Below are 54,630 nucleotides of genomic sequence, written 5' to 3'. Positions count from 1 at the left end.
TTAATGCGATTGAATTGTCAGTGCTTTCTAAGACTGATGTCGCTAAGCGGATTGATGACCTGTTTGATGAGGCGGAAGAAAATAACTGGTTTCGTACAGATCTCGTAGCGCAGCGTAATTTGGTTCAACTAGAGCTTAAGGTTGATGATTCTGATGATATTTTTGAGTTAGATCGCATCGTTTTTCAAGCGTATCAAAATGAAGGTAATGAAGATCTTAAAGCAGCATTGCTAACTTTGAGCAATGATGTTGTTACGCCACTTGATGCAGTTGACTTAATTAAGCAAAAAGATGCTTTGTATAATTGGCGCCTTAACGAACTGTTAACGAGTCACGCAACTTCAAATGCTGTCGTAACACAATTCATATCAGATTATCAGTCTCGATACCCTTCAGCGATTCAGGAAGCATTTGTTAGTCCTGAACTAAATCCAGGTAACGGTCGTCCCGTCAACTGGGTTGTAGAAGAGGTGTCTAATTCTCAAGGTCAAGTCTCTGCAGTGGAATTTGAGGATTTTGATGGCTTGATTTATTTAGAAGCAGATTTGGCTGATGCAATCGATCTCACATCTGGTGCTTCTTCTATTACGAACACGCTTACAGCGCTTGTAAGTACCGCTTCTATACGGGGTGCGGGTGACAATTCTAAAGAAGATGTCGCTGCAAAATATTATTTGAATGACGAACTACTTCGCTTCCCCGATGGGACGATCATCCCAAGTAATACGGATGATAGGTTAAGTGAAGAAGAGGTTATACGATATGATCGGGCAATATTGATTTCACCAACTCGATCGGTAAGCGTCCTATCCCACGTTTCTCTCAATGCCTCCATATCTAGCGTACGTGGCGATGATAGTTGGATTTCAACCATTAGATTTGGACAAGGGAATTCTGATACTCATGCTCTGTTTGAACCCGTGAGTATCTATGATCCAGTTCAGAATTATTCTGAAATTGTTTCAACTAGTTTTTCAGCGGCATCTTCTAATTTTGATTCAGATCTTTTGAGTCAATCTATGATGTTTAATCGAGAGAGCTTTCTAGAACTTGATACTCAGAGTACCGTTGTCGAGTCTCGCTATATCAACGAATATCTTGGTTCGTTTGCTTGGGATTTGTCATCGAAAAATGGAATTACATTCGATGCCGCATTAGATGCATTGGCCGAGGATATTGTGGACCGAGAAATAGACGGGAAGTTTTTTTCTATGCCCACTATTTCTGATTGGAGTTCTGTAAAAAGCAACTTGCAAAGAGGGCCTTCTCAGTTCAACCTTATTGGCACTAACAAACCCATCTCGTCGCTAGTATCGATAATGCGAGATGAACTAAATCTTTTGCTGCCTCAAGCAGATTTAAAAGATCTTGATGTTTTCCCAACTGATTTTGTTTTCGGTATTCCAGTTATTGGCATAGACAGTGACGGAGATGGTGTTCTCGATAATTCGGATGCGTTTCCTTTTGATCCAAATAAAACTGAGGAAGAGCTGCCAACTAACTATCCGGGGTTAACATCTTCGAATTTCGATGACCCGATTGACTTGGTTGCTAAACTCACGGGAGAGATTGATTTTCAAGTCGTCCTTGAAGTTACCCAAGGACAATGTTCAGCCAACAATTGCCTAGGAATAGGTGACGCGGCAACTGAAATAATTGACAGTTGGTTAGTCATTGATAAACCGCTTGGGGCAGAAGTAGTTTTAGCTGAGCGAAATGACAGTACACAAACTGGGGTTCAATTTTCAGGGTCGATTCCAGGAACTTATAAGTTACTTGGCTTGTTCACTACAAATGAATCGCCTACTCGCTCATATGAAGCGCAATTGAACATTGTTGTTCCTGATTTTTCACAATATACATATCGGGTGACGCCCAATCCTCCTGATTTAGGTCAACGGCTCAATGTAGAAATTGAAGCGGATGCGTTGTTGTGTGAAGCATACTCAGTTTGCTCAAATCCAAATGGTGGCGAGTATATTAGTATCGGTAGCTTAGATGGTGATATTTATGCTTCTTGGAATGATGCTGATGGTCAAGGGCTTGAAGATATTGATATTAACAATAATGAGTTTTCAGCCGTTGATTACGGTTCAAATTATTCATTATTTATATACTTGAGTGGCTCAAGTGTTAATGTAAAAGTCGCAGATTACGATGCGGGGCTTGATCTTGATGATGATGGAGACGGTGTTCTTAATCGATTTGATGCGGTACCAGGCGATGCAGCATGTAGTTCGCTCGATGATAGTTTTAACCTTTCAGATCTGATTCAGCCAAACTCTTTAGATTTTCAGTCGGCAAATACGTTACCTACTGGAGAATTACGTTATTGCCGTAGTACTTACTTAGCGGCGAAAGGCGTTACAACTCCTACTTTTACGTTTCCTGATAGTGGAATCAATATTTATTTCGACGACTCTCTCGATCTATTGTTTTTCGAAGGAAATAAGAACGAAACATTAGTACTTCCCTCAAACAAGAACAGTATTGATAAAGCTACGGACTATACTCCTGTCTCAGTAATTGAGGACTCGGCTAATCAAGTTGCTTATATTGTTTACAAAACGGGACAAATTGACCGGTTTAGCTATAGAGACGGCTCGTTTACGCTTTTTTCAAATGCTCGATTTGGTTATTCAGCGTTTAATGATCCAAATGTCTCAAGAGTTGTTGATGGGTATGTATTTGTAGCCCTAGAAGCCCAGGTTAGTGGGTTTGATGATTTCGTTCTAATCCTTGATGAGGATGGACAGGACGCGCCTATTAATTTTGGTAGGAAATATTTGAGTGCCGGTCAACAAGTTTCTTTGCATTTCGGGAATGAGGACGTTGCAGCTTTTCCTAGTTTGAGAGCTGAATGGCTTGTAAATCGACGAGAGAAGGTCGTGGGTACATCTGACTATCACGTATCTACTTTGGGTTCTTTGCGAGTATCTAATCAGACTAGAGTATTGAGCGAAGGGCAGCTTCAGCTCAAAGACATTCTTAGTGTCTCGATTGTTGATGTAGCGGGTAATGACTTTGTAACGATACCAATTACTTTAAGCGTGCCTGTGCTAAACATTCCAAATCTTGTATTGCTAGACAGATTCCCGAGTGGCGGGGATGCAATCATACTAGATTATGAAGAGGAACTTGATCTTCTTTCTGATGGCTTGCAAGTGTCTTGGTCGATTAATGATGCTTCGGTAGATTATCTCAAGCCTTACTCTAGCTCACTGGCCGCGCCATATATGCTTCCTCAGGGCATAATCTCTGAAGGAGATATCGTCGAAGCAGATATTTCATTTACATTAATTGATGACCTTGATCCTAATAAAACGATTGAGCTCGATCTAAAGAGTATTTTGACCGTTGCGATCGGAGATCCGGCTACTATTGTTCCTTCAGTTACTAATGTTCTAGTGTCTGAAGATAATGTACGGGCAGAACTAGATTATTCTTCAGAGGCTAATAATCAATATTATGAGCTCTACTTTACTCCGAGATGGTATGTAGATGGCAAGCTTCTAGTTGATATCAATAACAATCCTTTATCGACTTTTACGATTGATACAGACGTCGCATTTGGACAAACATTAAGTGCTGGTTATGAGTTTTCAATAGGCGATACGTCTGGGTTTACTTCAACTGTAGTAGCGGGAGAGCCTGTTGTTAGCCTTGCCACGACTTTTGAATTTGACCAAGACTTTATAAATGTAGGGGAAACCTTATCGGTTGACGATATTTTCAAGAGTCGAGTGTATGAGAGCTTTATCCCTGTATGGTCAGTCAACAGCCTAGTAATTGAAGGATTTAATGAAACTTCATTCAGCACGAGCAACTTGGAAGTTGGCGATTCTGTCAATCTTAATATCCATGAGATAGATCCAACCAAGCCTAATAATGTTGGGGATAATGCAATTGCTGGAGTTGGTGAAATCGTAATTGGTTATGGTTTTGATCCATCTACAGATCAAGATTTCGATAGTGACGGCATAAAGAATTCGCAAGATTACTTTATCTATGATCCTGCTTGTAGTGCACGCAATCAGGGGAATCCAGATGATTTCGATGGAGATGGAATTCCTAACATAGATGAATTAAATATCGATCTTGCCACACCATCAAATAGCAAAGTTATATCTCACATACGATTGTCCGATAGCGACGGCGATGGTTTATCAGACTCAGATGAATTACTTGCAGGTACGGATCCTCTAAACCCAGATACCGATAATGATAGTAATTCTGACTACTATGAGGTGAAACTTCGTAACTCAGACCCTCTCGATGACACCGATTTTGTGGATCTAAATGATGATCTTGATCAAGACGGGCTGCTAGACGTTGCGGAGTATGCTGCGGGAACAAGTTTAAAGCGAGTCGATAGTGATGGGGATGGTTTGCCTGATGGCTATGAGGTAAATGTTAGTTTGACTGATCCGTTGAGCAAGGATAGTGATGCAGATGGTTTGTCAGACGGTGCAGAAGAGCTTATAACAAATACGAATCCAAATCTTGTCGATTCCGATAGTGACGGTTTGGGAGATGGCTTTGAAGTCGCAAATGATTACAACCCTCATGATACTGACACACGCAATAATGGTGTTCAGGATGATATGGAACTTAGCGATGCTCCCGTTTCAGACCTTATTGAGATCGGTGATTTAGCCAACTACCGTTATGCAGAAGACTATAACCCTGTCCCAGCTGGGACATGCTATGCAAGTTGGCTTTATCAAAAACAGCCGACTTTGAGTGCGGCTTCTACGAACGATCAAGACGTAGGTTCTCCGACAAAAGTCGCTTTGGCTGGAGGGGATCTTGAACAGTTATATCTCATGGATGGAGTGACTGGTCTTTATCTTACACCGATTATCGCTAATCAATTAGTTGACGCAGTGAGTGCGTTGACGTTTGCCTCTGGCGCTTCATCTAGCGAAACCTTATTTGTAGGTTCTTCAAATGGGGTCGTTCGTGAATTTGATACAAGTGTTGATCCTGCGGTATTCGCGCAATTTTTTGATACTACAACCTCAGATCCAGTTAGTGCGATTTGGGATCAAGGTACTTATTTGATCGTTGAAACGACGAACTCAATGGGTAACTTGTCTCAAACGATTTTTAACAAAGGGTCTCGTGCCATTGAATCGTTGACGGCTACTCAAGTAAGTGTCAAACATGCTGTGTGGGACGATAAAAATACACGTCAAGCTTTGTGGGCACTAGAAGACTTAAACGATACTTTCGTGAGCTTTGACTATAGCGGATTGCCAACAGTAATTGAGTCGTCTAATTTGAATAGTTCAGACTTGGTATTGAATGGACCGTTATATATAGATAATGCCTTATCGACCAGACGTTTGCGTTTTGCGTCCGGTCATAGTTATTTGCCTGACGCAACGACCCCTGATTTCGAATCAGCGAATGCTGATTTAGATAGAGCATTCGTATTAGCTGCTCAAAGAGATACTTCAGATAGACACACTACAACACTCGGGATTGATGGAAAATTAACGATTCAGCTATACCCGAATGCAGCAAATGATAGCGAGTATTGGAGATATGCAAGATCTGGTTATGGTACTCAGGCCTTAGCATTATTTAATGCTCAGGAAGATGTTGTGTTGCTTCGTCAGGTTGAAAATAGCGCATCCCCTTCTTTAGGTTATTTGCAGTACCTGCGTGAAGAAGTTGGTGATTCTGATAGTGATGGCTTGCCAGGTTGGTACGAACATTACTCAAATTCTGACGACAATCTAAGCTCTGATAAAGATCAGTTATTAGGTGGAGTATCGCGATTAGATCGTTTTGATAATTTTGATGATATTTCTGATTTCCTCGTGGATTCCGACGGTGATGGCTTGAGCAATGGTGAAGAGTCGGGCGGTGATGAGTATAAAAACGACAGTAATAATGACGGACTGAATGACAATGTCGGCGCTGGAATTATAGGCTCCAATGATGATGACAATGACGGCTTAGCGAATTTCGAAGAAATTAATATATATGGCACGGATCATAACTTAGCCGATACAGATAGTGATGGCGTAAGTGATTATTTTGAAATTTTTGTGTTATTCACTGATCCCACAAATCCAACATCTAAAGACTTCGATTTAGATAGTGTGTTAGATAACGATGGTTCAAGCGATTATGACGCAGATGGCCGCACTAACGCTGAAGAGGAAACTGAAAATACTGATCCTTATAACTGGGATACTGATGGCGATGGTTTGACTGATGGAGAAGAGTTTGCATTAGGCACGAATCCTTTATCAGCAGACTCGGATGGTGATGGTCTGAGTGACTTCGTTGAATCTAAGGTGGCGGGTCTTAATCCTAATGATGGTAGCGATGTAAACAATACAGATGCTGATTCTGACGGTTTGAAAGACTGGGAGGAAGCAATATATGGCACAGATCCTAGCGATCCCGATAGCGATAATGATGGGATTAACGATGGAGATGAAGTTCGACCTACGCCAGTTACAGGTGAACCGTATTACACGACAAATCCATTATTAGATGATACAGATGGCGACGGACTAACTGACAAAGAAGAGCGAGACGGAATTACGCATACCCCACAACAGCAAGTCGAGTGTAATAGCAATACTACTCTAACTTCAATCAAAACGCGTGGCGATTTGGCTGATACCGATGGCGATGGCCTGAGCGATTATTTTGAGTTTGGTCTCGATGCGCAAGCTATCGTGCGAGGATTTTTCTCAGATCCTACTAAAACAGACTCAGACGGAGATGGATTGACTGACCTAGAAGAGTGGGAATTTGAGTACACATACTCTAATGATGATTTGTTAGAGCTTGGATTTGATTTAACTAACCCACCAAATGGATTTATGGATCCATTAAAGTGTGATTCTGATGGTGACGATTTATCTGATTTAGAAGAATTTGGTTTGAACACCAACCCTGGTTTCGAAGATACAGATAATGATTTGCTAGAGGATGGAAAAGAAGTTCAGCTTGGTTTGCAACCATTTAGCCGTGATAGCGACGGTGATGGTCTGCGTGATGGTTATGAGGTGTACCTCACACTGACTGATCCTAAGTCAATCGATAGTGATTTGAATAATGTTTCTGACGCAATGGAAGACTTTGATCAGGATGGAATATCTAATTTTGACGAGTTAGAGGTCGTGTTCTCGCTTCCTAGAGATTCAGATACTGGTGGGCTGATCAATGATAACGGCAAACTTATTAGTTCATTTTTAACTTCTGATGGAGCGAAAACTAGAGTTTGGATACAAGACTTATCAACGATAGTCTCAAATGGCAGTGTTGATGGAGCGGGCAATATATTAAATGCTGATAGTTCTATTGCATTTGCTGACCAATATGAATTTTTAACCACGTCAAATAGTGTTAGTGATGCCAATGAGGATGCAGATCTCGATGGTTTAACGAATATTGAAGAATTGGTATTGGGCACGAACCCTTGGATGAAAGACTCTGACAATGATGGTTTGACTGATTTTGACGAAGTAAGGGGTGACCCGAACAATGTTACTTGTGTTCAAGATGGTTTGGTTGGCTTCGTCGCTTGTACTAGTAATCCCTTAGAGGAAGATACGGATGGTGATGGTCTAAGTGATGGCGAAGAGAGTGTAGGGGACGTTAATGGCAACAAAACTAATCCAAATCTCAAAGATACGGATGGCGATGGAATCGATGATGGTGCGGAAGTTGTAGCCGGTACGAACCCGACTTTAAAAGATACTGATTTTGATTTTCTGAATGATGACGTTGATTCAAATCCTCTAAATATCGATGGGGATAGCGATGGAATTCCTGATTTTGTTGAGGTCATTTTAGGAATAGATCCAGGCAATGATGATTCTGATGGCGATACAATTACTGACGGAAACGAGGTGTGGGTTTTTGGCTATAAATCTGACGACACGCTGTTCTATTTCGGAGACGATTTGAATAGTGATAATGTGCCAGATGAGGTCCTGAATAGCAGATACCTATCTCCAGGATGGATTCCTTCTCCAAGAACTGATTTCCACAACCCACCATTTAGAGAAGTGATCACTGACTTTGCCGGTCTAACGATTCCTGGCCTAGATAGGCTTTATGTTTGGTATGTGTCGGACCCTCGCTCAGAAGATGGTGACGGTGATGGTATTTTTGATATCGAAGAGTTGTTGGTTATTGAAAATGATGTAGCGCCGATTAACTTTGATGCTCCTGTCGATTTAACCGAAACGGATATGTCGCTACCTCAATCATTTGAGAAAATGAGAACGGAAAATCGCTTTACGCATAGCAACCCATTAAGCGTGGATTCAGACAACGATGGAATTCTCGATGCGAACGAAGATTATGATAATGATTACGCTAGTAATCTGAGAGAACATAATCTCACGGACTCTAGTTCGATTGTCGCAAATTCTGATACAGATAGTTTATTGGATGGTGTAGAGATTAACATCCTTATGACTCAGACGAATAAGGCGGATACGGATAGTGATGGTGTTAATGATGATGCGGAGCTTACCGTGTCTTTCGTCGATCCAGATGCGGCGACAGAATTTACTAACCCGCGTTTAGAAACGGGCCCAGGAAAGTGCTCGTCTCTTGAAGTAGAACATAGTGTAAATGGCGCAACCTATTGTTTTACAGTTGGGTATAAATCAATGCCTACGATTGCTGATAGTGACAATGATGGTGCTAACGATAATAGTGACGGATATCCTCTAGACAACGCTTGTTCGACCTTGACGAATGGTTTTCAAAGAGCTGATCGCATGCGCTGCTACGCTAGCTGGATGGCAGAGCAATCTGAAATAGGGAAGGTTGCATTCATCGATAATGCCTCTTATGAGCAATTTGCGTTTTACGCATCGAGTTGGGATTCCCTGATTCGTTATGATTATGTAACCGGCAATTACATTAGCCATATTGATGTATCTTCTTTGCCGGTTGACTTCGTAACTTATGAGTCGGCTCAAGACAAGCTACTTCTTGTCGGAACAAATGGGTCATTGCGTTCAGTTGACCTTGGGTCACCTTCAACCGTCAATACTTTGCCTTCGCTAAGTGTTGCGAATGGTTCGATCTTTGGCTTGCTGTCAGTTGACGACCATTTTGTTGTACAAGAAAGTGATGGACTCAGCGCTAAACTTGCAATGTACGATTTAAACGGGGGCTTTGTTGGACGAGTTGATTTGGATAATGCCCAATTACGAAATGCAGTATGGGTGGCTGGACAAGGCGTTTATATACCGATTGGCTCAGATACTATCGAAGATGTAGCTTTGGTGACTGTGGATACATCTGGTACTCCATCGATTGGTAATACAATTTCATTTGCTAATGCCGGTTGGGCCGGTTTACCAGAAAGTAAATTGAGTGTTGGTCTGGTATCAAAGGTAGGGGAGCCTGCTGCTTCTCGTGTCATCGTACCGAGCGGGTTTGCGTTGAGTCTAGACTTATCTGAAATATTGGCGTTGAGTCAAACGGAGTTGAGTCGTCATCTCAGACCATCTATGTATGAAATGCTTGTTCAGCAATCCACTATTGCTGGTCGCACCGAAGAAATATATACGGTTTCCTCTTATTTAGATAATTCAGGACTTGATGTCGCACCGAGTAACTTTATGCAAAATAGTGTGCAGATTCATGTTAACTCTCTAGCTACAGCCGGTCCGCCAGATAATCCAGCGGTCGAAAATGCATTTAATTTCGCTGCGACACGTCAAGATGAGGGTGTCTGGGGGTTAGCTCCGATTGGTTCAGAGATTGTTCAAGTTAAAGAGTCAAATGGCGTGATCAAGGTTCAGGGAGTTGGCTTGTTTGACGGTGCTGATGCTGACCAAATTCCTTGCTTCTATGAACGTCGTTATGATTTAGTGAATGATGCTAGTTGTGGTGTTCCAACCGTCAATTTAGGGACTGGACGCTTTGGTGACGCTGATAACGACAGATTAGTTAACCTAGAAGAGTACGATAATCTTACGGATCCTCGAAGTTCAGATACAGATGCAGATGGTTGGGGTGATTTGGATGAAGTGCTTGAGGGTACTAATCCTTTAGATCCGGCAGATTTTTAAATAAGACAAGATCGCTAACGCGAAACCTTTAGGTTTAGTTGTTAGCGATCGCCGTTGACGGGATGTCAGTAATAACGCTGTTAACGCCCATTAATCGCAGCTGATCAATACGCTGTAAATCATTCACCGTCCATACTGAGATCTCTTTTCCTGCTGATAGTATGTCTTTGGTAACGGTTTGATTACAGAACTTATCGTTAAGAGCAATGAGCTCTAGATCTAAATTTTTAGCAGTTTGCAGGGCTGTGTTTCCATTAAAATCGGCAACTAAACCGCGCCGAATTTTTCTATCGATCCGATGTATTTTATTTAGAAAATACGGGCTAGATGATGTAACGCTTACTCTCCCTAATTTAAGATTATTTGTTCTGAGGTATCGTGCAAGCTTGTAGGCGAGGATATCCATTCTTTGTCTACTCGTAGGTTTTATCTCGAATTGCCAGTCCCAAGTTTCAGGGACGGCATCGACAACTTGTTTTAAGGTTGGAATGAAGCACGATGTTGAGCATAAATGATCTGCTTTAGCGTTTAGCGTCTGAAGTTTCAATGATGGAATGTCGTGTATATTTCCCCGGTATCCCGTCGTTCTGTTCGTCGTAACGTCATGAAATACCATTAGTTCATGGTCGGAAGATAGCCTGACGTCGAGCTCAAAAGCGAAGCATCCATTTTGTTGGGCGTGAACAAAGCTAGGCACTGTATTTTCAGGAAGTTCTGCGCGTGCGCCCCGATGTCCAATGATATACGTCATGGTTTTGCTACATGCTTTGCTTCTGTGAACCTAGCGTGATCAAGATAAACGAGTTCGGCCACTCGGCGAATAATGTGCTCTTCGTATTTGTCTATTGATCCATCAGCATAAGCTATTTTCCATAAGCCAACGATGAGAGCGAATTTGTCTTTCTCTTGCAGATGCTCGTGAATGGTTGAGGTAAATTGGTGCAAAGAAGTTGAGTCATGCGCTGATTGCTCAGCATCTTTGATGATATCTGAAATGGTTGCATCGTCTAGGCTAAAAAGTTCTTTGCCAAGCTCTTTGATTGTGATTCGTTCATTTTCATCAAAGTCATTGTCGATATTAGCGATGATACACATTAGGCTAAAACAGCATAGCTCTATGGAGCTTTGCTTAACTTCAGGATTCGTTTGTGTAGCGAGTTCAGTAAAAAAAGCTTTTAGCTTTGATATCATCTAGTGCTCACCCTTTGAGTATTTGTTCGAGCTTCAGCTGATCAACAGCGAAATTTCTAATGCCCTCGGCAAGCTTTTCTGTTGCCATAGCGCTGGCGTTCAACCCCCAGCGGAATTGTGATTCTGAATAAGGAGTCGTGGTCGTTTCTGTTGATTTAGTAAACAACTTTTGTTCCAGTGGGGCTGTATCGTTTGATAACTCTTCTAATAATTGCGGGCTAATAGTAAGCCTATCGCAGCCCGCAAGTTGCTCAATTTCCCCAGTATTTCTAAAGCTGGCACCCATGACAATAGTATCGTACCCGTTGCTCTTGTAGTGATTGAATATTTCTTTTACTGATAAAACGCCTGGGTCTTCGCAAGGCTCGTATGTCTGTTTATCTGTGTTCGATTTGTACCAATCTAGTATTCGACCAACAAAAGGAGAGATTAAATATGCACCAACGTCCGCTGCAGCTTGCGCTTGAGAGAAATCAAATAAAAGTGTTAAATTGCAGTTAATTCCTTGTTTCTCAAGAGCTTTTGCCGCTTGAATACCCTCCCAAGTTGAAGCTAATTTAATGAGAACTCGCTCCTTTGGGATGCCGGTATCTTCATACATTCCAATAATTCTTAGTGCACGTGCAACCGATTTTTCGGTATCGAAAGAAAGTCGAGCGTCTACTTCAGTACTAATTCTTCCTGGGATATGTCCTAATATTTCTTTGCCAATAGAAACCGCCAGATGATCACAAGCTAAATCTAGTTGGTCTTGACTTGATGCTCCATTTTCAAGGCCGTGACTCTTAGCATTATTCAATAGCTCAGAGTATTCAGTAAGTGAAGCTGCCTTAAGCAATAGCGAAGGGTTGGTTGTTGCATCTTGAGGCTTCCATTGTTTAATTGCTTGTAAATCACCTGTGTCGGCCACAACAACAGTCATCTTTCTTAATTGGTCTAACTTGTTCGACATAATGAAACTCAATGAGTAATGGGATATAGGTAAACGTAAACTAATGCTCTAGATAAAAAACCGATTTGCTTCACACTAAGAGTCATTGAATGCAAATTGTTATTCAACGTAAGACAATGCTTTTTCTAGGACCTCAATGTCTGCACCTAGCTTGTGCGCCTCTTCGCTTATATGCCTTCGAAATTGTTTGCCACCCGGTTGTGCGTGGTATAGGCCTAAAATATGGCGGGTAATGTAGCTAAGTTTCTGACCATGTCCTAGCTGTTGCTCAATGTAGGGGTACATCTGCTCAATAACTTCATGTCTTTTTAAAACCTTGGATGGAGTGTTGTATAACCGTTGATCCACTTCCGAAAGTAGCCACGGGTTATGGTAAGCCTCTCGACCAAGCATGACGCCATCTACATTTTTAAGATGATTTTCTGCTTCATCAAGGTTTTTAATTCCTCCGTTTATAATGATTTCTAGGTCTGGAAAATGTTGTTTTAAACGATATACCCAATCATATTTGAGGGGAGGGATCTCTCTATTTTCTTTCGGGCTTAGACCATCCAAAATTGCAATTCTGGCGTGAACGATGAATGTAGAGCATCCGGTTTCTGCGACAGTGCCGACAAAATCACTCAAAAACTCTTCGCTATCGAAGTCGTCTATACCGATACGATGTTTGATTGTTACAGGAATGTCGCATGATTCTCGCATTGCAGAGATACAACTAGCAACGAGGTCTTTATGCCCCATTAAACAAGCGCCAATCATATTATTTTGCACTCGATCACTTGGACAGCCTACGTTAAGGTTGACTTCGTCATAAGCACGCGTCTTAGCTATTTTGGTACATTTGGCAAGATCTTTAGGGTCGCTGCCTCCAAGCTGAAGAGCAATAGGATGCTCTTCTTCGTTGTACTCAAGGTGCCGATCTTCATCTCCATATATAATGGCGCCAGTCGTGACCATTTCTGTGTACAACAGCGAGCGCTTCGTTAGTAAACGAGCAAAGTAGCGCTGATGTTTATCAGTCCAGTCCATCATAGGAGCAATCGAAAAGGTGCGATCAAGTTGCTTGGTCATAGTCCACTTAAATGAATTGATAGATGTATTGAATAATCTTTTGCGGTAACCCGCATATTGTACATGATCTAGAAATATAAAGACTTGTCTTAAAAACTGTGTACGGACTCTCTAACAATAATTCAAACATCGATATAATCTTGGGCTCAAAGAATTATAGTTGGAAATTGTTTTGTCTCTTCGTGCACTCGTTTCTTCATTAGTCTGTATTGTTTTTATCTCTGCGTGCTCTCGTACCTATGACGTTGATGCAAACCCGGTTCTGGTTTCTCCTGACGAACCAGATTGTTCGATTGCTCCATTAGCAAGCCCCGTTGTCAACGAGATTAAGTTAGTGTCCAAGGGAGCAGATTTACTAGAAGCCCAGGTGCTATACAAAGCGCAAAGCTTGGTTGCATCAAGTCTTTCAGAAACCTTGTTTTTAGAACCAGCTAGCAATTTGTTTTTTGTTTACCTCGATGTGCTTGATGCCGAGGAAGATGTTTCGTTAGCTGACGGATCGATTGCTGAAGTAGCAAGTGTAACGGCGTTAATTGCTGACAATAACAATCAAACAGGTCCAGTTACGGTGGATAATCGATTAGAAGTACCTTTTGAAATAGTGTCTTCAACCTCGGAAATTGATGTGAATTTCGAGATTTCATATAGATTCGAAGAAACTCGTTCTGAATGCGAGTTCTTAGGAGTGGTCATAACGGATGAAGTGACTGACCCTGATGGCAATGTCGAAGAAATCAGTCGTGTCCTTAGAACTCTATCTGAGTCATTTGAAATAAACTTTACTATCGATCGTAGCCCTTATGAGAGCTCGATTGAGACATCTCAAGCAAACTCGAATTCTGATATTGAAGATAAAAAAGCAAGCTCGGTGTCCGGTACTGGATTGTTTTTAGCGGTCGGAGTACCGGGTAATGATGGCGGCGATACTAGTTTCGTTCCTGCATCTGATGCGGTATCTAATACAACTACTTTAAATAGTGGTGCTGTTCAGCTCTATCAGCGTGATTTAGAGAATGGTTCACTAGAGTTTTGTGGTTTGGTCAAAGCAAGTAATGCGCGAGAGAATGATGCATTTGGCTCGAATGTCCTTGTGCGAGGAGATTACTTGTATGTTTATGCTTCAGGGGAAGATTCCGACGGGGTTGGTGCATATTCTTTAGCTGCTGCAGGGTTAAACTTAAATTATTCTCAGTTCGATAGCGGAGCTGTCTATGTCTACGAAATTTCGAATTCATGCGTTGCGCAAGAGGTTGGTTATATTAAGAATCCAGACAATGCCTTGAATATTGTTGATCCTAAAACGGGTTTTGGTTCGGCATTAGCAGAGTTCAATGGCGAGTTGTTTGTAGGGGCTCCACAGCAGCGTGAAATTGGTGGTAGTGCTCGACAACTTGGTAAGGTCTATCAGTTTTTTAGAGAGTCAGGGAATACGTGGCGTGCACAAACCAATACTTACCAACATATATTTGAGCATTCTGGACAGGCTTTCGGTGCGTCTTTGGCGGTAAATGATCGATTCCTATTAGTAGGTGTACCAAATGATGCAGCTTCACCGAGTGATTTAGCTTTATCTAATGGTAGAGCGAGTGATTTGCAAGATCTTATTGATAACCCGGTTGCTGCAACCCTAGTTAATTCAGGATCTGCGTTATTGTTTAACAAGGCGTCATTAAATGGCACGCCAGTCGTTAAAGACTATCTTAAGCCGAGCTTTAATGATCAGGGTGATCGATTCGGTTCAAGTGTTGCTTTGGCGGGTACTACTTTATTTGTGGGAGCTCCGTTAGAAGATAGCAACTCCTCGGTTATTAATACCGGAGAAAATCAGAATAATGCGCCGGTTGGCGGAGGACCATTAGACGGTAATTATGGTGCGGTTTATCAGTATATGCTTGATGAGTTTGATGCTCTATCGATTAGCAATTACATCAAGGCTAAGCAACCCTTATCTGGGGCTAATTTCGGTGAGGTGATTGCTGCGGAAAATCGTTACTTGGTGATTGGTCAGCCGAGTGCCAGTTTCGAACTCAATAGCTCAACAATTCCTGCTCATGTAGAAATATATGATCATCAAAGTATTAGTGAAGCACCGGTATACCTGAGTGTATATGATGACGAACAAGCTTTAGGTGGTTCAGTATTGAATGCTCGAGTTAAGTCTCTTTCATTGTTCGCGGGTATGTTAGCAATAGGTTTGCCGGAGGCAACGATTGATGGAGACACAAATGCTGGTGCGTTTGCTATTTGGGATTAGCCTGAGTTATTGAAGGCTATATCTCTGTTTTCAACGCACCAAGCATGACGAGTTTGAGTTGGCTTATAGTGTTGTCTCTCAGAGCTCGTTTTTTAGCTTTATCTAAAAATGTAAACTTTGCTCCCATTGCAATAATAATCGCGATCATTGCTTCAGCTACATTTTGCGTGTCTATATTTCGTGTAGCGCGAGACTGAAGATAATCACATAGCTCGTTGACGAAATTATCTACTTCCAGACGAACAGCGCGCCTGAATTCATCGGAATAGCCCACTTGTTCTTGTAATAGAATACGAAAATGCATGGGATATTGTTCGAGAAACTCAATGAATGTATCGGTGGAAATATCAATTGCGCTGTCCGTATCATCGATACGTTGTCTTGTTTTTCTGAGCATCTGTCTCAGAAATAGACCAGCTTCCTCGACAAGAGCTAAACCAAGCTCTTCCATATCTGCGAAGTGTCTATAAAAGGAAGGAGCGGCGATACCTGCTTCGCGAGTAACTTCTCTTAGGCCAATGCTATCAAGGCTTCTTTGATTAGATAGAATTTTAAGCGCGGCATCTAAAATGGCTCTGCGTGTTCTAAGTTTTTGTTCTGCACGCGTCGTCATTAATAGTTACCTTCAGATTTATGTTGTTTCGATTTCGATTCTTGGCAGGTGTGGTTCTTGAAGCGAAACTTTGTCAGTAGGGGCTGCAATCAAAGAAGTGCCAGTAATAATCTCAATATTATCCTGATTTCTAACCGAGCAGTCCATCTCAACACGGTTGTGTGCTAGCTTCTCTTTAACAGTTAGCGTCACTGTTAGTGTGTCTCCGAGTCTAACAGCTTCGTTGAACTTTAAATTTTGCTCCAGATGTACTGTTCCGGGACCTGGAATAACAGTAGATAAAGCCGCAGAAATAAGAGAGCCTGCCCACATTCCATGGCCTATACGCTCTTTGTAAGTGGTTTTTTTTGCGTATTCCGCATCCAAAGTAACGGGGTTTACATCGCCAGAAGCAGCAGCAAATAAAACTAGCTCATCTTCCGTTAATGTTTTTGTGAATGTGGCATAATCCCCGACGTGTAGTTCATCGTAAGTAATGTTTTCGATAACCCGCATAATTGGCTTCCGCTATAACAAAGTCTATTCAAGTTAGAATAGGCCACAATCAAAGCGAATCAAACGTCATCGTGTAAGCGTCTGTATCTAAAGAAATTAAAGAGAACCTAGTGTCTGTTTCCGATCAAAACAATATTCAACAATATGATTTGTCTAAATGTTTATTGCGCGATGAGTATGCGATAAGGCGTAAACTGTCCCATGCGGCAAAACTCAATGACAGTGATCGCCAAAAACAGCTTCAGAGCTTGGATGAAAAGTACCAGAAATCATGTGATTTAGTTGAGTCGAGAAAGCAGACACCTGTCACTATTACATATCCTGAAAATTTGCCCGTCTCACAACAGGTTGACGAGATTAAGGATGCGCTTCAAATCGCTCAGGTTGTCGTTGTCGCTGGTGAAACAGGTTCCGGTAAAACGACTCAGCTTCCTAAAATTTGTTTGGAGTTAGGTTTAGCTAATCGTGGATTAATCGGTCATACCCAACCACGTCGTTTGGCCGCCAGAACCGTTGCTAATCGAATTAGTGATGAGCTCAATACAGAATTGGGCCACGCGGTTGGCTATCAGGTTAGATTTACTGATCAGTCCTCGGACCAGACCTTAGTCAAGGTCATCACGGATGGTATTTTACTTGCCGAAATTAAAAATGACCCGTTTTTAAACAAGTATCAAACGCTCATTATTGATGAAGCGCACGAACGTAGTCTGAATATCGATTTTATTTTGGGCTATTTAAAGACCATTTTGCGAAAGCGAAAAGACTTGAAGGTAGTGATTACCTCCGCGACGATAGATGTAGAGCGTTTCTCTCGCCATTTCGAAGATGCTCCTGTTATCTCAGTGGAGGGACGAACCTTTCCTGTAGACGTGAAATATCTCGATGGTGGGCGCGATAATGAAATGTCTTTACCTGAAATGGTTCAGCGCGCTGTAGAAACCTTGCAAGACGATGAAAAGGAGCGGGGGTGGCGCATTGGTGATGCACTTGTTTTCCTTCCTGGAGAACGCGAGATTCGGGAAGTAGCAAAACATCTGCGAGATATGGATTGGCGTGATACGGAAGTAACGCCGCTATACGCTCGCCTAAGTAACGAAGAGCAACAGAAGATATTTCGAAGCCACTCTGGTCGTCGTATTGTGCTTGCGACGAATGTTGCGGAAACATCGATTACCGTGCCAGGTATTCGCTACGTGATTGATAGCGGTTTAGCGCGAATGTCCCGCTATAGCGTTCGTTCAAAAATTCAAAGACTTCCAATTGAAGGAATTTCTCAGGCAAGCGCGAATCAACGTAAGGGGCGTTGTGGGCGTGTTGCAGAAGGCATATGTTATCGGCTTTATAGTGAAGACGACTTTAATTCCCGCCCCGAGTTTACTGATCCAGAGATTCTAAGAACAAACCTTGCTTCAGTTGTCTTGAAGATGTTGGATGTAGGTTTGGTTGACGTAAAGAAATTTCCGTTTTTGGACATGCCAGAATCGAAGCTTTGGAATGATGGTTTCAAGCTTTTATTTGAACTTGGTGCAGTCAACAAAACTAATAGAATTACTCGTTTAGGTAGAGAAATCGCAAAACTGCCAATCGACCCCAAACTCGCGCGCGTCTTGTATCAAGCAAAACAACAAAACTGTCTTGATGACGCCCTGATTGTTGTGAGTGGCTTGGCTATACTAGATCCTCGCGAACGCCCAGTTGAAAAACGTCAAGCTGCGGATCAAGCCCATGCTCAGTTTCGAGATAAGGACTCGGATTTTGCATCACTAGTACTTTTGTTTAAACATTACGAAGAGCAACGACAAGAACTTGGTTCGAGTGCACTAAAGCGCTATGCGCAAAAGAACTTTTTATCGTTTATGCGCATGCGAGAATGGCGTGAGATGCATCGTCAACTAGTCATTGCTTGTAAAGCTTGGCGTGAACAAACACCTGATGTTGAAGCATCAGACTCACCCGTGACAGACGATCAAAAATCCTTGAAGTATCAAGCGCTGCATGAATCGTTGCTTTCGGGATTTTTATCAAACATCGCGCGTCATGATGAAAAGCGTGATTATCTTGCCTGTCGTAACAAGAAGATTCAGATATATCCTGGGTCTGGTATCGCGAAATCCAAAGTCAAATGGTTAATGTCTGCGGAACTCGTTGAAACACAACAAGTGTTTGCGCGTATGAATGCGCGCATTGAAGCAGGTTGGGTTGAACCTCTTGCTTCGCACTTGATTAAGAAGTCTTGGAGCGAGCCGCATTATCAGCGCAAGCGCGGGCAAGTATTAGCGTATGAAAAAGTCACGTTATATGGACTTGAAATCGTTGCAAAACGGCTCGTTAATTTCAGCTCTGTGAATGAAGTTTTTGCGCGAGAAGTTTTTATTCGTAGCGCATTAGTGGAGGGTGAATATCGTGGGCGTGTAAAGGCGATCAAACTCAATCACGCTGCCTTGCAAGAGCTAGAAAAAATAGAAGATCGTACGCGAAGAAAGGACGTTGTCATTGATGATGAGGCGCTATATAGCTTGTACGATGGCCTACTGCCAAAACATGTTGTGAGCGATGCTGCGCTCGAAAAATGGTATCGCCAAGCAAGCGAGAATGACAAGCTCCGTCTTGTCTTTAGTGAAGAGCAACTTAAACTAGATAATGCCGCGAGCTTTGATGCTGGGATGTTTCCAGACACCCTAGAAAACAATGGTATCAAGTTTCCTTTAACATACTCCTTTAAACCAGGAGCTGCGGAGGATGGGATCAGTATTAACGTTCCAGCGCGCGCAGCAAGGCAGGTTACGGCCGCGCGCCTTGAGAAGTTAGTCCCTGGTTTACTTAAAGAAAAATGCACGCAGTTGATCAAGAATTTACCTCGAACACTGCGTAAACACTTTGTACCTGTTCCGGATACAGTTAATAAAATCTTTGAAAAAGTCGAATCCAGTACTGATCCCTTATTAGAAAGCTTGGCTGCGCAGCTAAAGTATCTAACAGGCGTTAATGTGCCTATTGAAGCGTGGAATGTTGATTTGCTCGATGATCATTTACGTTTGAATATCCGAGTGCTTGATGACAATGGAAAGTTAATTACTCAAGGAAGGGATCTCGTTAAAGTTGTAGAGAAAGCTGATGAGTACTTAAAGGATAAGCCAGATGCAGACGCTCAGGATTCAGTGCGCAATGAACAAGAGGTATTAGCGTGGGATTTCGATCTGCCAGAGTCTATTGAAGTTTCCCAAGCTGGTATCAGACTGAATGTATATCCTTGCTTGATCGATAAGAAAAAATACGTTCTTAAGACTAACGAGAATGATGAGCATAAAGCGCAAGAACAAAGCCGTTTGGGAATGGCGCGCCTTCTGTTTTACAAGTTAAGTGATCAAATCGCTTTGTTGCCCAAAGAGATCCCTAACTATAAACAAATGGGCTTGTATTACGCGCCAACCGGAAGAGCTGAGGCTTTGTACGATGACTTTGCTCTGTCTGCGATTGCACATCATTTTCGTTGCGATGAAATTCCAAGAAGTTCCGCCGAGTTTGAAGAACGCTGGCAGGCGGGTCGAGGAGACTTTGTCGTTGAGGCTAAAAAACATGCTCAGTTAGTGAATGAGATCCTCAAGGAATACCATGAATTGATGAAGCTATTAAAGGGAAAAATCAATTTTACGGTAGCCATGTCTGTCGCAGATTTAAAGTATCAAATACAGCACTTAGTATACGATGGATTCTTGTCGCAAACTGATTACAAGCAGCTAGAACATTATCCGCGTTACTTGAAGGCTTGCACATTGCGCTTCGAAAAGATGGGGCGTGAGCTAGCACTTGAGAGGAAAACATTGCCGTTGTTAAAAGACTGGTGGGAGCAATACCGAAGTCGCTTAGACGCACACAAAGCGCAAGGTATTTCTGACCCAGAGTTAACAAGATTTCGTTGGCTAATTGAAGAGCAGCGCGTATCATGGTTCGCCCAACAATTGGGCACGGCTGAGACCATCTCCGAAAAACGTATCAATAAACAATGGCAGTTGGTGCGACGAGTTTAACTCGGCGCTGAGAGGTGATTGATTTAAGTTGTTTATTGGTGTCTTCAAGACTAATGTCTGATGATGCTTCTTAGTGGTGCGCGTCTCTGACGAGAATAGATAATTTATAGAAGGGGAAATTAGTGTATAAAGCGGCGATAACCGGCACAGGTTTGTTTACTCCAACGCAGTCAATTAGTAATGATGAGTTGGTAGAAAGCTTTAATAGTTATGTTGCGGCATTTAATGCAGAAAACGCAGCTGCCATTGAAGACGGAAGCGTCGCACCCTTACAAGAATCTTCTTCTGCTTTCATAGAGAAAGCTAGCGGAATTAAAAGCCGTTATGTGATGAATAAAGAGGGTATTCTTGATCCAATGCGCATGGCGCCGAATATCCCCGAACGACCAAATTCTGAGCCGAGTGTTTTATGTGAAATGGCAACAGCCGCCGCAAAAGACGCGCTGGCTCAAGCCAATAAAACGGTAGCTGATGTTGATGCCGTACTTGTAGCTTGTTCCAACTTACAGCGAGCTTACCCAGCAATATCTATTGAAGTTCAACAGCAGCTTGGGATTGACGGCTTTGGCTTCGATATGAATGTTGCATGTTCGTCTGCCACATTTGCTCTTCAAACTGCGCTTGATTTGGTGAAAGCCGGAACAGCGCGGTCCGTACTTGTTCTGAATCCTGAAGTCTGTACAGCTCACCTAAATTTTAGAGATCGCGATAGTCACTTTATTTTTGGCGATGTTGCGACTGCTATTCTTGTTGAAAGACAGGATTTGATGTCTGTCGATACGTATTACGAAGTGGTCAGCGCAAAATTAAAAACAAGTTTCTCGAATAATATTCGTAACAATTTCGGTTTTATGAATCGTTGCGCTCCAGAAGCGCAAGCCAACGCAGATAAGTTATTTGTTCAAGAGGGGAGAAAGGTATTTAAAGAGGTTTCTCCAATGGTTGCCAATATGATTGTTGAGCACCTCGCAGATAACGATTTCACTCCAGACCAGCTCAAGCGAATGTGGCTGCATCAAGCTAACTTAAATATGAACCTTTTGATTGCGAAGAAGGTCTTAGGTCGACCTGCAGAGGAAGGCGAGGCTCCTGTGATATTAAATGAATATGCTAATACGTCATCTGCAGGATCAATTATTGCCTTTCATAAGTACCGTGATGACTTGGCCGTTGGTGATACTGGTGTGATTTGCTCGTTTGGCGCAGGTTACTCAGTTGGCAGTGTTATTGTTAAGAAGTGTGCGAAGGTCTAAAACTAGAATACTAATAAGCTACAAGTTATGTACGGAACCACATTGATTAAAAAATGGATTTTTATCTCTCTCGCCTTAATAGCCTGCTCGGCTAGTTCTGTTCGAGCTGAAGAACTTTCAGAAACTGAAGTAGATCCCTACGAGGGTTTTAATCGAACCATGTTTGCGTTCAATCAAGAAATTGATCGCTATGTTTTAAAACCTGTTGCCCAAGGTTATAACTACGTGATGCCTAAGTTTATGAATATAGGCATCACGAATTTTTTTAATAATCTTGATGATGTAGAGACGTTTGCAAACAGTATTCTGCAAGGGAAGCTCCACAATGCAGTTGTGTCGCTTAATCGCGTAATTTGGAATACAACTTTCGGGTTGGCTGGTTTTATTGATGTCGCGACCTACTTCGGCTTGCAGAATCAAGAGGAAGATTTTGGGCAGACCCTAGCGTTTTATGGTTATGAAAATAGCAGCTATATCGTTTGGCCTTTTTTAGGTCCTTCCACCTTTAGAGATACCTTAGGGCGCGCAGCGGATACTTACTCTGATCCGCTTTATTACACAGATGAATTATCGAGTACGGAAAAGCTCGCATTAACAGGGCTCAAAGTTCTTGATATTCGAGCAGATCTCTTGAAGGTTGAACACTTAATGGCTGGATCTGATCCTTATGTCTTTGTTCGCAATGCCTATTTGCAAAATCGTAACTACCTCATACGTGATGGTGTTGTGGAAGATGCCTTTGCGAATGACGACTTAGATTTGGAGGACTTTTAAGCCTTTAAACAAATGCGCAACAGTTAAATATTCACTTCTCTTTTACATTCCTTCACATCAATACTCATCAACTCCACAGATGTCTTAATTGCTGTCCGCTATATTTTTTTAAAAGACGGCAGGAAAAGGTTTCTCGTGGAAAACAAGCAAGCGTATATAAAAAAACTAAAAGGCTACTTAAATGAGTCAACAAGCTATGCGCAATGGAATGAGATCGCTTTAACCTTAGATCACACGCTCGACAATCAGCAATGGAAGCTGGAACCCTATTCAGATATTTATAATTTTGATGTGCTTTCAGAGCGGATGCATGCCTTGCGTAACTTGCGTTTGCGTGAAGACTTAGAGGGTTTAGGTCGTGCTCTTCGTGAAGGGCTTCATCACGACTTGGGGAATATGGGAGACCCAAGGCTATATTCCGTTTGTTACGTCGGCACTAAACGTCTTATTGATGATTATGTCGAAGAGGTATGCGTCGCGCTACAATTTCTTTGCCGACACCCTAAATCTTCGATGCTTCCAGCTCAGCAACTTGATTTTTTCAAAGCAATTCTCCTTAGTTATGGCCGACCGGCTTTGTTGATGAGTGGTGGCGCCTCGTTAGGAGCATTTCACTTAGGTGTAGTTAAAGCGCTTTGGGAACAAGATCTTTTACCTCAGGTTGTCGCAGGATCAAGTGCAGGGTCTATCATTGCTGCCTTATTAGGAACGCATACTGATGAAGAGCTGCCAGAGTTTTTCGACCCTGAGAATTTGAACCTTAAACCCTGGAAATGGGCGGGTATCTTAAATGGTCTTCGTGGTCGCGGGTTTATGGAGCAAAGTAAACTACGCGAGTCGATTCGTTACTATATCGGTGACTATACGATGCAAGAGGCCTTTGAGAGAACTGGCCGCAGTGTCAATATCACCGTGTCCCCTGTGAAGCATCAGCAAAAAGAGAGGCTTTTAAGCGGTTACACATCGCCTAACTTAATGATGTGGAGCGCGGCGCTGGCGTCTTGTGCTGTTCCTAGTATCTTTCCTCCTGTTCAGTTGCAGCAAAAGGATGAGAAGGGAAATCATGCGGCCTATATGCCAAATATGCGTTGGGTGGATGGAAGTGTGGTTTCTGACTTGCCGATCGAAAGGTTGATGCATTTGCACGATGTTAACTTCAGCATCGTTAGTCAAACAAACCCGCATGTTGTGCCGTTTCTAAAAGAAGAGCATGCCGACAAGAATCGTTTACGCGATTTACCGAGTAAAATCTTGAAAGGAGAGCTTCGCTTCCATGGTCAAGCTGTGTCTGATTATCTTCGTAAGCACAACCAAAATGAAATTGTTAGACAAGGCGCAGGCCAAATCTATTCCATGCTTTCGCAACGTTATCAGGGTGATGTCACTTTATATCCCAAATATAAGTTGAGTCATTATGCGAAGGTTCTTTCAAATCCATCAAGCGACTTTATTTCAGAGCTAATGATGCAAGGTCAGCGCGCTACTTGGCCGCGTTTAGCTATGATTCGAACTCACGCAAAAATTAGTAAGACGCTCGAGCAGTGTATTACTGATCTGAAAAGCGAAGTCAGAACACATAAAGCGAAGTTAAGAGTTATTGCTTGAATCTTGGCTTTTAGTTACTCTTTGTTAATTAACTAACAATGTTTGTTCTTGGAAGCTATGTACCTCGATTATTTCGGCTTAAAAGAAGCACCGTTTTCTATCGCTCCTGACCCCCGTTATTTGTTTATGAGTGAGCGCCATCGCGAAGCCTTGGCTCACTTGCTCTATGGCGTTCAAGGCCAAGGTGGGTTTATTGTTCTTACGGGTGAAGTGGGAACAGGTAAAACCACAATTTGCCGTTGTTTTTTGAATCAAGTTCCTAGCAACACTGATGTTGCTTTTATCGTTAATCCTAAACTTTCCGCACACGAGCTTCTCGCCTCTATTTGTGATGAGTATGGAATTGAGTATGAGAGAGATGCTTCGATTAAATCTCTCAACGATGCATTGAACGCATACTTATTGGATGCTCACGCAAAGCAGCGCCACACGGTACTGATTATCGATGAGGCTCAGAACTTAGCGTCTGATGTATTGGAGCAGTTAAGGCTCTTGACGAATCTAGAAACGTCAGAGAAAAAGTTATTGCAGATCATCCTTCTTGGGCAGCCTGAGTTACGTGATATGTTGGCTCAAACTGAGCTTCGTCAGCTGGCTCAGAGAATCACAGCGCGTTACCACTTACAGTCTTTAAATCGCGTTGAACTTGGTGCTTACGTGTCTTGTCGCTTGGCTGTTGCTGGTAGGAAACCGCGCTTGTTTAGTGATAAAGCCTTGAACCGACTATACAAGCTCAGTGGCGGCGTTCCGCGTTTAATAAATTTGCTCTCTGATCGAGCGCTATTAGGCGCCTATGCAAGCAATTCAGATCAGGTTGAAGTTGAACATATCAAACGTGCTAACTACGAAATACTCGGTGAAAGTCGTTCTGCGTGGGAGCGTTTCGTCTTTCAATACGGGTATCGAGTAGTGGGTACCGCGTTGGGGATCACTTTGTTTGTTGGTCTCGGCGTATGGTCTAAGCCGTTTTTGGATAGCATCACGCCTTTTGTTGATTCGTCAGTAAATAGTGTCGTCGAAGTGACAAAATCTCCTGAGAAAACTATCTCGCATATAAATGAACAGAAGGATGAGGTTGATGTCGATCAATCTTCTGCACTTCAAACTCATGCACTTGTTTTAAAGCCAGAAAACGGAGAGCAGGTTTATATCAATGACTTTGAAGAAGCTTTGTCTTCATCACCAGAGTCGTTAGTAGCATATGTAGAAGCTCCTAATCCAGATACGCGCCTGCTACAACAGGTAATGGAGAAGAGTGCCCCTAAATCAGCCGGAAGCATCCCTCTTGCTGCTGTTAGTGTTGATTTAGGTGGCCGAGAAAAAGGTAAGAAAGATAAGTTACAAGCATTTCAGTCGCTTTTTGAAAGTTGGAATTTAAACTACGTTGAAGAGCCTTTCCAATTAGCATGCGAGTTTGCCCAAGTGAACGGACTTGCGTGTCTTCATAAGCAAGGAAATTGGCGTAGTTTGATACGTATTGACCGTCCTGCCGTACTCACATTGTTTAATAATCAAGGCCAGAAAATTCATGTTGCCTTGTTAAAGATCGAAGGTGATTTTGCTCTGGTAGAGCATTCGGGTGAAAAGTTTAGAACCTCTCTAGATGATATTGATCGTTATTGGTTAGGCGAGTATTCAGTGATATGGCAACTCCCTCCTTATAAGTCTGGAATCGTCACACCGGGACAACTTAAAGAAGGTGCATGGTTGGAGAAAGGCTTAGCCGAAATTAACCCTGAGACCAAAGACTTAAGCTTGCAAGAGCAAGTGATTGAATTTCAGCGTTCTATGGGGCTTGTTCCTGATGGTATCGCCGGTAGTCTGACCTTAATTCAAATGAATAATTTGTTGGAAACCGACGCACCAAAGTTATTAGGAAACTCATAACAAATGTCATACATACTAGAGGCCCTCGAACGCTCAGAACGGGAACGTCAGCAACAAGGCCAACCATCTTTTAGACAAGATCAGCACTTGTTGCATCTTCGCCAGCAAAAACGATTTCCTTGGATAGGGTTACTCGTAGCGGTTCTTTTCTTAAATGCACTGGTGTTTTTGTATATTCACTTTTCGTCTTCGTCTGTGATAGTTGAAACGGCAGCAGAGCATAAAACGCAGGCGCTAAATCAAACTCCAGTTGTGCCAAAAGCTAAAAAAATAGGGGCGATTGATCAAAAGTCTATTGAGCAGAATCCCCATACTTTGGTTGACGATAAATCGGTAAATCGACAGAAGTCTGAAGACGTAATCGTTTCGGTAGTAACAAAAGCCCAAGTGTCCGATCAAAATTCAGTGGAAGAAAGGCGATCAATTCTTATTGAGCCGAGACTGCTGTCAAATCAGGATGCTAATCATGAAGAGTTGGACTCGGGTATTAATATCTCCGCGCTTGATAAGAAAATCAATCAATTAGATAAGGAACGTTTAGAATTGAGCCCTTTAGTTCAGTTGTCCGATGTTCCGCTCGATAGTAATGACGAAAGTGTCAATGATGTTGGGCTCTCTGCCAACTTGGAAGGTGAAGATAGCTCTTCTTTGCCTTTATCCTCATCGCAAGTGCTCGAGTTAAATAATCAATATCACGATGTCCTGTTTTTACATGAAATAAGCAATTCTGCGCGTCCTCGTGTTCCGAAGCTTCTGTTTAATAGCCATATCTATAGTTCTGATCCGAGTGCTAGACGTGTAATGATCAATAATATTTATCTGAGAGAAGGGCAGATGTTTGAAGGTATGACTGTCTTGCTGATAGATGAGAATCATGTGGTGTTTGAAAAGCAAGGGCAGCAATTCAAAATTGCTGCTATGCGAGATTGGTTGGGTTAAACGCGGCGTTTAATCAGAGATATATTTCGCTGTGTGTCTATTGGGCGTTTGTTCCGCTGTTTGATGCTAAGAAATTAAGTAGTGTTTTGCGCGCTTTTTCATATGCCAGGCCTTGCGTGTGTAAGCCCAATGTTTGATAGCTAGAAATATTAAGATCGTTTTGTTTAGCGATCGCTTCTAATTGCGTGAAGTGACGATAGTCGACGACAGGATCATTTTTGCTGTGCATCAGTAATATCGGAGTTTGTTTCAGTTCTGAGATATGTTTTTCAGGGTTATAGTCGCTTTCAATTAGACTCGCTGGAACTTGCACAAGCCACGTCAACCAGTGTTTTCTCATTGCTTCTCGCGCTACTTGGGGCCAGTTGGCCGGAGCAGATTCGCTGATTAAAGCGTTGATAGTTCGTAGATCTTCATCCGTCTTATTTATGTTCGCTGCATAGGTAATTGCTAGGGCTCCCCCCATACTCTGACCAAATACAAAGAAAGATTGTTCGGATCCTGCGAGCCGAGTGCTTATCCATCGGTGTGCGCTTTGTATGTCGATAAATGCGCTTCGTAGTGTCGATCCACCTTCTGATAAGCCATAACCGCGGTAATCTAAAAGAAATACCTCATAGCCGAATTTAGTTAGCCATGCGACTGAATTGATATGTGTGCTGATGTTCTCCCCATTGCCATGCAGATATAGGATTGTTCCTTTCGGGCTTTGTCCTTTACTAGGTTTGATCAGCCAGTTAACAAGTTTAAATCCCTCCGATTCAAGCGTAACAGTCTCATATTCGACGTTGAGATCGTTTGGGGTTTTGTAGTGTTGCTGGTGGGGAAAAAACAAAAAGCTAGATAGGTTACTGCAGCCCACGCTTGTTATAAGCGCAAAAATTAATAATAGACGAATAGGAATAGAACTGATGTTATGAGCTAGATTAGAAGTACCACGCAAGGCCGATTTCTCCCGCGGTTTGATAGTCTTTGGTGATGCTTTGATGTCGTTCTAAGTTAGATTCTGAATACGATACCCCGAGACGAAGGCTGGTATTAGAAAACGCAGCGACACCAACTCCAAGGTAGGCTATTTGCTGATTAAAATTTGCTCCGAGTAGAGAGTAGTGACGCTCCCAATACGCATTGAAATTAATGCTTCCAGTTTGTATTAGCCAGTTGAGTTTAGGACCGCTATCGATGGTAAATCCTTTATCGATATCTGAGTCGATGTATGCGCGTGAACTGAGCAACACACTGCTAAGCAAATCGATATTGCTCGTAATAGGCGTGCGATAGCTGACGCCGGGGCCTGCATTGAGATACGGCATTAGTTCGTCAGATTGATAGATGTTGCGCGTCAGGCCTGTAGAAACAAACCAAGAGATAGGTTTGATGAAATTATCTCTAGGTGAGAAAGAGCGAATATCGATGGCTCTAAATTCTTCAAGTTGAAATTGAGCGTTTGACTCTGGCTTATCAAGATAAGACTTAAACTTCGCGTGAATGATTTCGAGTTGAGCTCCTGGGATATATCCCAGTACAGGGTCTAAGAAATCATGATAAGACATCCGAAGATCAAGTCCGATGTAATTGCCATCTATGTCATGACCGGAGCGCGCTAACCAGCGGTGAGATCGATGGCCTTGGTCATCACGTGTTTTAGGCGTCGGTGTACTCGTAAAGCTTTGATCTACTTTAATTTTACTTCGTTCGGACAATAGTCTGATTGTACGCTTATTGTAATACGCAGCTTCATCAGGCTCTTCTTTAGCTCGGTATCGCGCGATGGATACTGCAAGTTCTATTGCCTGAGCTTTATGTTTGTCACTTAACACTGATGTTGATGTGAGCTCTGATACTTCCCGATTTCGTTCATTTAATAGCTGTTCAGCAAATTGCTGTGTCGCATAAGAAGTTTGATTACGGCGGTGCTTTAATGCTGTTTGCATCGAAGGTCTAAACCTTGCGCTCTTAATGAGTCCGGCTTCTTGCAAGGCTCTAACTGTATCGGCTGGAATTACATCTGTGCTGAATTGTTTTGATAACTCAAATCTTGTACTAGAAGCATCGAGAAGTGTTAGAAGATGATACGAGCAGTTCTCAGTAAAAAAGTAATAGTCGAAATGCGTATCTTTAATCTCCCAGACATGGAGCATGAATAGCTGCAATTCCTGATTGTTTATGTCTAGTTCGTATTCCCACACATCTCGGGATTCAAGGTAATTGTATTCTTTTACTTTTTCATAATACGGCAATACCGAAAAAACACCTGGGTAACCTCCATTCAGGCCTTTGTAGCTAAAAACAAGTTCGTTATCGTTCGGGTCGGCGTTGGCAGCATAATTAATACTGTACGAAAGTAGATCGCTTTTATGTGTAGAGCTGTCGATGCGCATTAGGGTATGACCAAACATCGATGAAGGGCTGTTCAAATATGCCGCAGGAAAGATCAGTGTTAAACCCTGCGCTGATACATCTTGAAGAAATTGCTTGAGCTCAGGACAGTTTAAATTTTCATTGGTTAAATAGCCGTGGCTTTGAAGCCAGGTAAAGCGAGCAGGATATTTACATCGGTATTTGTTGAAGTCTGTTCCGAAAGTTGACATCGCTTCAATGGTGGCACTGAGTTCACTTTTGGGATTGGTTTGTCCGTCAGGACTCAGAAAAAAACTAGGATCGTCGACTTGGCTTCCTTGCTCGGAAAGAATGCCGACCTGATGATAGTGTAAGAGGTCTAGCCATTGTCGATCATTAGCTAGTTGGGTTAGATCAGAAGCAATACTTTTCGTCGTTGGAAGTAAAACAGCCAAAAACACGAGAATAATTACGAGTAAGCGCATACATCCATGCCGCACGAAAATATTATTATTTTAATAAGAAGAACCTTCTTTCAGACGAAAGAAGGTTCTTCTTTAGCTCTTTTTATGTTGTTAGCCGAGGTATTTCGCTAAACGAACATTTTGCGTCATGATGCTTACGATAGCGTCATACACTTGAGCAGATGAAGTCTCTTCAGTTGGGAACATTTGATCGAAGTTATGTTGAAGTGATACACGGAATGCACGCTTGTCAGCGTCTTCAATTCCGATCATTTCAGCTAGAGTGTCAATTGTTTCACCCTGACCAGTAGCTGACTCCATCGCGATTAAATCGATGTTCTCATCAATGAAATAGTCAACGCCTGATGCCAACGGGCCGCCAGCTGCTTCACAACCTAGTGTGCCAGAAGTCATACCAAAAGTTTGGTTGCCAGAACTACCGTTTGTTGTTGCTGCTAGAACGTGCTCAACCCACGAACTTGGAGATTTAAATACAACAGCTGTACCCAGACCACAACCCGCAGGACCATTTGCCATTGCAACGATTGGTGCAGACGCGATAACAGCGCCAAGTAGTAATTTCTTCATGTAAGTATTCCTTCATCTGTCCATAAATGTATCGATACTTCTTCAATGCCCAAAGCTTGCGCTAAAAAGCAATACAACGAAGAACGCTTCTAGTTTAGACTAATTAATTAGTAGACAAACAGTTTTATGATATTAAAAAAGAATAAAGTTTGGGGGCAAGGGGTGTCTAAGATCGTTTCTGGAATTTTGAAGTTTAAGAAAGACGTCCACAGCAAAAAGAAGGAATTATTTGAAAAACTGTCTCAAGGTCAGGCACCTGAGGCTTTGTTTATTACCTGCTCGGATTCGCGCATAGATCCTAATCTATTAGTCCAAACCGAGCCTGGTGAGCTGTTTATTATTCGAAACGCAGGAAATATTGTCCCTCCGCATAGTAGTCAAACAGGTGGCGTGACAGCCTCGATTGAATATGCTGTTGCGGCCTTGCAGGTCAAGCACATAGTGATCTGTGGTCATTCATGTTGTGGCGCAATGCAGGGTGTTATGAATCCTCAGGCTGTCAGCGAGTTGCCTCATGTCTCACAGTGGCTGTCTTTCTCAAATGCGGCACTACAAGTAGTAAAAGAAAAATACCCTAACGATTCCGATCAAGAGCAGTTAAACCACTTGATTGAGCAGAACGTACTTCTTCAAACTCAGCACTTGGTGACGCATCCGCAGGTTGCAGCAAAACTCGCAACCGGAAAAATAACTTTGCATGCTTGGTATTACGATATTGGCAGTGGCGATGTTAGAGCATACGACGAAAGTTTGGCCAAGTTTGTGTCGGTGGAAGAAAAGTACAAAGATCTAGCAAAAGCAATGATCGTTGAGCAAGATCAATGCGGCTCTAATCACGATTGCTAATGGAAGAATAACTATAGAGCAAAAGCGCTCTGTAAATACAAAAATAATAAGGTAACTATGACTGACTTACCCCAGATTACCCATAAAAGAGCTTGTCATTTGTGCGAGGCCATCTGTGGCTTAGATATTGTTACACAAGGTGATCAGATCCTCAGCATTAAAGGAGATAAAGATGACCCCTTGAGTCGAGGTCACATATGTCCGAAAGCGATTGCGTTGCAAGATTTACATGAAGATCCAGATCGTATTAAAAAACCGATCAAGAGAGTGGATGGCGAGTGGGTAGAAATTCCTTGGGAACAGGCGTTTTCAGAGATCGCTGAGCGAGTCGCGGCGCTTCAAGGTGAACATGGTAACGACAGTCTTGCCGTGTATGCAGGTAACCCAAACGTCCATAACTACGGTAATTTAACGCATGGCAAATTACTCAGAAAGGCATTACAAACTAAGAGTAATTTTTCGGCCACTTCATTAGACCAATTGCCGCATCACTTCGTTGCTTTGTATTTATTTGGACATCAGTTCTTAGTGCCAGTACCTGATGTTGATCATACAGATTATTTCCTTATGTTTGGTGCAAATCCTGTTGCGTCAAACGGCAGTATGATGACCGTTCCTGACATAAAAAAACGTTTGAAGTCGATTCAAGAGCGACAGGGTAAGGTCGTCGTATTCGACCCGAGACGCAGTGAGACCGCCGACGTTGCAGACGAGCATTATTTTGTTCGTCCGAGCAGTGACGTATACGTTTTATTGGCGATGCTGAGATATGTTCTTGAGAACAAAGATACGCCGACAGATTTAGGCGTCGAAGTGCTTGGTACAGAGCAGCTTTACGATATGCTTGCGTCGTTCTCAATAGAAAAAGCGGCTCAACAATCAGGTATTAGTGCTGACGAGCTTAAGCATGTGTTTGATGCGTTTTTGAATGCTGATAAGGCTGTTATCTATGGGCGAATGGGTGTGTCTACTCAGCGCTATGGGACAATATGCCAGTGGGCGATTCATCTAATCAATCTCTATAGCGGAAATCTCGATAAGCAAGGTGGCGCAATGTTTCCCTCATCGGCAGTTGGGTATGTGAAACCTGGCGAACCTGGCCGTGGTCATTACGCGAAATATCATAGTCGAGTATCTGGACTTCCTGAATTTGGAGGGGAGTTGCCGAGCACTGTATTGGCTGAGGAGATTTTGACGGAGGGAGAAGGTCAATACAAAGCCTTGTTTACCATGGCTGGTAATCCTGTGTTATCTGCTCCGAATGGACGCCAACTTGATGAAGCATTTAGCCAATTAGATTTGATGGTCAGTTTGGATTTTTATCTAAATGAAACGACACGCCATGCTGATTATATTCTTCCGCCGACGGGCCCTCTTGAACACGATCATTACGATCTTGCTTTCCTTCGCCTGTCTGTTCGAGATTATGCTCGTTACAGCGGTGCCATCTTTGAGAAAAAAGAAGGCTATATGCATGACTGGGAGATCTTAAGCGGGTTAGCTAAGGCAATATCCATTGCTAAAGAAATTCCTTTTAAGCCACTTATCCCTCCACATTTGTTGATAGATATGGGCTTACAAATGGGACCTTATGGCAAAGCTGCTACTCAAGGGTTAGCCTTGAGTTTAGATAAGCTTAAATCAAATCCTAGCGGGATCGATTTAGGACCGTTGAAATCTGGGTTGAGCTCGCGCATCTGTACTGAAGACAAGTGCATTCATGTCGTTATTGAAAGCTTGTTGCCAGAGATTGAAGCTCTCGCAACGCGAGAGGAAGGTCGAGATGAAAGTTGTGACTCTCAGACAGGGTTCTTGCTCATCGGGCGTCGTCATATCCGAAGTAATAATTCATGGCTACATAATTCCCAGAGACTTGTTAAAGGCCCTCGACGAGATCACGCCTTACTAAATCCTAGCGATACTGATAGCTTGGGGATGGCTGAGGGTGAACGAATAGTGGTTCAGTCTCGAGTAGGTAAAATAGAAATAGACGCGTTTTCATCAGACGAGATCATGCCCGGCGTGATTAGTATTCCTCATGGCTGGGGGCATGATCGTAAGGGCACTAACTTATCGGTCGCCCAAGAGTGCGCTGGTGTCAGTGTGAATGATATCGTGGACGATCAGTACTATGATCCATTAACAGGGAATGCGGGGCTTAACGGCGTTCCGTGCTCTGTCCATAAACTCTAGCGACGACAAACTCTGAGCTTCATACCACCTTTGTTAGAAAGGGTGATTTGAGGCTCTGGTTCAATCTTTGTTTGTTCGCATAAACTGAAAGAGAACTGCTGAACAAAGACGGCCAAAATAATTTTATTTTCCATCATGGCAAACGAATTGCCGATACACACTCTATTTCCTCCTCCAAAAGGCATATAAGCATATCTCGGGATCTTCGCTTCGTTTTCCGGAGAGAAACGCTCCGGATCGAAAACGTCTGGGTCTGGGAAATACTTGGGGTTGTAATGGTTGATGTAGGGGCTCACCATGACATGTTTATCTTTTGGGAAAAACACGCCATTGATTTCGATGTCTTTGTTCGCTTGACGAGTATTTAAAACCCAAGCGGCGGGATACATTCGCATCGCTTCTTTTACAACTTGCTCTGTGTAGCTAAGCTCCGCTAAGTGATCAAAGTTTAACTCTCGCTTTCCCACTACTTGATCTATTTCATCGAACGATTTTTGTTGTATGTGAGGGTGTGATGCGATTAAGTAAAATACCCATGTCATGGTGTTGGATGTGGTTTCATGCCCAGCAGAAAGAAGGGTAATTAATTCTTCCATAAGCAGCTCTTTTGGCATTTTAGAGCCGTCTTCATATTCAGCTTCCATTAACATCGAGAGCAGATCGTCTCCGAAGACAAAGGATCCATCATCTTGTCTTCTAGCGTCGATCATCGTTTCAATATTATGCATCAATTTTGATTTAGCTCGAGCAAGTCGTTTTTGTCCCGGCATCGGAATCCACGATGGCAATACAAACATGCTCTGGAAGCCTTTATTCATGATGAATTGCAATTCATGAATCAGCGCGCCGATTTCGTCAGATAGTGCGCTCATATGCTCCATATCATTATTGAAGAGTGTTTTAGATACGATATACAGCGTGAGTTTGAACATATCATCGTTCACATCCCTCACTTCGTCTTCTTCCAGCGATGTTGCGTAGCTATACGAGTAATCGATCATCGTTTGCGCATAGTTTTGAATTCGGCGAAAGTGAAAGCCAGGTTGGGCAAGCTTTCTCTGTGTCTTATGTGAGGAGTAACTGTTGTTTGTTACCAAACCGTTGCCGAGCACATGAGCCATCACGCCTACATCACATTCAGCCTTGCGAAAATCAGTGTAGTGCTTCACAAGAATCTGGTGGCTCATTTCTGCGCTAGTAACAAAGGATATCCGCTCACCAGGTACGCGCCAATCAGCCACATGTTCTCCGTAATTAACAGCGGAACGAACAAACGCTAAGGGATTTCTAGCGAAATCAAATAAGTTCCCAATTAATGGGCTTGCCGGCATCACACCTTTAAGCGGAGTAGGGACGGGAGAAGTAACAGTAGGATCGCGGAACATGAAAGCTTTTCTTATTAGTCTTTATTTGAGGGTAATAATAATTTCACTTCATTGGCATCACCACGCGCTTGTTTTGCGTGCTTCTGTTTTATACGGCTATAAAAAATTATTTTCGATCGCGACATGTTTTGTCGTTTTCGTGCGTATAGTTAATCTCGTGAAGGCAGACGAAGCCATGAAATAAAACTGAGAAATAAAAAACTGGACAGATGCAAAGAAGCTAAACATAATACTGATCATCTATACAGTATTATGTGTTTGCAAGGACGCAAACAAAGAAAACACAACGATAGGGGAAACATAATGGAAGGCAATAAACAAAAAGCGTTAAACGCTGCGTTATCTCAAATTGAAAAGCAATTTGGTAAAGGTGCAGTGATGAAAATGGGTGATCAACCACGTGAGTTGATCCCGTCAGTCTCTACTGGGTCACTCGGTTTAGATATCGCTTTGGGTATAGGTGGCTTGCCTTACGGTCGTATCGTTGAAATTTATGGCCCTGAGAGCTCTGGCAAAACAACGCTGACGCTTCAAGTTGTTGCTGAAGCCCAAAAGCAAGGAAAGACTTGTGCATTTGTTGATGCTGAACACGCACTAGACCCCATCTATGCCGAAAAGCTAGGTGTTAATGTGGATGAACTATTGGTGTCACAGCCAGATACTGGTGAGCAAGCTTTAGAGATCGCAGACATGCTAGTTCGATCTGGAGCGGTCGATGTCATTATCGTTGACTCCGTTGCAGCACTTACGCCGCGTGCTGAAATCGAAGGTGACATGGGTGATTCCCACGTTGGCTTACAAGCGCGTTTGATGTCTCAAGCACTGCGCAAGATTACAGGTAATATCAAGAATGCAAATTGTCTATGTATCTTCATTAACCAAATTCGAATGAAGATTGGTGTGATGTTTGGTAACCCTGAAACAACAACAGGTGGTAATGCACTTAAATTCTATTCTTCTGTTCGTTTGGACATTCGTCGAACTGGTGCCGTTAAACAAGGCGACGAAATTGTGGGTAATGAAACTCGTGTGAAGGTTGTGAAAAATAAGGTGTCCCCACCGTTTAGACAGGCTGAGTTCCAGATTATGTATGGTAAAGGTATTTATCATATGGGCGAGGTAATCGACCTAGGTGTGAAAGAAGGCTTGGTCGATAAATCAGGTGCTTGGTATGCATACAATGGCGACAAAATAGGTCAGGGCAAGGCGAATGCTGCTAAATTCTTAGAAGAGAACCCTGAAATCGCAAATGAAATTGAGCAGAAGATTCGCGATAAGTTCATGCCTAAGATCGACGAAAAAGGCGATGGCGAGCCTAAAGAATTAGAACTGGAAGTTTAAAAATCCCCCCTCCGTCTTAGTGTTTTGCTAAGACTAGTTGTATTGCTAATGTGCAGCCCGCTTTCGAGCGGGCATTTTTTATTCTACAAACTCTACCTCATCAAACGCTTGCTCTTCGCTCGAATAGTCGTCGAATGAGTTCTGTGCTTCGTCGTCATCAATACTGGATTCTGACCATGGAGTGTCACCTGGACTGTCGTCTAAATACAGACTATCCAACACTTCTAGTACTTCAATCGATTCATCGTCATCGCTTTGTGTATCATCAATGTTGAAGTCTGTTTCTTGTTCAGGCACTTGGCTCCCTGTAAGTTTGACATTACTCACCAATAGCTCAATGAGTTCATCAATGGTGACGGGAATAATTGGTGTTTCTGTTATTTCGTTGGATAAAGCGAAAAGCTTTTGTTTTAGGGCTATTAAATAGTCTTCTGTGTCAGATTCATCGAATTCAACTAAGCGTTTACTATCAAGAGCGGTTTTGTATGCATGAAGTGCTTCGGTATCTGCCTTTTGAGATCTGTATGCGATACCGCGTCGGTCACGGTAGTTACCACGAATGTATATTTCCGTGTCGGCGATAAGTGCCTGAGCTTGGTTAAAATAGTAAGGGGAATAATTTTCGGCTTCAGCTTTTTCTGCACGATCGAGTGTTTTTCGTGCTTGATTCAAACTCGACACGAGTAGAGTATTAATCTCTAGCTCATACATGCTTTTGCGAACACTTGGTTCAAGCTTCAGAGCTTTCTTAATTCGATCATCCTCAATCAGAAGCACTAGCTCTTTCATTTCTTTTTGTAGGTCTTTCCAGTCTTCGGGTTGCCATTTTGATGCCTCTAACTCAACCAGTAAGTTTCGATGCTTTACGAAGTCTTTCAGATTTCTTTCGATCGCCGCTCTGGTTAATTGTGCTTTTTCTAAAAGTTTTCTAGCAGCGATAGTTGCTTGTGCAACGGACGGTTGTTTGTCTCTAGGATTGTTCAGAGATCGCTCAGCATCTTTTAAAGCTCGTGTTGCTGAGGAATAGTATGTTGGAGAATAGAACTCTAGACCTAGGTTCTCTGGTCGAGCAAACAATTCTGCTGTCCGTTCATACATTGCCCTCGGGTTATCTTGCTCGACTTGAGATGTTTCAATGCTTTGGTAGTCATTCTCTGGTTGAGAAGCACAAGCTCCAATGAGTAGTGCGATAAGAATTGGAAGTAGGCGTGAGATGATCATGTTTGTGTAACTTTGAATTGTTTTGGCGAATTGTACGCAGGTTTATAATTTTATTGTGTGATTCATCGGTAAGTTTCTGAGTTCGTTCTTACACGAATCGTGTAAATAGTTTCTGGAATTGCTAAGCGTTTGATGCACGTAGTCTATTGCAGCCTTGGTACTGTTCTGCAGGTCATTGCCCAAGGCTATGTTTGCGGCAATCGCTGACGCGAGAGTGCAACCGGTACCGTGAGAGTTAAGCGTACTAATTCTTTCATGACGGATTGTTAGTACATCATTTTTGTTGATGAAAGAATCCGTAACAGTCGTTTCATCAATTCCATGTCCCCCTTTTAGCAGTATCGCTGTATTAGTATTTTCCGAGATACTCTGGAGATCTGATATTGAATAATCGGGGAACAGCCGCGATGCTTCCACAAAATTTGGCGTGATCATTGTTGCGCGAGGTAGGAGCAGGTTTTTTATTGCTTCGACGAGTGTATGACTCTCCCATTCGGTGCCCGAGCTACTACCCAATACTGGATCAACAATCAGTGGAATTTGCGCATAGTTGTTGAGTATGCGCGTAACGCTCTCGATCTGTTCGGCATTGGCAAACATTCCTGTTTTTATTGCAGCCACGTCGTATTCGTCTAGTAAAGTGTTTAGTTGAGTTTCAACATGTGTGACCGGTATGGGGTGCATCTCGTTGATTGCCAGATGGTTTTGGGCTGTCGTTGCGGTAATAACGCTCATGCCATAGCATTGCAGAGTTTGAAAGGTCTTAAGGTCTGCTTGTATTCCTGCGCCAGCGCAGCTGTCAGAGCCAGCAATCGTCACGCAAATTGGGTACTTCTTCACCTTGTTAGAGATCCATTTTTAATCAGTTAGAATATCGAGTAATAAGTGAAACATATACTAAAGATGGGTGGCAAACTGGGTGTTTAAATTTAGGAAAACAGTACTGGCATTTGCTTTTGTGTCATGGGTTCCTCTATCGAATGCTGTTCAGCCAGAGGATATTCTAGGTGAATATTGGAATGACCCTTTATTTGGCGTTGCATCTGCAGATATTGTGCAGCGAGTTGAGGTGCTTCATCGTTTGCTGTTTCCAAATACAATCGAAATAAATGCGGGCGAAGTCGTTCGTTTTGTTTTCGAGAACAAAACTGATGAAGCGCATATTTTTTTATTCTCGCAAGATCCTCAATCGGATCTTTTGGATGGAGATTATATGGATTTTGTTCACGATGAGCATCATCACGCGACTATGCCTCCAGATAATACCGAAGGACACAAGCATGCGCACAACACCGAATCTGATGATGCTAAATCCATTGTCGGCACGTTAAGCGATCGCCCGACAATGGCTTTAACTGCATTTGATAAACGTGAAATGATCCTTAGTTTCGATAGCCCTGCTAAAGTTTTTTTGAAATGCATTCTAGAGGGGCACGAAGACCAAAACCACGAGAGCATCGTTTGGATCAAACCATCTAAAGGTCAGAATGAAAAAGAGCATAGTTATGAATGAAGATGAATTGCTTGCGTGCGAGCAAACTAAACAATGGTTAGAAGAAGTGGTTATTCGTCATGACTTGTGCCCATTTGCAGCGTTGCCGTTTAAGGTCGGTCGAGTTGGTATCTATGCTTGCTTTGAGTCGTCGTTGATAGAGACCTCTTATTTTATCCGTGATGAAATAAACCGCCTGTTCGAATCAGACACAGAAGAACTCGAGACAAGCTTGCTGGTGTTAAGTCCCAATACAATTTCGCAGTTTGAGATGTTCTTAGACTTTGTTGATGAGTTAAATGACGGGGTTGAGGACTCTGGTTTGTCTGATGAATTGCAAGTCGTTGCATTTCATCCTGAGTTTGAATTTGAAGGTGAATTAAAAAATGCTCGATCTCACTACACAAATCGTAGTCCTTACCCAATGATTCATTTGATCAGGCAAGAGTCTATGGCTAAGGCAATACTGGCTTATGGAGAGGACAAAACGGAAGATATTCCTCATCGAAATATTGATTTTCTTGAGTCGATGGATGAACAGACATTTGCGCAGATTAGGGGATATGTAGAGCTCAAATGAGAGCCAGATCTTGCATCAAGAGCTTTCAATCACGATTTGGCTTTTTCCGCTGTTTTTAGCTTCTGATAAATTCCGGTCAGCTTTTTTCCAGGCTGAATCAACGTTGTCCGTTTGACTCACAACGGAGCCTCCGATCGACAAGGTTGTGTTTATAAACTCGCCATTACTTGTCATTATTTTTAGTTCAGAGAATTCTTTGAGTAGCCGGTCCGCATATATTTTTGCTTGGTTGATCGATGTGTTGACTAAAAGCACTGAAAATTCTTCGCCGCTCATTCTTCCTACGATGCTTCGTCGATAAATTTGATTATGCTTGTCAGCGATCAACTTGGATGTAAATTCTTCTCGTTGAGATCGTGATTTTAATAGTGTCCCAAATTCAGAAAGTATTTTATCTCCGGTCAAATGTCCGTAGCGATCGTTGAAAAATTTGAAATTATCAATATTTATCGAAAGCCATACAAGTTCATGCGGCTGAGTTTCCAGTTCATTTTTTACGGTAGCTAAGAACCCGCGGCGATTATAGATCCCAGTCAACTCATCGCGTTCGCTTAACGATTGGTATTTTTGGAATTCCCGATTAAGTTCTTCACTGGTTTCTTTAAGGAAGGTGTAGCGATGACTGAGTACTAATGATAGTAATGCGATCTTTATGGAAACGCCTAGCAATAAAATATGTGGCGAAGTAAGTGTGGGTTCGACATAGCCAACCCATACTAGCGCCCATGCCAATGCAGCGGCTAAGAAAATAGACCAGGCCAGCACAAAGATCCGTGCTAAGGGATGACCCTGTTTCAAAGCAATCAATGAGGTGATTAAAATTAGCGTGATGGAGTACATTGAAACTGTGTCATTGAGAACGAACGCGAAGAAGTCATTGATAAATAGACTAACCATCAGAGCTGCAACGACGCCGGCCTGAGAAAATTGCAGTAAGCGATCTAGTGACTTGCCGGAATCGCGCAAGTTGAAGAAGTCTCTCGTTAACACGATGCCTGTGTACATCAGAACATAAACCGCTGAACGCGCGACAGCACCAAGTCCACCCCAGTCAGGGAACACAATGCGCAGATACCCCATATATACGATTGTCCAAAGGAATGTCGATGCAACATAGGCAGCGAAGACAATGTAAATACGTTCGCCGGCACTGATACCTATCACCAAATTATAAAACAAGGATAACAGCATGGCGCCGAGTACCATTCCCGTTATGAGGTGGCGAATCAGGTTCTCCCATATCCAGTTGTTTTCGGTGAATACATTCAAACTAAAATTGAATACTTGGCTTGTATTGAGTTTTAAGTAAGCGAACTTTACTTCGCCGCGTGGATCCATTGGGAATGTGAGGTAATTGGTTGGTAGCTCTTGGTCTCTATTTGGATTGCGACCTTCGGCTGAAATCCACTGCCAGCGATTATCAATGTTCTGAACGAGAATCCCATCAACACCTGTATTCGGCACGATTTCCAGCAGTAGTCGAGACTCTTTGATACGTCGTGGGATTTGAATTTTAAGCCAGAGAATAGGATGTTCGTCTAAGCGCCAAAATTGCTTGTTGAGCGCATCGAGCTGATACTGATTACCTTCAAGTGCATCCCAACTTTCGTTAGGCAGCTCAAGTATGTGCTGTAATGCTAGGTTGTCATGATCAATGAATGACCAGTATTGAAATTTGGTATTGTAGGAATTGGATGTAAACGCCCATACGCCAGCCCAGCAAAAGAAGGCAATAACAAGCACATAAAAGCTTGGGTTCTGGTGAAGTTTGTTTGTCACTATTTTACTGCTTTTACATCTAATTTAATGGCGGCGAAGTTGATAAATCCCTTTGCTTCGCGCTACAACTTGTCCTTGAGAATCAGTTAGACCACCGACAAGTTCGAATTCTACTTTTTCATTATCCATACATTGGGCCTGATAAGCTTCAATGTCTTCAGAGCTAAGACCGATACGGATTTGGATGTCGCCAAGAGCGGGCTTTAAATAATCGATCGTGAAGCTTTTAAGTATGGGATAGCACTTCGTAATATCGAAGTTCGCAAACCATAAAGCACCGCCAGGAATTTCCGCTAAGGTAAATAATGCACCTGCATACATCGCTCCAATGTGATTTTGATTTCCCTTCGCAGGCATTAAGCAGGTTACGTAACCGTCTTCCGCTTCAATGAGTTTCAAGCCACTTCGTTTTACGAAATCAATTTTCTCTTCGACAGCCATTTTTATTGTATTAAGGTCTGACACTGCTATTTTCTCTTATTATTGTTGGGAATATATGCGCTCAATGCGCGACAGAGCATTATCTATTTTACGACTGTATTGTTTAGTGTCCGTCGCATAACAAAAAACTAGACTAACACGAAACCCATCCGGTTGTTCAATGCAGGAACTGACGCGCGCTTTGACGTTCGACTGAACGATGTATTTACCTTTGAATTGAAGTGAAATTACGGTGCCGGTTCGTAGGGGGCTAGCTATCAATGCAGCCATGCCGTAGCGATTGAAATCAAGGCACTCAATGGTCTTCGTTGGCTTGAACCAGCCAGAAATACCTGTATGAGAAAGCTTACAACGAAGGCCCGGCGCTTTGTGCCGTAGTTTAATTCGTTTTTCAGCCCAATTGATTAGCCTGTTTGATTGCATCCGTACGATCTACTTTGACTTAAAACTCGCATAACATGACTGTTTAGGTTAACCGATTACGCCTGACATACCAACGATTAAACGCTTATATCGATATTTTGACCAAGGTTTGATTCGTGGTCTTGAATGGCAGCCTTTTGATCTTGTTTACGTCTGTCTTTTCCTTCCCGACGATCTCTAAAATTTATGGGAAGGTTTTTATTCCGACGGTCTTTTGTTTTACGTCTGTCTTGGTGATCTTGATTAGGATTCGCGTCGTTTTTTATGAGCGCAACACGCTCTCGCGCTTTGACTAGCGTTTTTCTGATTTGAGGTGTGAATCGTTCAATATGCATAACCAAATCTCTAACAAGACTCTGTGGTTAATATATCGTCAATTACTTAATGTTCTTTAATAATGTGCGCTAGGCTTTTGCGCGTTGATGCAAATTATTGCAGAGTGTAGATTCCTTCGCTAAAACGACTCTCACCTTGTGAGTAAGGTTCTGTCTTGAAAAAGCTTTCTTACACTGACGTATACGCAGAGTGCGCAACAGCTAATATAGCTGCCTCTTCAACCAAAACACTTGAACCACTTGAAGATATAGTTGGCCAGGAACGGGCGCAAGAAGCAGTTCGTTTTGCAATGGCGATGCCTGGTAGCGGCTACAATATTTATGCGATTGGCCGCACTGGTTTGGGCAAGCGTACAATGATTCTGCGTTATCTCAAGAACAAGTTGACGCCCAAGAATCATGTATCAGATTGGTGTTATGTCGTAAATTTTGATGAGCCTCGTAGCCCTAAGATTTTAAAGTTGCCTGTTGGGTTTGGCGCGCAACTGAAAAAAGACATGGAGGCTATGATTAGCCGGCTTGCAAAAGCCATTCCTCAAGCATTCGATAATGATAGCTACTACGAACGAGCAGAAAAGTTAAAAACTGAGTATGCAGAGATCCAAGAACAAGCTCTCGAGAAGTTTGCCGCTCAAACAAAGAAAAAGGGCGTTCAGCTGAGCGTTACGACACCTGGAGGATATCGTCTCACCGCCTTAAACGGAGACGAGCCTCATACGGTTGATACCTTTGCTGCCTTATCACAGGAAGAACAAGATAAGTTTGATGTTGTAATTAACAAGCTAGAAGTGAAGTTGCGCAGCACGATCAGGCAACTTGCTGCTTGGGAGCAAGAATTTGTTGATAAGCAACAAGCGCTTAATGAAGAAGTAGTCGTGGGCGTGTCGAAACATCATGTCGATGACTTGCTCGAAAAATACGGTGAGCAAGACGATGTCGTTTCGTATCTGAAGCGATTGCAGCAAGATCTGATTGATAATTTTGATGTGTTTTTAGAAGAGGGTGAAGAGCAGGCAGCATTGGCAGACGCCACGCTTGATAAAAAGCTTCCGCGTCGTTATCAAATCAATGTTCTCGTCAACCACAGTAATAATCGCCCGCCGGTTGTTGTTGAAGAAAACCCCAATTACCACAACTTGTTTGGTTATGTAGAAAGCGTGACCTACAAAGGATCTGTATTTACCGATTTTAGCTTGATTCGTTCAGGCTCTGTGCACAGGGCAAACGGTGGTTATTTACTTATTGATGCTGCGAAAGTGCTTGAGCAACCCTTTGTATGGGATGGCTTGAAACGCGCTTTACGTTCGCGTTCTCTGCAAGTGAATTCTTTGGAGCGCGAAGTTACTTTATCGGGGACTATCTCTCTTGATCCAGAAGCAATGCCTTTAGACCTGAAGGTCATTTTACTGGGTGATAGAGAGACTTATTTACTGCTTCAGCATTATGATCCTGAGTTCACAGAGCTCTTCAAAGTGGCTGCTGACTTTGAGAACGAAATGCCTAGAACGCCAAGCTCTGAATCTCATTATGCGCAGTTCATTTCAAGTTTGGTTCACGAGAAGTCTTTTCTGCATTGTGATCGCAAAGCGATCGCTCGAGTGATTGAACATAGTTCACGACAAGCAGAAGACCAAAGTAAGCTTTCTCTGCACGCGTCGGATATCGCCAACTTGTTGCGTGAAAGTAATTACTGGGCCCAAGAACAAAGCTCGAACATGATTCGTTGTGCTCATGTAGAGAGGGCTTTAGAAAGTAACTTAATGCGTAACAGTCGTATCAAAGATCAAATGTTTCACACCCTAAGCAATGGTTCCACTTTGCTAAGTGTCGAAGGGGCTGTGATCGGACAAATCAATGCGCTCTCAGTTTTGAGTACAGGTGGAGCCGAGTTCGGTATGCCGAATAGGGTGACTGCGAATTGCTACTTTGGTGATGGCGATATCATTGATATTGAGCACAATGCGCGTCTAGGCGGAAATATTCACACGAAAGGTGTGATGATTCTTTCATCTTATCTTTCGACTTTGTTTGCGAAGTATAAGCCGATGCCTTTGTCTGCAAGTATTGCCTTTGAGCAGTCTTATGGAGAAGTTGATGGTGATAGCGCATCGTTGGCTGAATTATGCGCGTTAGTTTCTTCGTTAGGTGAACGGCCAATTAAGCAAAATTTTGCTGTAACCGGCTCGGTGAATCAATTTGGTGAGGTTCAGCCAGTTGGCGGTGTGAACGAGAAGATTGAAGGCTTCTTTGATGCATGTGAGATTCTTGGTTTGACGGGAGAGCAAGCTGTTATCTTGCCCTCTACTAACCAGATCAATTTGATGTTGAGTAAAAAAGTTCGCGATGCAATCAAAGCCAAGCGCTTCCATATCTACACAGTTGAACGGGTAGATGAAGCGCTTGAATTATTGTTAGGAGAGCATCCGGGGGTTAAAGATAAGGATGGAAATTATCCTGTTCGATCAATGTATGGATCTATTTTGCAAAAGTTCGATGCATTGCGTACTGCAGAAAATGAACAAGAAGGTGCGTAGCGCCTTAGTTGATTTTGCGAAATGTTAAATTGATTCGAGGCTCTTTTATATGTCGTTGTTTGGGTATCTGATGCTTCCAGTGAGTTTGAACGTCTGGTGACATCACCAACAAGGTGTTGTGTTTTAGCTCTATCGACTGTTTGGTTTCGATGCCATCATTTGGCTTGAGTTCGAACTTTCGTGTTATACCAAGCGATACCGATGCGATTGGAGTATCAGAGTCTAGCTCTGACTCATCGTCGCTATGCCAAGAAACGGAATCTTGCCCGTCTCGGTACTGATTGATCAATACTGAGTTGTAAGCGCAACTGGTCAGTATTTCGACTCGCTCTTTGATGGTTAACACTGCATCATGCCAAGGTGTCGGCTGGAATAATTTGCCGGAGTAGTTGTAGCTATTTTCCGCATCTCCCATCCAAACCTGCAGCCTTGGAATACGTTGATAGCGGCCATAAACTCGTATTTCTGGTTGTTGCCAATTCAGTTCATCCAATAGAATTTGAAAAAGTTGCCCGGCTGTATGGTCATCGAGAAACGGCGAAAAAAATGAAAGATTACCTCCTGACAACTGAATCAGTTCTGGTTCATTTTGCTTTGGAAGGCTTTCATTAAATAAACTTTCCTGATTCATTGTGCGATCGCCTCAATGCATGTTGGAGAATAACTGTTAGTTAGGCGTGAGTTTTTAAGTAGGTCAGTATTACATGAATATACTTGTTTTTATTCTTCTTGGTTTATTTTCCGTTCAATCATATGCGCTTGAATATCACGGGGTATTAACTCAAGGCGGCGTGCTCTTTGGGAAGAGCTCAGATGGTGGTGAAATACGTTTAAATGGCCGAAGGGTAGAGGTGAGTGACTCTGGCTATTTTGTTGTCGGTTTTGGGCGGGATGCGCAGCTAAACCAAATGCTGATTCATTCTACTGAACAAGGTGCACAAGAGTATCCTCTGACCCTAAAAAAACGTGATTATAAAACTCAATATATTGAAGGAGTCCCGCAGAAGACTGTCAATCCACCACCTGAGCGTTTAGAGCGAATCCGTAAAGAAACGGCTTTGGTCAAATCAGCGCGCAAAACAATGCTTGATCGAACCGATTTCATTACAAAGTTTGTGGTGCCATCAGAGGGGAGAGTTACGGGTGTATACGGAAGTCAGCGTGTATATAACGGTGTCCCTAAGCGGCCTCATTACGGCATTGATTATGCCGGCCCAACAGGTGATCCGGTAATCGCTCCAGCGAGTGGTGTTGTGACGCTAGTTCATCCTGATATGTATTACTCGGGCGGAACGCTTATCGTTGATCACGGCTACGGTCTGAGTTCCACTTTTATTCATTTAAGCGAAATCTTGGTGGAAGAGGGTGACGAGATTCGCCAAGGCGACGTGATTGCAAAGATTGGCTCAGGTGGTCGATCTACAGGGCCTCACCTTGATTGGCGTATGAACTGGCTGGACCAACGTGTTGATCCAGCCTTAGTGCTTGATATTGATTTGCCTAAAGGTTTTTAGCGTCCTAGCAAACTTTGGCCGCAAACGCGCACAACATTACCGTTGATCGCTTGTGATGCTGATTGGCACATAAAGGCGATGACCTCAGCGACGTCAATTGGTAAACCTCCTTGTGAAAACGCGTTTGATCGGCGTCCTACTTCTCTTGGCACAAAAGGTACCTTGCTTGTCATTCTGGTTTCTATGAACCCTGGTGCGACAGCATTAATGGTCATGCCGTTAGAGAGTGAGCTTGCCATAGCCTGTGTATAACCGGCTAGCCCACCTTTCGAACACGCATAATTTGTTTGGCCGAAGTTGCCAGCTATGCCAGAAATAGAGCTGACGCCGACTATTCGTGCATTCTTTGCGAGTGCTTTTTTCTCTATCAAAGCTTCATTAATTTTGATGATCTTTTCAAGATTGAGGTTGAGCACGCTATCCCATTGCTCCGGTCTCATATTTCGCAAGGTTTTATCGCGGGTGATACCTGCGTTGTGCACAACAATATCAATTACTCCCAATTGAGATGTGATTGAACCAAGTAATTCTTCAACTGCATCTGTGGTTGTTAGATCAAGCGCTATCGCATGTCCGCCGATGCTTGAAGCAAATTGCGTAAGTGGTGCTTGGTTGATAGGTATGTCTAGGCAGACAACGATCGCGCCGTCTCGTGCAAGTACGCGGGCTGTTTCAGCGCCGATGCCAAATGCTGCGCCTGTTACCAAGGCAATTTTTCCTTTAAGGGGTTTATGCCAGCTTGGGGCGACCGTACGGGTATTAGAAACAGTCAGAGATTGACCAGTAATGTAAGAAGATTTTCGCGAAAGCAAAAAGGCTAGAGCTGGGTAGCAGTTTTTATCTGCGCCGCTCTCAACTTCTATAAGATTTGCACTTGCGCCTTTTGCGCCAATTTCCTTCGCTAATGATCGAACAAAGCTTCGCGTGCCCTCAATGCAGGCGTTGTTTTCAGGGCTTTTTTCATCGCTAGTGCGATTTGTAATGACGATAACTCTGCCGTTCTGCTTTAAATGTTTCAGGGCGTGATGAAAGTAGACATAAAGCGACTTCAAGTCGGACGCCGTCTCAAACCCAGTAGCATCAAATATAATGCCTTTGAATTTATGATTTGATGTTTGTGCAAAGTTGATGAGCTCAAGCTTTTGCTTGGCGCTATTGTGTTTATTAAATAGAGCGGCTTTCTTAGGGTCATCCCAGTAAGGGCTCGCGAGTTTAATTTGATCAGCTTGTAATTCGTTGATCAATTTACGGGTAGCCTTAGCGCGGATGCCGCCACCAATCAAAATTCGTCCGCGTGGTTGTTCCATGGAGTTATCAGGAGAGCGTTTTAAAATCGGAGGGCTAGGCAAGCCAACGCTATCGAATATAGTCTTACCAAAACTGGACTGAGCAATACGGGTATAAAAATCGTGCATGTTTCTACTTTTAAATGAATAAGTTAGCCAATTGTTGTTAGCGTGCTAGGCTATTAAGTAATAGTATTGTGAACTTTTTAAAACTTAAATGGTAGAGATGCATTGTCGGCATTTCAGGTAGTAATAAATGATGAAACCTAATAGCGAACTAAATATGAATGATATGGCTAGCGAAGCGGTCGCTGAGCAATGGTTTACGTATTTAAAGAAGCAGAGCCAGGCGCGCTTGATGATAGCTGCAGTGCTTTTTATCGCTTTATTGTCGAGTGTTGGATTCGGTCTTAAATTCTACATGGATAACCAAACCTTAAATTCTGAGCTCATTCAAAAGATTAGTCAGATTGACGGTTTAAAAACGAATTTGTCTGACAAATCGGCTCAACTTGTTGAAGTAACTAAAGACCTCGTTGAGTCCGAAAAGAAAAGAGGTTTCTTAGAGCAAATTAAAGGTGATACTGCTTCTCAGCTTGGCGTGGCTGAACAAATTATCGATACGCAAAAGCAAAAAATCATCTTGCTGGAATCGGAATATCAAAACAGCATCAATGTGACGGCAGAGCTTGAGTCACAATTGCAAAGTGTAGAAGGGCAGGCACAGCAGTTGGCCCAAGACTTAGATGCATCCCGCAATGAATTGGGGCAGCGATCTTCAGCCTACAAGGCTTTAGTTAAACGTCAGAAAGATACGCGTCTTGAGGTTGATCGCCTAGCAAAAGAACTCGAAATGGCACAGTCGAGTCGTGAGATTTCGCGCAAGGCATTGGCTCAGTCGAAAATCCAAGTGTCTAAACTCAAAAAGGACCTAACGAGTGTTAAAGCTGAACTTGCTCAAATAAAGGCGGATAATATTGCTGAAGAAGAGCAAGTTGTTGAAGTTGAGTCAAAAGCTGAAGAACACTTATCGCTTGCGGTTCAACCTATTGTTGCCCAACCAAAAATAGGGCCTGCTGGTGATATTGTTGATCCCAACGCGCTAATGATTCCATAGTCAAAATTGTATTTAAGAAGCGGGCTTAAGCCCGCTTTTTTTATGTCTGTTTCGCTCTCTAGTTAGTCCTTATAAGAATTAAATTGTGAACTGTCTTAGCTTGTTCTTTTTTACTCTAAACATAACTTTGTAGAACTTAGATATCTCACCTACAGTTAAGTGAGTAACAAGTTTTCATGCGTTGAATTGATCTTGATGAATTTTCTATTTTTTGTTCTAGAACCGTGTATTCGGTTGTTGTCTGGAGACAAATGTTAATGGCGACAAGCAAACATTTACAGCCTGAGTTTCTCATTACTCCTGAAGCAATTATTGAGTCTGCAAAGGGCTTAACTTCTTTCTATGGTCCTTTAGAAACTATTACTGGCTCTAGTGACGATTTCTGGACTGAGCTTGAGCGCTTCTGTGTTGAGTTACTGCAATATCCTCAAGCTTTGGAAGCTCTCTCGCGAATCTATGCTAATTCGATACTAGATTTTGAAAGAGGCTTATTCTGCGGAATGTTTAGTGTCTTAGTAGCACGTCGCTTAGGAATAAAAAAGGCGCGTATTCGATCCTTGTTTTATGCAGCTTTGCTGCAAGACGTAGGCTCATACATGGAAGACTATGGGATTAGCGATTACTTCAATATCGTGCGTGCGAAATTGGGTGGTAAGCCGAGCGTGTCTACCTCGAGTCAAAACCGAAGTCATGCTTTGGTTGGATCAAGTCTCATTGAAGATGTTATGTCTGATGATTCTCTTGTCGCTGAACTTGTTCTTCATCATCATGCAAAAGATGATGGCACAGGGTATCCGACTAACGTCGGCGAGAATCAACTTAGCATTGAACAGCAAATACTGATTGTTGCTAACGAAGTAAGCGATCTACTGGCTGAACGAGGCGGGTTCGATGATTTATATGATTGTATTGCCGAACTAAAACTCTCGAGTGTTATGTATTTTCGCGAGGTAAATGGTGCTGCGTATTCTTTATTAGCAGAGGCTGCGAATTCGAGCCATTATCATGCTCAATTATCTACCTCAGACGCTAAGGCATTGATGCAACTTGAAGCAATGTGTTCTTTTTCTGCAAATGCCTTGGCTTATAGTTCAGATTTGCTCGAGTTTGAGCATTACGCTTCTGTTCGACAACTGCGTGCATTGATCAAAAAGCTTGATTTACTCATGCGCGATACCGGTTTTGCACAAGCATTGGATAAAAAGTGCGGAAATAGCGTGGCAATATATTTACAGGCTTTACCAAACTTTTTAGAAAGAATTATGGAGAAACTCAAAACAGTTCAAAAATCATTGCCTCAAGATGCGGCAAGCAAAGCGAGTGATTTGAACAGTGAGTTAAAATCGCTTATTTCGTCGCTTAAGCCAAATAAGGCATTCTCGTTATTTAGCTAGTCAAAAGTTCATTAGTATCGCCTATCGACATACTGTGGAAGGTGTATCAGAAATGCTCTTAAAACTTCTTTATTGTTGCTGCCCAACAAGAAATTGATCCTCAAGAAGTTTTAAGGGTATCCAATGCAACAAGAGTTTGTTCGCGCGTCTCAACTTCATCAGCAAGGCAAGCTTGTTGAAGCAGAAAACATATATCGAAGCTTATTAGATAACGATAAAGAGAATCCTCAGTTAAATGCCCGCTTAGCATCTGTTTTAGTTCAAACTAAGCGAGCTACCCAGTCTCTTTCGCATTTCTCTATTGCTATTGATGGTTTGCCCGATGAAGATGCATTAATTCAGCATGCTGCCGATGTGGCAGCCAAGCTTGGTGAAAATGTATACGCGTCTAAATGGATGGGTTTATTGCTTCAACGCCACCCCAATAACTTAGCGCTAGCAGGTCAATATGTCGGTGTTTTAATTGCTAATCATCAAGAGCAAGAAGCACTAACTCTCGTCAACGAACTAATTAAAAAACAGCCCCAGAATCCACAGTTTCTGAACTTCAAAGGAATGGCGTTGAGCCGCTTAGGTGAGGGCGATAAAGCATATAAGTTTTTTGAAAAAGCCTTGCGACTTAATCCCGGTCAAATCGGTATCGTGCGCAATCTTATTATTCATGGAAAGGGAAAGAAGAAGCCTTTACTTGATGAGATTATTCCCCAGTATGAGCAAAAGCTTCGTCAGGGTGGTTTGCCAGCTGATGCGAAGATGAATTTGGCCTATGTTGTCAGTATGCACTATGACAAAAAAGGCGATAAGTCGATGAGTTTTGAGTATTTGAAGCAGGGTAACGACTTAAATCGTTCTGGCTACCAATATGCACATACGCAGACGCAAAGCATGTTCGCGATGCTGCAGAAAGCAATGACTCCCGAGCTGATAGAAGCGTTGGCTAATAAACCGAAGATAGAGGATGGAGCTGCTCCAATCTTTATTCTGGGCATGCCTCGTTCGGGCACTACTTTGATCGAACAGATTTTGTCGAGTCATTCAAAAGTAGGGGCTGAAGGTGAGTTAAAAACGCTTTCAGAGTGTTTTTCTAAGCACAACGATCGCATTATGCAGAGCGACTCCGTTGATGAGATTGCGACTGCATTACACGCGGCGTTTGCAGAGTATTTAGGGCAAGTACGCGCAATGCAATCTCAGCGTGATGAGCTCTTGCCGGTCTACTTTACCGATAAGATGCCCTACAACTACATGATGAGTGCTTTTATTGCAGCAGTGTTGCCAGAGGCGAAGATCATACATTGTACGCGTAATGCGAGTGAAACATGTTTCTCTATCTATAAACAAAACTTTAGTGGGAATCATGGCTACACAAATGATTTACGCGAGCTTGGTATGTATTACAACCTCTATAAGCAGCATATGGAGTTGAGTACGTCTCTGTTTCCTAAGCGAATTTATGAGGCAAACTATGAAAATATGATTGCTAATTCTGAGCAGGAGATTGCGCGTCTACTCGAGTATTGTGGGCTTGAAATGGAGACAGACTGCTTAATGTTCCATAAGAACAAGCGCGCAGTACGCACCGCTTCTGTAGCGCAGGTTAGGCAGCCAATTTATAAAGATGCAGTAAAAGCATCGAAGCCATTTGAAGAGCAGCTAAAACCTTTGAATGAGGTGTTGGAGAGTGGCGAAGGACGCTTGTAAGGTTTGCCAGAAAACAAAAAAGCCGACTCAGATAGTCGGCTTTTTTGTGCTGAGCAACAAAGACTAACGACGTCTAAACAAAGGCGTAGGTTGCTCATTAGACGCTTGATAAGCTTCTGTAAATTCGCCAAGAGAAGATAGCGCGAGCTCTGTATCGACATCGTCACGCATATCAAAGGCATTAAAACCGCAACGCTTAAGGTATGACAACTGGTCCAGCAGTACGTCACCGATTGCGCGAAGTTCGCCTTCAAAGTTCAAACGCTCGCGAGCATAACGTGCAATTGAATAGCCACGACCATCCATAAATTTAGGAAAGTTAATCGCGATAACTGGCAAAGTTTTCGCTGTTTCGGGTAGCTCTTCTGGTTGCTCTTCACTGTCGATCCAGATGCCCACGTTTCCAGCATTAAGAACAGCTTCTTGGTTCGCCATAAAAAACGCCATCGGTACGATGGTGTTTGCTTTTACGTCACCTTCGTAGTCTTTTGCAAGCAACTCAAAAGTATTTGCTTGATCGCCGGTAAGATTAATCAGCTTTGGCATATACGCGCTCCTTGAATGGGTCCATGCCAATACGGCGATAAGTGTCGATGAAAAGTTCATCTTCGCTGCGATTCTCAACAAAAACATCAATCAACTTGGTGATAACATTCGGCATGTCTGCGCGCGCGAACGATGGGCCAAGGATCTTGCCGATGGAGGCATCTCGACCTGAATCACCACCTAGGGACACTTGGTAGAACTCTTGGCCTCGCTTATCTACACCTAGTACTCCGATGTTACCAACGTGATGGTGACCACAAGCATTCATACAGCCAGAGATGTTTAGATCGATCTCTCCTAGGTCATACAAGTAATCCATGTTGTCGAAAGTAAGCTGAATTTGCTCGGCAACCGGGATAGATTTTGCGTTGGCTAGGCCACAGAAATCACCACCAGGGCAGCAAATCATATCGGTTAACATGCCAAGGTTTGGTGTCGCGAAACCGACGGCTTGTGTTTCTTTCCAAAGAGCATGTAATTGATCTTCACGAACGTCAGCAAGAACGAGGTTTTGATCATGGGTTACACGCACTTCTCCGAAGCTGTAGCGGTCAGCTAGATCAGCAACAATATCAACTTGGCGATCTGTAGCATCACCCGGTGGAATGCCTGTTTTCTTGAGCGTAAGCGTAACGATGCGGTAGCCATCAACTTTGTGATCGTTTGTGCAGCGTTTTATCCAGTTCGCAAAGCCTTTTGATTCTTCTTGCGCAGCGACAAACTCAGCGCAGTTGCGCTCAAGATTCTCATAAGCTGGTGCAGTAAAGAATGCTTTTACACGTGAAATTTCTTGCTCTGTCAGCTGGTTTTCTGAGTCTTTCAGGAAAGCCCATTCAGCTTCGACTTTCTCTTTGAAAACAGCCGGAGTTAGCGCTTTTACTAAGATCTTGATACGCGCTTTGTATTTATTGTCACGACGACCATGACGGTTGTAAACACGAAGGATCGCTTCTAGATAGGTAAGAAGATCTTTCTCAGCAACAAAGTCATTAATCAATGAGCCGATAAGCGGAGTACGACCCAAGCCGCCGCCGACAAATACTTTAAAGCCAACTTGGCCTTCAGCATTTTTTACGATTTCTAAGCCGATGTCGTGAACAGCAATCGCTGCACGATCTGCACTTGGACAAGCATTTACAGCAATTTTGAACTTGCGAGGTAAGAACGCGTATTCAGGGTGTAAGGTTGACCACTGACGAATGATTTCGCAGTAAGGGCGCGGATCGACGACTTCATCATCGATGACGCCAGCGAATTGGTCTGTAGTGGTGTTACGAATACAGTTGCCACTAGTTTGAATAGCATGCATTTCTACGTCAGCAAGCTGGCGAAGCATTTCTGGTACGTCTTTAATTTCTGGCCAGTTGAACTGAACATTTTGACGTGTAGTGAAGTGCACGTAGCCTTTGTCGAAATCACGTGATAATTGCGCGAGCTTACGAAGCTGTGTGCTGTTGATCATTCCGTAAGGGATCGCAACACGAAGCATTGGCGCATGACGTTGAACGTAAAGACCGTTTTGAAGGCGCAGTGGCAAATACTCATCTGCCGCAAGCGTGCCTGCAAAGTAACGATCGGTTTGACCTTGAAATTGGGCAACGCGCTCTTTAACAATGCGCGAATCCACTTCGTCGTAAATATACATACTGGCTTTTACCGTTACTGACGTAGTTATAAGTTGTAATGTTGGAGCTAATACTAGGGGCGCGATACTAGCAGTTTTGATAAAGCATCAAAACTGCTAAAAACTAATAATTCTATGCGTTTTAGTAATTAAACTCTTAAAGCCGCCTCATTTTCTCTTAAGCGTCGTAATTGAGCACCGGCGATAGCCACTTTTCGCATACTTCAACGCTCATATTTTTACGTTCGGCATAACGAATGACCTGATCCTTCGTTATTTTTCCAACAGAAAAGTACTTTGACTCAGGATGCGAGTAATAAAAGCCACTGACTGATGCCGCTGGCGTCATCGCGA

Annotated in this window: 39 protein-coding genes; 18 read left to right on the top strand and 21 right to left on the bottom strand. The window is 42.8% G+C overall.

Annotated features, from left to right (window positions below):
- Window positions 1–20 precede the first annotated feature (20 nt).
- The gene (locus A3739_RS19270) at window positions 21–10,067 is read left to right on the top strand and encodes a hypothetical protein (RefSeq protein WP_068502439.1); all 10,047 of its coding nucleotides are present in this window, start codon (window positions 21–23) and stop codon (window positions 10,065–10,067) included.
- 34 nt (window positions 10,068–10,101) lie between these two features.
- Here the strand turns inward: A3739_RS19270 and A3739_RS19265 are convergent, their stop codons facing one another.
- The 4 genes from A3739_RS19265 to dusA all read right to left on the bottom strand — a co-directional run bounded on the left by A3739_RS19265 (window position 10,102) and on the right by dusA (window position 13,281).
- Window positions 10,102–10,818, bottom strand: a complete 717-nt coding sequence (locus A3739_RS19265) for a glycerophosphodiester phosphodiesterase (RefSeq protein WP_068478359.1) — start codon at window positions 10,816–10,818, stop codon at window positions 10,102–10,104.
- Window positions 10,815–11,258, bottom strand: a complete 444-nt coding sequence (locus A3739_RS19260) for a TerB family tellurite resistance protein (RefSeq protein WP_068478361.1) — start codon at window positions 11,256–11,258, stop codon at window positions 10,815–10,817. Before A3739_RS19260 ends, A3739_RS19265 begins: the two co-directional genes overlap by 4 nt.
- Window positions 11,259–11,265: 7 nt before the next feature.
- Window positions 11,266–12,210, bottom strand: a complete 945-nt coding sequence (gene tal, locus A3739_RS19255; protein WP_068478362.1) for a transaldolase — start codon at window positions 12,208–12,210, stop codon at window positions 11,266–11,268.
- A 99-nt stretch (window positions 12,211–12,309) separates the two neighbouring features.
- Entirely contained in the window at window positions 12,310–13,281 is a 972-nt protein-coding gene (gene dusA, locus A3739_RS19250; RefSeq protein ID WP_068478365.1) for a tRNA dihydrouridine(20/20a) synthase DusA, read from the bottom strand.
- Window positions 13,282–13,441: 160 nt separating this feature from the next.
- Between dusA and A3739_RS19245 the strand changes: the two genes are divergently transcribed.
- Complete coding sequence (locus A3739_RS19245) at window positions 13,442–15,535, top strand: FG-GAP repeat protein (protein WP_068478367.1); 2,094 nt, start codon at window positions 13,442–13,444, stop codon at window positions 15,533–15,535.
- Window positions 15,536–15,551: 16 nt separating this feature from the next.
- Here the strand turns inward: A3739_RS19245 and fabR are convergent, their stop codons facing one another.
- Both fabR and A3739_RS19235 read right to left on the bottom strand, forming a co-directional pair.
- On the bottom strand, window positions 15,552–16,148 hold the full coding sequence (gene fabR / locus A3739_RS19240; RefSeq protein ID WP_068478369.1) for an HTH-type transcriptional repressor FabR: 597 nt from the start codon (window positions 16,146–16,148) through the stop codon (window positions 15,552–15,554).
- Between the two features lie 18 nt (window positions 16,149–16,166).
- Complete coding sequence (locus A3739_RS19235) at window positions 16,167–16,643, bottom strand: MaoC/PaaZ C-terminal domain-containing protein (protein ID WP_068478371.1); 477 nt, start codon at window positions 16,641–16,643, stop codon at window positions 16,167–16,169.
- Between the two features lie 110 nt (window positions 16,644–16,753).
- Between A3739_RS19235 and hrpA the strand changes: the two genes are divergently transcribed.
- From hrpA to A3739_RS19205, 6 genes are all read left to right on the top strand, one after another.
- Window positions 16,754–20,674 (top strand): ATP-dependent RNA helicase HrpA, encoded by a 3,921-nt coding sequence (gene hrpA / locus A3739_RS19230; protein ID WP_068502436.1) that lies wholly within the window; start codon window positions 16,754–16,756, stop codon window positions 20,672–20,674.
- 122 nt (window positions 20,675–20,796) lie between these two features.
- The gene (locus A3739_RS19225; protein WP_068478823.1) at window positions 20,797–21,927 is read left to right on the top strand and encodes a beta-ketoacyl-ACP synthase III; all 1,131 of its coding nucleotides are present in this window, start codon (window positions 20,797–20,799) and stop codon (window positions 21,925–21,927) included.
- Window positions 21,928–21,954: 27 nt separating this feature from the next.
- The gene (locus A3739_RS19220) at window positions 21,955–22,701 is read left to right on the top strand and encodes a VacJ family lipoprotein (protein WP_068478820.1); all 747 of its coding nucleotides are present in this window, start codon (window positions 21,955–21,957) and stop codon (window positions 22,699–22,701) included.
- 135 nt (window positions 22,702–22,836) lie between these two features.
- The gene (locus A3739_RS19215) at window positions 22,837–24,306 is read left to right on the top strand and encodes a DUF3336 domain-containing protein (protein WP_068478817.1); all 1,470 of its coding nucleotides are present in this window, start codon (window positions 22,837–22,839) and stop codon (window positions 24,304–24,306) included.
- A 57-nt stretch (window positions 24,307–24,363) separates the two neighbouring features.
- Window positions 24,364–26,193 (top strand): ExeA family protein, encoded by a 1,830-nt coding sequence (locus A3739_RS19210; RefSeq protein WP_068478814.1) that lies wholly within the window; start codon window positions 24,364–24,366, stop codon window positions 26,191–26,193.
- Between the two features lie 3 nt (window positions 26,194–26,196).
- Entirely contained in the window at window positions 26,197–27,132 is a 936-nt protein-coding gene (locus A3739_RS19205) for a general secretion pathway protein GspB (RefSeq protein WP_068473148.1), read from the top strand.
- A 37-nt stretch (window positions 27,133–27,169) separates the two neighbouring features.
- Here the strand turns inward: A3739_RS19205 and A3739_RS19200 are convergent, their stop codons facing one another.
- The 3 genes from A3739_RS19200 to A3739_RS19190 all read right to left on the bottom strand — a co-directional run bounded on the left by A3739_RS19200 (window position 27,170) and on the right by A3739_RS19190 (window position 30,524).
- Window positions 27,170–28,075 (bottom strand): alpha/beta hydrolase, encoded by a 906-nt coding sequence (locus A3739_RS19200; protein ID WP_068478811.1) that lies wholly within the window; start codon window positions 28,073–28,075, stop codon window positions 27,170–27,172.
- Window positions 28,059–29,957 carry a DUF4105 domain-containing protein gene (locus A3739_RS19195; RefSeq protein WP_068478808.1) on the bottom strand — a complete coding sequence of 633 codons (1,899 nt, stop codon included), beginning with the start codon at window positions 29,955–29,957 and terminating at the stop codon, window positions 28,059–28,061. Before A3739_RS19195 ends, A3739_RS19200 begins: the two co-directional genes overlap by 17 nt.
- A gap of 90 nt (window positions 29,958–30,047) precedes the next feature.
- Window positions 30,048–30,524 (bottom strand): DUF3015 family protein, encoded by a 477-nt coding sequence (locus tag A3739_RS19190; RefSeq protein ID WP_068478805.1) that lies wholly within the window; start codon window positions 30,522–30,524, stop codon window positions 30,048–30,050.
- Window positions 30,525–30,686: 162 nt separating this feature from the next.
- Here A3739_RS19190 and A3739_RS19185 point away from each other — a divergent pair, with 162 nt between their 5' ends.
- Together A3739_RS19185 and A3739_RS19180 are read left to right on the top strand one after the other, a co-directional pair.
- On the top strand, window positions 30,687–31,370 hold the full coding sequence (locus tag A3739_RS19185; protein WP_156502696.1) for a carbonic anhydrase: 684 nt from the start codon (window positions 30,687–30,689) through the stop codon (window positions 31,368–31,370).
- Between the two features lie 57 nt (window positions 31,371–31,427).
- Window positions 31,428–33,563, top strand: coding sequence for a molybdopterin-dependent oxidoreductase (locus A3739_RS19180; protein ID WP_068478799.1), 2,136 nt, complete (start codon window positions 31,428–31,430; stop codon window positions 33,561–33,563).
- Here A3739_RS19180 and A3739_RS19175 read toward each other — a convergent pair.
- Window positions 33,560–34,948: a cytochrome P450 gene (locus tag A3739_RS19175; protein ID WP_068478796.1), complete on the bottom strand. Its 1,389-nt coding sequence runs from the start codon at window positions 34,946–34,948 to the stop codon at window positions 33,560–33,562. The two genes, A3739_RS19180 and A3739_RS19175, sit on opposite strands and share 4 nt — an antisense overlap.
- 303 nt (window positions 34,949–35,251) lie before the next feature.
- Between A3739_RS19175 and recA the strand changes: the two genes are divergently transcribed.
- A complete protein-coding gene (gene recA / locus A3739_RS19165; RefSeq protein ID WP_068478791.1) occupies window positions 35,252–36,289 on the top strand; it encodes a recombinase RecA in 1,038 nt (345 codons plus the stop codon).
- 78 nt (window positions 36,290–36,367) lie between these two features.
- Here the strand turns inward: recA and A3739_RS19160 are convergent, their stop codons facing one another.
- Window positions 36,368–37,510: a hypothetical protein gene (locus tag A3739_RS19160; protein ID WP_068478788.1), complete on the bottom strand. Its 1,143-nt coding sequence runs from the start codon at window positions 37,508–37,510 to the stop codon at window positions 36,368–36,370.
- A gap of 42 nt (window positions 37,511–37,552) precedes the next feature.
- A complete protein-coding gene (gene thiD / locus A3739_RS19155) occupies window positions 37,553–38,350 on the bottom strand; it encodes a bifunctional hydroxymethylpyrimidine kinase/phosphomethylpyrimidine kinase (protein WP_068478785.1) in 798 nt (265 codons plus the stop codon).
- Window positions 38,351–38,468: 118 nt separating this feature from the next.
- Here thiD and A3739_RS19150 point away from each other — a divergent pair, with 118 nt between their 5' ends.
- Complete coding sequence (locus A3739_RS19150; RefSeq protein WP_068478782.1) at window positions 38,469–39,023, top strand: hypothetical protein; 555 nt, start codon at window positions 38,469–38,471, stop codon at window positions 39,021–39,023.
- A complete protein-coding gene (locus A3739_RS19145; RefSeq protein WP_068478779.1) occupies window positions 39,016–39,582 on the top strand; it encodes a DUF1415 family protein in 567 nt (188 codons plus the stop codon). Before A3739_RS19150 ends, A3739_RS19145 begins: the two co-directional genes overlap by 8 nt.
- 15 nt (window positions 39,583–39,597) lie before the next feature.
- Here the strand turns inward: A3739_RS19145 and A3739_RS19140 are convergent, their stop codons facing one another.
- From A3739_RS19140 to A3739_RS19125, 4 genes are all read right to left on the bottom strand, one after another.
- Window positions 39,598–41,361, bottom strand: a complete 1,764-nt coding sequence (locus A3739_RS19140) for a diguanylate cyclase (RefSeq protein WP_068478776.1) — start codon at window positions 41,359–41,361, stop codon at window positions 39,598–39,600.
- Window positions 41,362–41,385: 24 nt separating this feature from the next.
- On the bottom strand, window positions 41,386–41,826 hold the full coding sequence (locus A3739_RS19135; RefSeq protein WP_197472443.1) for a PaaI family thioesterase: 441 nt from the start codon (window positions 41,824–41,826) through the stop codon (window positions 41,386–41,388).
- Between the two features lie 15 nt (window positions 41,827–41,841).
- Window positions 41,842–42,225, bottom strand: coding sequence for a hypothetical protein (locus tag A3739_RS19130; protein ID WP_068478770.1), 384 nt, complete (start codon window positions 42,223–42,225; stop codon window positions 41,842–41,844).
- Between the two features lie 77 nt (window positions 42,226–42,302).
- Entirely contained in the window at window positions 42,303–42,560 is a 258-nt protein-coding gene (locus A3739_RS19125) for a hypothetical protein (protein ID WP_068478768.1), read from the bottom strand.
- Between the two features lie 155 nt (window positions 42,561–42,715).
- Between A3739_RS19125 and A3739_RS19120 the strand changes: the two genes are divergently transcribed.
- The gene (locus A3739_RS19120) at window positions 42,716–45,094 is read left to right on the top strand and encodes a Lon protease family protein (protein WP_068478764.1); all 2,379 of its coding nucleotides are present in this window, start codon (window positions 42,716–42,718) and stop codon (window positions 45,092–45,094) included.
- A 4-nt stretch (window positions 45,095–45,098) separates the two neighbouring features.
- On the opposite strand, the gene A3739_RS19115 is transcribed toward A3739_RS19120, so the two are convergent.
- Complete coding sequence (locus A3739_RS19115; protein WP_068478760.1) at window positions 45,099–45,725, bottom strand: alpha-ketoglutarate-dependent dioxygenase AlkB; 627 nt, start codon at window positions 45,723–45,725, stop codon at window positions 45,099–45,101.
- A 73-nt stretch (window positions 45,726–45,798) separates the two neighbouring features.
- Here A3739_RS19115 and A3739_RS19110 point away from each other — a divergent pair, with 73 nt between their 5' ends.
- Window positions 45,799–46,608 (top strand): M23 family metallopeptidase, encoded by an 810-nt coding sequence (locus tag A3739_RS19110; RefSeq protein ID WP_068478757.1) that lies wholly within the window; start codon window positions 45,799–45,801, stop codon window positions 46,606–46,608.
- Here the strand turns inward: A3739_RS19110 and A3739_RS19105 are convergent.
- Window positions 46,605–48,023: a 3-oxoacyl-ACP reductase gene (locus A3739_RS19105; protein WP_068478754.1), complete on the bottom strand. Its 1,419-nt coding sequence runs from the start codon at window positions 48,021–48,023 to the stop codon at window positions 46,605–46,607. The genes A3739_RS19110 and A3739_RS19105 overlap by 4 nt on opposite strands.
- Window positions 48,024–48,150: 127 nt before the next feature.
- Here A3739_RS19105 and A3739_RS19100 point away from each other — a divergent pair, with 127 nt between their 5' ends.
- The 3 genes from A3739_RS19100 to A3739_RS19090 all read left to right on the top strand — a co-directional run bounded on the left by A3739_RS19100 (window position 48,151) and on the right by A3739_RS19090 (window position 52,106).
- Window positions 48,151–49,011: a hypothetical protein gene (locus A3739_RS19100; protein WP_068502433.1), complete on the top strand. Its 861-nt coding sequence runs from the start codon at window positions 48,151–48,153 to the stop codon at window positions 49,009–49,011.
- A gap of 257 nt (window positions 49,012–49,268) precedes the next feature.
- On the top strand, window positions 49,269–50,405 hold the full coding sequence (locus tag A3739_RS19095; RefSeq protein WP_068478748.1) for an HD-GYP domain-containing protein: 1,137 nt from the start codon (window positions 49,269–49,271) through the stop codon (window positions 50,403–50,405).
- 123 nt (window positions 50,406–50,528) lie between these two features.
- Window positions 50,529–52,106, top strand: coding sequence for a tetratricopeptide repeat-containing sulfotransferase family protein (locus tag A3739_RS19090; protein WP_068478745.1), 1,578 nt, complete (start codon window positions 50,529–50,531; stop codon window positions 52,104–52,106).
- A gap of 63 nt (window positions 52,107–52,169) precedes the next feature.
- On the opposite strand, the gene A3739_RS19085 is transcribed toward A3739_RS19090, so the two are convergent.
- From A3739_RS19085 to A3739_RS28240, 3 genes are all read right to left on the bottom strand, one after another.
- Window positions 52,170–52,652, bottom strand: a complete 483-nt coding sequence (locus A3739_RS19085; RefSeq protein WP_068478742.1) for a DUF934 domain-containing protein — start codon at window positions 52,650–52,652, stop codon at window positions 52,170–52,172.
- Complete coding sequence (locus tag A3739_RS19080; RefSeq protein ID WP_068478738.1) at window positions 52,636–54,297, bottom strand: nitrite/sulfite reductase; 1,662 nt, start codon at window positions 54,295–54,297, stop codon at window positions 52,636–52,638. Before A3739_RS19080 ends, A3739_RS19085 begins: the two co-directional genes overlap by 17 nt.
- Window positions 54,298–54,454: 157 nt before the next feature.
- Window positions 54,455–54,625: a vitamin B12 dependent-methionine synthase activation domain-containing protein gene (locus A3739_RS28240; protein WP_082878507.1), complete on the bottom strand. Its 171-nt coding sequence runs from the start codon at window positions 54,623–54,625 to the stop codon at window positions 54,455–54,457.
- Between the last annotated feature and the right edge of the window lie 5 nt (window positions 54,626–54,630).

The sequence above is a fragment of the Oleiphilus sp. HI0067 genome (assembly GCF_001635735.1).
Note: the sequence above shows the minus strand (reverse complement) of the source record. Positions and strands in the feature narration are given on the sequence as shown.

What these genes read in the sequence shown, in the direction of transcription:
- A3739_RS19235 (WP_068478371.1), bottom strand. Translation starts at nt 16,643, where the DNA reads ATGCGGGTTATCGAAAACATTACTTACGATGAACTACACGTCGGGGAT.
- A3739_RS19180 (WP_068478799.1), top strand. Translation starts at nt 31,428, where the DNA reads ATGACTGACTTACCCCAGATTACCCATAAAAGAGCTTGTCATTTGTGC.
- A3739_RS19105 (WP_068478754.1), bottom strand. Translation starts at nt 48,023, where the DNA reads ATGCACGATTTTTATACCCGTATTGCTCAGTCCAGTTTTGGTAAGACT.
- A3739_RS19115 (WP_068478760.1), bottom strand. Translation starts at nt 45,725, where the DNA reads ATGAATCAGGAAAGTTTATTTAATGAAAGCCTTCCAAAGCAAAATGAA.
- A3739_RS19095 (WP_068478748.1), top strand. Translation starts at nt 49,269, where the DNA reads ATGGCGACAAGCAAACATTTACAGCCTGAGTTTCTCATTACTCCTGAA.
- A3739_RS19130 (WP_068478770.1), bottom strand. Translation starts at nt 42,225, where the DNA reads ATGCAATCAAACAGGCTAATCAATTGGGCTGAAAAACGAATTAAACTA.
- A3739_RS19110 (WP_068478757.1), top strand. Translation starts at nt 45,799, where the DNA reads ATGAATATACTTGTTTTTATTCTTCTTGGTTTATTTTCCGTTCAATCA.
- A3739_RS19085 (WP_068478742.1), bottom strand. Translation starts at nt 52,652, where the DNA reads ATGCCAAAGCTGATTAATCTTACCGGCGATCAAGCAAATACTTTTGAG.
- A3739_RS19260 (WP_068478361.1), bottom strand. Translation starts at nt 11,258, where the DNA reads ATGATATCAAAGCTAAAAGCTTTTTTTACTGAACTCGCTACACAAACG.
- A3739_RS19195 (WP_068478808.1), bottom strand. Translation starts at nt 29,957, where the DNA reads ATGCGCTTACTCGTAATTATTCTCGTGTTTTTGGCTGTTTTACTTCCA.
- A3739_RS19175 (WP_068478796.1), bottom strand. Translation starts at nt 34,948, where the DNA reads ATGTTCCGCGATCCTACTGTTACTTCTCCCGTCCCTACTCCGCTTAAA.
- A3739_RS19265 (WP_068478359.1), bottom strand. Translation starts at nt 10,818, where the DNA reads ATGACGTATATCATTGGACATCGGGGCGCACGCGCAGAACTTCCTGAA.
- A3739_RS19090 (WP_068478745.1), top strand. Translation starts at nt 50,529, where the DNA reads ATGCAACAAGAGTTTGTTCGCGCGTCTCAACTTCATCAGCAAGGCAAG.
- A3739_RS19100 (WP_068502433.1), top strand. Translation starts at nt 48,151, where the DNA reads ATGATGAAACCTAATAGCGAACTAAATATGAATGATATGGCTAGCGAA.
- recA (WP_068478791.1), top strand. Translation starts at nt 35,252, where the DNA reads ATGGAAGGCAATAAACAAAAAGCGTTAAACGCTGCGTTATCTCAAATT.
- fabR (WP_068478369.1), bottom strand. Translation starts at nt 16,148, where the DNA reads ATGACGACGCGTGCAGAACAAAAACTTAGAACACGCAGAGCCATTTTA.
- A3739_RS19080 (WP_068478738.1), bottom strand. Translation starts at nt 54,297, where the DNA reads ATGTATATTTACGACGAAGTGGATTCGCGCATTGTTAAAGAGCGCGTT.
- A3739_RS19145 (WP_068478779.1), top strand. Translation starts at nt 39,016, where the DNA reads ATGAATGAAGATGAATTGCTTGCGTGCGAGCAAACTAAACAATGGTTA.
- dusA (WP_068478365.1), bottom strand. Translation starts at nt 13,281, where the DNA reads ATGACCAAGCAACTTGATCGCACCTTTTCGATTGCTCCTATGATGGAC.
- A3739_RS19205 (WP_068473148.1), top strand. Translation starts at nt 26,197, where the DNA reads ATGTCATACATACTAGAGGCCCTCGAACGCTCAGAACGGGAACGTCAG.
- A3739_RS19190 (WP_068478805.1), bottom strand. Translation starts at nt 30,524, where the DNA reads ATGAAGAAATTACTACTTGGCGCTGTTATCGCGTCTGCACCAATCGTT.
- A3739_RS19125 (WP_068478768.1), bottom strand. Translation starts at nt 42,560, where the DNA reads ATGCATATTGAACGATTCACACCTCAAATCAGAAAAACGCTAGTCAAA.
- A3739_RS28240 (WP_082878507.1), bottom strand. Translation starts at nt 54,625, where the DNA reads ATGACGCCAGCGGCATCAGTCAGTGGCTTTTATTACTCGCATCCTGAG.
- A3739_RS19210 (WP_068478814.1), top strand. Translation starts at nt 24,364, where the DNA reads ATGTACCTCGATTATTTCGGCTTAAAAGAAGCACCGTTTTCTATCGCT.
- A3739_RS19220 (WP_068478820.1), top strand. Translation starts at nt 21,955, where the DNA reads ATGTACGGAACCACATTGATTAAAAAATGGATTTTTATCTCTCTCGCC.
- tal (WP_068478362.1), bottom strand. Translation starts at nt 12,210, where the DNA reads ATGTCGAACAAGTTAGACCAATTAAGAAAGATGACTGTTGTTGTGGCC.
- A3739_RS19160 (WP_068478788.1), bottom strand. Translation starts at nt 37,510, where the DNA reads ATGATCATCTCACGCCTACTTCCAATTCTTATCGCACTACTCATTGGA.